The sequence below is a fragment of the Microbulbifer jejuensis genome, from assembly GCF_047289955.1.
In the GTDB taxonomy this organism is placed as follows: domain Bacteria; phylum Pseudomonadota; class Gammaproteobacteria; order Pseudomonadales; family Cellvibrionaceae; genus Microbulbifer.
Window position 1 is genome coordinate 1 of the sequence record NZ_JBLBUB010000033.1, and the last position, 44,737, is coordinate 44,737.

The 44,737-nt window shown below is 51.3% G+C and carries 40 protein-coding genes, 1 tRNA gene and 1 pseudogene; 26 read left to right on the forward strand and 16 right to left on the reverse strand.

Annotation, left to right across the window (positions count from 1 at the left end):
- Nucleotides 1-198: 198 nt before the first annotated feature.
- Nucleotides 199-573: a hypothetical protein gene (locus ACL7TT_RS17825; protein WP_413397435.1), complete on the forward strand. Its 375-nt coding sequence runs from the start codon at nucleotides 199-201 to the stop codon at nucleotides 571-573.
- Nucleotides 573-1,109 (forward strand): hypothetical protein, encoded by a 537-nt coding sequence (locus ACL7TT_RS17830; protein ID WP_413397437.1) that lies wholly within the window; start codon nucleotides 573-575, stop codon nucleotides 1,107-1,109. The genes ACL7TT_RS17825 and ACL7TT_RS17830 overlap by 1 nt, the downstream gene beginning before the upstream one ends.
- A gap of 66 nt (nucleotides 1,110-1,175) precedes the next feature.
- Here ACL7TT_RS17830 and ACL7TT_RS17835 read toward each other — a convergent pair whose 3' ends face one another.
- The 5 genes from ACL7TT_RS17835 to ACL7TT_RS17855 form a co-directional block, all read right to left on the reverse strand.
- The gene (locus ACL7TT_RS17835) at nucleotides 1,176-1,286 is read right to left on the reverse strand and encodes a SymE family type I addiction module toxin (RefSeq protein ID WP_413397439.1); all 111 of its coding nucleotides are present in this window, start codon (nucleotides 1,284-1,286) and stop codon (nucleotides 1,176-1,178) included.
- Between the two features lie 43 nt (nucleotides 1,287-1,329).
- Entirely contained in the window at nucleotides 1,330-1,632 is a 303-nt protein-coding gene (locus tag ACL7TT_RS17840) for a type II toxin-antitoxin system death-on-curing family toxin (protein ID WP_413397440.1), read from the reverse strand.
- A gap of 116 nt (nucleotides 1,633-1,748) precedes the next feature.
- A complete protein-coding gene (locus ACL7TT_RS17845; RefSeq protein WP_413397442.1) occupies nucleotides 1,749-1,913 on the reverse strand; it encodes a hypothetical protein in 165 nt (54 codons plus the stop codon).
- Nucleotides 1,914-1,943: 30 nt separating this feature from the next.
- On the reverse strand, nucleotides 1,944-3,158 hold the full coding sequence (locus ACL7TT_RS17850) for a tyrosine-type recombinase/integrase (protein ID WP_413397444.1): 1,215 nt from the start codon (nucleotides 3,156-3,158) through the stop codon (nucleotides 1,944-1,946).
- A 536-nt stretch (nucleotides 3,159-3,694) separates the two neighbouring features.
- Nucleotides 3,695-4,528 (reverse strand): OmpW/AlkL family protein, encoded by an 834-nt coding sequence (locus ACL7TT_RS17855; RefSeq protein ID WP_413397446.1) that lies wholly within the window; start codon nucleotides 4,526-4,528, stop codon nucleotides 3,695-3,697.
- 1,552 nt (nucleotides 4,529-6,080) lie between these two features.
- On the opposite strand from ACL7TT_RS17855, the gene hdeA reads away from it, so the two are divergent.
- Complete coding sequence (gene hdeA, locus ACL7TT_RS17860; RefSeq protein WP_413397448.1) at nucleotides 6,081-6,494, forward strand: acid-activated periplasmic chaperone HdeA; 414 nt, start codon at nucleotides 6,081-6,083, stop codon at nucleotides 6,492-6,494.
- Nucleotides 6,495-7,020: 526 nt separating this feature from the next.
- Here hdeA and ACL7TT_RS17865 read toward each other — a convergent pair.
- Nucleotides 7,021-7,096 (reverse strand) — tRNA-Arg (locus tag ACL7TT_RS17865).
- 435 nt (nucleotides 7,097-7,531) lie between these two features.
- Here ACL7TT_RS17865 and ACL7TT_RS17870 point away from each other — a divergent pair.
- Nucleotides 7,532-7,714: a PA3496 family putative envelope integrity protein gene (locus tag ACL7TT_RS17870; RefSeq protein WP_299947400.1), complete on the forward strand. Its 183-nt coding sequence runs from the start codon at nucleotides 7,532-7,534 to the stop codon at nucleotides 7,712-7,714.
- A gap of 481 nt (nucleotides 7,715-8,195) precedes the next feature.
- Here the strand turns inward: ACL7TT_RS17870 and ACL7TT_RS17875 are convergent, their stop codons facing one another.
- Nucleotides 8,196-8,903: a 2OG-Fe(II) oxygenase gene (locus ACL7TT_RS17875; RefSeq protein WP_413397450.1), complete on the reverse strand. Its 708-nt coding sequence runs from the start codon at nucleotides 8,901-8,903 to the stop codon at nucleotides 8,196-8,198.
- 311 nt (nucleotides 8,904-9,214) lie between these two features.
- Between ACL7TT_RS17875 and ccmA the strand changes: the two genes are divergently transcribed.
- The 7 genes from ccmA (at nucleotide 9,215) to ACL7TT_RS17910 (ending at nucleotide 14,711) form a co-directional block, all read left to right on the forward strand.
- Nucleotides 9,215-9,889: a cytochrome c biogenesis heme-transporting ATPase CcmA gene (ccmA, locus tag ACL7TT_RS17880; RefSeq protein WP_413397452.1), complete on the forward strand. Its 675-nt coding sequence runs from the start codon at nucleotides 9,215-9,217 to the stop codon at nucleotides 9,887-9,889.
- A 22-nt stretch (nucleotides 9,890-9,911) separates the two neighbouring features.
- Nucleotides 9,912-10,589, forward strand: coding sequence for a heme exporter protein CcmB (ccmB, locus tag ACL7TT_RS17885; RefSeq protein ID WP_413397493.1), 678 nt, complete (start codon nucleotides 9,912-9,914; stop codon nucleotides 10,587-10,589).
- Between the two features lie 13 nt (nucleotides 10,590-10,602).
- Complete coding sequence (locus tag ACL7TT_RS17890; protein ID WP_413397454.1) at nucleotides 10,603-11,346, forward strand: heme ABC transporter permease; 744 nt, start codon at nucleotides 10,603-10,605, stop codon at nucleotides 11,344-11,346.
- Between the two features lies 1 nt (nucleotide 11,347).
- The gene (gene ccmD, locus ACL7TT_RS17895; protein WP_413397456.1) at nucleotides 11,348-11,572 is read left to right on the forward strand and encodes a heme exporter protein CcmD; all 225 of its coding nucleotides are present in this window, start codon (nucleotides 11,348-11,350) and stop codon (nucleotides 11,570-11,572) included.
- Between the two features lie 96 nt (nucleotides 11,573-11,668).
- On the forward strand, nucleotides 11,669-12,118 hold the full coding sequence (locus ACL7TT_RS17900; protein WP_413397495.1) for a cytochrome c maturation protein CcmE: 450 nt from the start codon (nucleotides 11,669-11,671) through the stop codon (nucleotides 12,116-12,118).
- The gene (locus ACL7TT_RS17905; protein ID WP_413397458.1) at nucleotides 12,115-14,109 is read left to right on the forward strand and encodes a heme lyase CcmF/NrfE family subunit; all 1,995 of its coding nucleotides are present in this window, start codon (nucleotides 12,115-12,117) and stop codon (nucleotides 14,107-14,109) included. Before ACL7TT_RS17900 ends, ACL7TT_RS17905 begins: the two co-directional genes overlap by 4 nt.
- A gap of 17 nt (nucleotides 14,110-14,126) precedes the next feature.
- The gene (locus ACL7TT_RS17910) at nucleotides 14,127-14,711 is read left to right on the forward strand and encodes a DsbE family thiol:disulfide interchange protein (protein ID WP_413397460.1); all 585 of its coding nucleotides are present in this window, start codon (nucleotides 14,127-14,129) and stop codon (nucleotides 14,709-14,711) included.
- A gap of 652 nt (nucleotides 14,712-15,363) precedes the next feature.
- Here the strand turns inward: ACL7TT_RS17910 and maiA are convergent.
- Nucleotides 15,364-15,993: a maleylacetoacetate isomerase gene (gene maiA / locus ACL7TT_RS17915; RefSeq protein ID WP_413397462.1), complete on the reverse strand. Its 630-nt coding sequence runs from the start codon at nucleotides 15,991-15,993 to the stop codon at nucleotides 15,364-15,366.
- Nucleotides 15,994-16,593: 600 nt separating this feature from the next.
- On the opposite strand from maiA, the gene ACL7TT_RS17920 reads away from it, so the two are divergent.
- The 3 genes from ACL7TT_RS17920 (at nucleotide 16,594) to ACL7TT_RS17930 (ending at nucleotide 19,763) form a co-directional block, all read left to right on the forward strand.
- On the forward strand, nucleotides 16,594-17,085 hold the full coding sequence (locus ACL7TT_RS17920; RefSeq protein ID WP_413397464.1) for a MarR family winged helix-turn-helix transcriptional regulator: 492 nt from the start codon (nucleotides 16,594-16,596) through the stop codon (nucleotides 17,083-17,085).
- 25 nt (nucleotides 17,086-17,110) lie between these two features.
- Nucleotides 17,111-18,301: an amino acid aminotransferase gene (locus ACL7TT_RS17925; RefSeq protein ID WP_413397466.1), complete on the forward strand. Its 1,191-nt coding sequence runs from the start codon at nucleotides 17,111-17,113 to the stop codon at nucleotides 18,299-18,301.
- Between the two features lie 94 nt (nucleotides 18,302-18,395).
- Complete coding sequence (locus ACL7TT_RS17930; protein ID WP_459564501.1) at nucleotides 18,396-19,763, forward strand: class II 3-deoxy-7-phosphoheptulonate synthase; 1,368 nt, start codon at nucleotides 18,396-18,398, stop codon at nucleotides 19,761-19,763.
- A gap of 290 nt (nucleotides 19,764-20,053) precedes the next feature.
- Here ACL7TT_RS17930 and ACL7TT_RS17935 read toward each other — a convergent pair whose 3' ends face one another.
- Complete coding sequence (locus ACL7TT_RS17935; RefSeq protein WP_413397469.1) at nucleotides 20,054-20,506, reverse strand: GFA family protein; 453 nt, start codon at nucleotides 20,504-20,506, stop codon at nucleotides 20,054-20,056.
- Nucleotides 20,507-21,890: 1,384 nt separating this feature from the next.
- Between ACL7TT_RS17935 and ACL7TT_RS17940 the strand changes: the two genes are divergently transcribed.
- From ACL7TT_RS17940 to ACL7TT_RS17965, 6 genes and pseudogenes are all read left to right on the forward strand, one after another.
- A complete protein-coding gene (locus tag ACL7TT_RS17940) occupies nucleotides 21,891-22,175 on the forward strand; it encodes a BufA1 family periplasmic bufferin-type metallophore (RefSeq protein ID WP_413397471.1) in 285 nt (94 codons plus the stop codon).
- Nucleotides 22,176-22,184: 9 nt separating this feature from the next.
- Nucleotides 22,185-23,030, forward strand: coding sequence for an MNIO family bufferin maturase (gene bufB / locus ACL7TT_RS17945; RefSeq protein ID WP_413397473.1), 846 nt, complete (start codon nucleotides 22,185-22,187; stop codon nucleotides 23,028-23,030).
- Nucleotides 23,027-23,794, forward strand: coding sequence for an HvfC/BufC family peptide modification chaperone (locus tag ACL7TT_RS17950; protein WP_413397475.1), 768 nt, complete (start codon nucleotides 23,027-23,029; stop codon nucleotides 23,792-23,794). Before bufB ends, ACL7TT_RS17950 begins: the two co-directional genes overlap by 4 nt.
- Before the next feature lie 2 nt (nucleotides 23,795-23,796).
- Complete coding sequence (locus ACL7TT_RS17955; protein WP_413397477.1) at nucleotides 23,797-24,282, forward strand: RNA polymerase sigma factor; 486 nt, start codon at nucleotides 23,797-23,799, stop codon at nucleotides 24,280-24,282.
- Entirely contained in the window at nucleotides 24,275-24,898 is a 624-nt protein-coding gene (locus ACL7TT_RS17960; RefSeq protein ID WP_413397478.1) for a hypothetical protein, read from the forward strand. The genes ACL7TT_RS17955 and ACL7TT_RS17960 overlap by 8 nt, the downstream gene beginning before the upstream one ends.
- Nucleotides 24,899-25,101: 203 nt before the next feature.
- Nucleotides 25,102-25,314, forward strand: a pseudogene (locus ACL7TT_RS17965) (IS256 family transposase); the annotation flags it as partial.
- Nucleotides 25,315-25,562: 248 nt separating this feature from the next.
- On the opposite strand, the gene ACL7TT_RS17970 reads toward ACL7TT_RS17965, so the two are convergent.
- The 4 genes from ACL7TT_RS17970 to ACL7TT_RS17985 all read right to left on the reverse strand — a co-directional run bounded on the left by ACL7TT_RS17970 (nucleotide 25,563) and on the right by ACL7TT_RS17985 (nucleotide 33,140).
- Nucleotides 25,563-26,828, reverse strand: coding sequence for a ribonucleotide-diphosphate reductase subunit beta (locus tag ACL7TT_RS17970; RefSeq protein WP_299945841.1), 1,266 nt, complete (start codon nucleotides 26,826-26,828; stop codon nucleotides 25,563-25,565).
- Nucleotides 26,829-27,282: 454 nt separating this feature from the next.
- The gene (locus ACL7TT_RS17975) at nucleotides 27,283-30,219 is read right to left on the reverse strand and encodes a ribonucleoside-diphosphate reductase subunit alpha (protein WP_413397480.1); all 2,937 of its coding nucleotides are present in this window, start codon (nucleotides 30,217-30,219) and stop codon (nucleotides 27,283-27,285) included.
- Nucleotides 30,220-31,016: 797 nt separating this feature from the next.
- Nucleotides 31,017-31,931: an ornithine carbamoyltransferase gene (argF, locus tag ACL7TT_RS17980; protein WP_413397482.1), complete on the reverse strand. Its 915-nt coding sequence runs from the start codon at nucleotides 31,929-31,931 to the stop codon at nucleotides 31,017-31,019.
- 33 nt (nucleotides 31,932-31,964) lie between these two features.
- A complete protein-coding gene (locus tag ACL7TT_RS17985; RefSeq protein WP_299945835.1) occupies nucleotides 31,965-33,140 on the reverse strand; it encodes an aspartate aminotransferase family protein in 1,176 nt (391 codons plus the stop codon).
- Nucleotides 33,141-33,460: 320 nt separating this feature from the next.
- Here ACL7TT_RS17985 and grxD point away from each other — a divergent pair, with 320 nt between their 5' ends.
- Complete coding sequence (grxD, locus tag ACL7TT_RS17990) at nucleotides 33,461-33,793, forward strand: Grx4 family monothiol glutaredoxin (protein WP_299945832.1); 333 nt, start codon at nucleotides 33,461-33,463, stop codon at nucleotides 33,791-33,793.
- A 117-nt stretch (nucleotides 33,794-33,910) separates the two neighbouring features.
- On the opposite strand, the gene bfr is transcribed toward grxD, so the two are convergent.
- Nucleotides 33,911-34,390: a bacterioferritin gene (gene bfr / locus ACL7TT_RS17995; RefSeq protein ID WP_301417787.1), complete on the reverse strand. Its 480-nt coding sequence runs from the start codon at nucleotides 34,388-34,390 to the stop codon at nucleotides 33,911-33,913.
- 952 nt (nucleotides 34,391-35,342) lie between these two features.
- Nucleotides 35,343-35,576, reverse strand: coding sequence for a bacterioferritin-associated ferredoxin (locus ACL7TT_RS18000; RefSeq protein ID WP_413397485.1), 234 nt, complete (start codon nucleotides 35,574-35,576; stop codon nucleotides 35,343-35,345).
- 305 nt (nucleotides 35,577-35,881) lie between these two features.
- Here ACL7TT_RS18000 and ACL7TT_RS18005 point away from each other — a divergent pair, with 305 nt between their 5' ends.
- The 3 genes from ACL7TT_RS18005 to htpG all read left to right on the forward strand — a co-directional run bounded on the left by ACL7TT_RS18005 (nucleotide 35,882) and on the right by htpG (nucleotide 39,939).
- Entirely contained in the window at nucleotides 35,882-36,484 is a 603-nt protein-coding gene (locus ACL7TT_RS18005) for a peroxiredoxin (protein ID WP_299945826.1), read from the forward strand.
- A gap of 239 nt (nucleotides 36,485-36,723) precedes the next feature.
- Complete coding sequence (locus ACL7TT_RS18010; RefSeq protein WP_413397487.1) at nucleotides 36,724-37,926, forward strand: serine hydrolase domain-containing protein; 1,203 nt, start codon at nucleotides 36,724-36,726, stop codon at nucleotides 37,924-37,926.
- 99 nt (nucleotides 37,927-38,025) lie between these two features.
- Entirely contained in the window at nucleotides 38,026-39,939 is a 1,914-nt protein-coding gene (gene htpG, locus ACL7TT_RS18015) for a molecular chaperone HtpG (protein WP_413397489.1), read from the forward strand.
- 328 nt (nucleotides 39,940-40,267) lie between these two features.
- Here htpG and ACL7TT_RS18020 read toward each other — a convergent pair whose 3' ends face one another.
- Complete coding sequence (locus ACL7TT_RS18020; RefSeq protein WP_413397490.1) at nucleotides 40,268-41,182, reverse strand: permease; 915 nt, start codon at nucleotides 41,180-41,182, stop codon at nucleotides 40,268-40,270.
- A gap of 181 nt (nucleotides 41,183-41,363) precedes the next feature.
- On the opposite strand from ACL7TT_RS18020, the gene ACL7TT_RS18025 reads away from it, so the two are divergent.
- Together ACL7TT_RS18025 and ACL7TT_RS18030 are read left to right on the forward strand one after the other, a co-directional pair.
- Nucleotides 41,364-41,579 (forward strand): ArsR/SmtB family transcription factor, encoded by a 216-nt coding sequence (locus ACL7TT_RS18025; RefSeq protein WP_413397497.1) that lies wholly within the window; start codon nucleotides 41,364-41,366, stop codon nucleotides 41,577-41,579.
- Between the two features lie 1,500 nt (nucleotides 41,580-43,079).
- Entirely contained in the window at nucleotides 43,080-44,495 is a 1,416-nt protein-coding gene (locus tag ACL7TT_RS18030; RefSeq protein WP_413397491.1) for a ricin-type beta-trefoil lectin domain protein, read from the forward strand.
- Nucleotides 44,496-44,737 lie beyond the last annotated feature (242 nt).

Sequence of the window (44,737 nt, forward strand, 5' to 3'; positions counted from 1 at the left end):
AGGGGGAGGTTGATGCAGTGGTATGCGATTTAAATAACCGCCCAAGGAAAACATTAGGCTTTGAAACACCAGAAGATTTAATGGATAATTACTTGGCGGCACAAGCCGCATAAATGGTATGCACTTCAAGGTTGAATCCGCGTTATAAAAAGCGGTTAACTTGCACAAAAGGGCGGTGGCAAAAGTTTTTGGGGGAAGTTGACTTCCTGGCATTTTGAAGGCCGAGCTGGACGAAATGGGGATCTTCCCACATATGGTCAAGCTGTAAATCCAGCTTCTGGATGGACGAAACTATCGGCAGCCCAATCTGTATTTCACGATGATGGGATTGGAAATCCTGAGGCGAAGTTTATTCACTCGGATGGAAGAGAGGCTGTATTTAATGGCGATACATCCCTGCTTGTGACTGATCCAAGGTATATGGGAACGTATAATTATGTAAATCCCGCGCCAGTTCCAAACAATTGGTATGATGTCCCCGGTTGGGTGCTTTGGGCTGATCAGGGGTTGGGCCATGCCGCTCTTGATGTTGCACCGTATATCTTGGGTGGTAATGTAAGAGGGGAAAACTAATGAATCTTATTGGGCGAGAAGGCTCCATTTTATTAAAAACTTTAATGCTAACCTTTTACGGCGTTGCACTTTCAGCCTGCCAAACAGCCGAACTGGTATTCTATGAGCATAAGCCTTCAAAAAGGTTTTACCAAGATTTAAATATGGGTGATCCATTACTTTCTCCATTTTTCGACAATGGGGTTTTGTTTGTTGCTAGCATAAAAGCTGCAACACACACAGAGTATTTTTTCTGGATAGGAGTTTACTCAGAGAAAAAGGAAAAGGTAAAAATAAATAAGGCCATAGTAATGGGTTCTGGCTTGAATTTAAGTAAAGATTTGGATATTGAAGTTTTTTCTAGACAGCCAACAAGAGAGTATGATGCAGGTAATCCTGTTAAGCTATTTGAGCTGAAAAGTTCATGGCTAGGCAAAGCATCTAATGACGATGGGGCTATAGTTTTGGATGTTTTTTACGAAATAGGCGGTAAAGAGGGCAAGAAGCGGTTTGTATTAAAGCGTAGGGTTGAAAAGCAGACCGTCTTTTCTACGTAAAAGTGATTTGTAGAAACCTACAAAGCCCCGGCAGAGCAATCTGCCGGGGCTTTGTCTTTAAGACACCTATTCAGCAGTCAACACCAAACACCCTTCCATGACCCTGACCTTGATCGGCGTATCCACCACAAAGCCGGCCCGTTCAAGCCAGTGGCCCCTGATTGTGATCCATGGCACGGAGCTATTTCATTAATGGATGAGCACAAGATCGCTAAGCAAGCTATGCGGGGAGGCTACCCCGCAGGCGCGTCTTTAGCCAGGGGGCGAACTCCTTATGGGTCGCTCGCCCATCTGCCAGATCGATGATCCACTCGGCAAGGTGTTCCTGGTCTGTATCAACGCCAACATCATTCTCTTCGAAAAAGGTGAGCATGGAAATCAGAACCGTTCGCTTGTTGCCGTCGTTGAAGACGTGGCCTTTGGTTATGGCCTCGGCATATAGTGCCGCAACCTCTTCTATACCGTGAAAAGAGCCATAAAAGATATTGTGATGAATCCGCCCGGTGAGCGATTCGACGTGCATCCCGGCTTGGTACCTTTCAGCCCAGGGCTATGGCCGAGGATGTAGTCATGGTAGCTTTGCACATCATCTGCGGTGAGGTGCTTTAGGTCTTCCACATTGACCATATGCGCCCTTCCTTAGCGGTTCTTGAGTATATTCAGTGCTCGGGAATATTTAGCCGTGAGGCGTTTACTGGTTTCGCTTGCACTTTTCGGATGCACAACTTTTACTTGACGTCCGTCAATTATCTCAACCTTTGGTGGCGGCTCTTTGGCACCCTTTGGAATGGTATAGGTAGACATGAGACCTCCCTTTGTATTCCTTACGTTGTATCACTGGAAATTTGTATCCGCGAGAGCGGAACTTGCATAGGTGGCCCAGTCGGCCATCAATAACTTTCGCTTCTCGAACAAGTCGCCGCGCCGGTAAGCAGCCTCTACAGAGTCCCCCAGGCTGTGGGCTAGGGCCTGCTCGCAAACGTCACGCGGGTGTGGAGTAGCTTCTCCCGCCCAATCGCGGAAACTTGATCGGAATCCGTGCATAGTAAGGCCATCTCGCTTCATACGACGCAGTGCCATAAGCATGGCCATATTTGACAGGGGGCGTCCCTTGCGTTGACCAGGGAAGAGGTGCGGGTTGTCGTCGATCCGGGGTAGAGATTCCAGCAGAACCACCACAGGCGGCGCCAGAGGTACTCGGTGCGCCTTGCCCGCCTTCATCCGCTCACCTGGGATTGTCCAAGTCTTGGTGTTGAAGTCGATTTCATCCCAGGCAGCTCCCAGCGCCTCACTGGTGCGGGTGGCAGTAAGGATGGTCAGCTCCATGGCCCTGAATGCCAATCCTTCGCGCCTGGAGACTTCCTGAATGAACGTCGGCAGCTCTGCCCAGGGTAATGCGCTGTGGTGTTTTACTTTCCGTACCTTTGAGCGCTTTGGCAGCAATTTGTCCAGATGACCGCGCCAGCGGGCCGGATTCTCCCCCACTCGGAGCCCTCTGGCCTTAGCGGCATCCAGCACAAGCTCCACGCGGTTCCGGACCCTGCTCGCTGTTTCCGGTTTCTCGAGCCAGATTGGCTTCAATATCTTTAGCATATGGTCGGTAGTGATTTCGCAGGGGGCCTTGTCGCCTATAACCGGGTGCGCGTACTGCTTCAGGGTGTTCTCCCACTGTTGGGCGTGCTTGGCACTCTTCCAGCCTTCGCGGTGTGACTGTATGTAGAAGTCGGCCACATCGCTGAAGGTCGCCTTTTGCGCTTTCATGTTTTGCGCGACAGATTTCTGTTCCTGCTGAATACGTCGCCGTTCGTTTACAGGGTCCTTGCTCTGGAGGATCAACTTTCTCTGTACTCCGGCTTCAGCCCTTGCTTTCTTTAGACCCACATCATCCAGGCTACCCAGGCCCATCTCGCGGCGCTTTCCGTGAAGTTGGTAGCGTAAAACCCAACTTTTGGCTCCCGAGGGCCTAACAACCAGGCGCAGGCCGTCCCCGTCGTCATACTTCCCCGGCGCCTTAATCCTTTCAATTTCTTTTGCGGTTAGCTTTCCCATACTCTCCCCATAGCCTTCCAGTCCCCCACTTGGTCCCCCACTTTGCCGTGGATTCCCTGAGTAGACTTTGGATAAATTTGGAAGGAATATAGCTCGCAGGCCCTGTAATTACTAGGGTTTGGTGGAATCTATAGGGCTGTATTGGAAGGCATATAAGCGGACTCTCTCACCGCCATACCCAATATCTTAGAGCGATTAGGCCAATTATCATAAGTTTTGGCTCTTTTTATTCTCATTGCATGAATATGCTACGGAAAGTTAAGAGACAGAGCTTTTTTATTGCCAAAAGCGGGCCATAAACCAAGTCGGGTCCACCATTTTAAGATCTGTATCCTTCCACCTTATCAGGGTAAATAACATTACTGTAAAGCCAACCATCCGGTGTTAACTTTGGATTTAATAACCCTATTATTCTGGCACTTAAAATACTTGTGGAATCCCTTTTTGAATTTTCGGTAACTAGTGAGAGAAAAGTGATTGGGTTGTTGGAAAAATAAAAAAGGGCGCTGGCGCGCCCTCTTTTAAAGCGAATTTGATTACCAGTGGAAATCAAACTTGTAGCCGACACCTATATTGAATGACCAAGGATCATAGAGATAATCGCCACCGAATCGGTGGAAATAGAGATCCCCGGTACTGGCATCGGTAAAGAAGGTACTTACTTCAATATCAGTATCTACGTCGTAAAAGACAGCAGCAACATTAATTAACCAGCTGCTATCATGACCAAAGTTGAAGTCAACACCAATCTGCCAGGTGTATCCCCAGCTGTATCCCAGGCTCAGGTCGCCAGAAAAGGGGAGGAAAATATCGGTTGCCGGATCGACCCACCCCCAGTCCCTGAGGTCCTCGTCACTAAAGTCGGTATAGTTTATACCGACCCCCATATAAGGCTGCACTAAGCAACTGGGGTCCAAAGGATACCAGTTTAGATATAGCGCCGTAAATTCTGGCTCCCAGCGGGCAAAGTCGCCGCGATGGCGGTCAAAAAAGTCTCCATTGTTAAAGCGGCGAAGCCAGGGTCTGCGATTGCCTCCATCGTGGCGATCTCCATCGGTGTAACTTAATGATACACTGAAGTGATCCATTGGTTTCCATTCGCCGCTAATAAACCAGCCCCACTCCTCATCCGGGTCCACATTGGCTCGAAAAGCACCCCAGTCAAATAAATCTTCCGGCCATATGAGCACTGCATCAGAAAAGGTGACATAGTCGGAATTTGGTGAGACATAGGCTCCGCCAATACGAAACTTAATTTCCTGGGTGGGCGGCGGAGGTGGGGCATAGCCAGAGGGTCCTGCCGAAGCGACACTAGAGATTGCTAAGGCGAGGGGCGTCATTACAGGGATCAAAATACGCGTCATCTTCATTTGTGGTAACTCCATTCATATTCAGCAGATCAAACAGCAATCAGCCCAATCAATGGTCAGTCTAGTCGCACGAAATCACGGGTGTAGAAAAAAGGTCAAATGTTGGCGTCTAAAAATATATTTAGTGTTATCTGGCATGAAGGTGGTCTTTTGGCGTATATATTTCCTACTGCAGGCTTGATTGAGAGAAAAACCATACGCCCCTGGTGCATATTTTCCGCTTCTGTAAGCGGGCGTTTATAAATAAAAAATAATCCATGTGGCTGTGAAGTAGGGAGTAAAAACGATTTGAAGTGGAGTCGGTACGATTTCTGGTGAGAATCAATTCCACGATTGTAGCCACCTAATTTCTCTGTCATTCGAATAGCTTTATAGGCCGATATCACTCGCTAGGCGACCTGAGGTAGTGAATCTTGACTGCAGTTTGCCAGTTGCCAGTTGCCAGTTGCCAGTTGCCATTTGACAGAAATAGGTGATGCCTGGCACAAACGACTTTGCTGATGTCTCTTTTGGCATGCGTGCTTGAAGTGCATTGACAGGATTAGCTCTTTCATAAGCCGGATATAGGATACTTTCGGTAGTTTATCGCGTCACTTTCCTCAGTTCATACAGAATAAACCTAGGAGTAATCGTCATTCTGAGGGTTTGCCGGGAGATAGTTATGGTGGGGCTCAGGCTTTACGGTTTGAGCGTATATTGTATCCATGCTGGAGAGGCTCGGTGCCCGTTTAGAGGGATTTCTGTTTTCTGGCAAGCTTTTACTCAGAAGAAAGGAGTGGGGTTTTTATACAGTCATATTCCAGCATCCTCAGGTGCGCTCGGTTTAGCAGGGGAAATAGTCTTGTGGCTTTAATTGCCCTCTCCTAGTAAGGGGTAGTTCAGCGGGTGATATCATTGATTTTTATATAGGATATACACTATAGAAAAATTGATCCGGATAATGGGGAAAATGTATACCCTGCCAACTTATAATTTCACGCAAAGCTCCCCGTTGGTGACTGCCCAGAAACTTACAGACCTCCAGTCAGCGGTGTCTCATAGGGTATCCAATGGGTTCATTGACCTCGCAGTCAGATAGATTGCCTCGCTCATAGTGGGCAAGAGTGGATCTATTCAAGAGTGCTTATAAATAAAGGTCGCTGTCGCTGTGTTGTACTCTTGAATTAAAAAGGGTGTTCTGATTCGTGAGATGACCCGACCTCCAGTTACTTTTCCAATCCCTCCATGCCTTGATTCTTCACGCAGGGGGGGTTGGAGCACTGTTCCAGATTCGTTGTGGCTTCCTGAAGGTCTTAAAAAGGAAAGCTTCACGAAATAGTCTCAAAAATGAAAAATACGTCTATTCTTTCTATGAGTCAGGCGCCTTTTCATTTGCTGCTTTGGTTTGCGTTTCCGCTGTTGCAGGCCTGGGCCGGCAGGCACTTACTAGCCCGCCGGGGCGTTCGCGGTGATGGGTGTGCCGAGATCCAACAGTTTTCAGGGAGCGCGCAAATTGTATGTGACCTGTCGTCAATTCACGGGGTAACCTCCCGGAAATTTTGGAGAAATGATTGTGAAAAGCAAGCAGTACATCCTTCCCTTGTTAATCGCCAGTCTTACTGCTTCTGCAGCTGTCTTCGCGGAAACCCATTCCAAGAAGCCGGCAAAGGAGTGGACCTGTGCGGACTTTTTGGCAATTGATGACCAGTTTAAGCCCAAGGCCGTCTACTGGGCTGCGGCTTTCTCAAAGCGCGGCCAGGAAGAGGGTGATATTTTAGACATTGATGGTACAGAAAAGGTGACCCCGATGATTATCACCGCCTGTGCCAAGGCGCCAAACGAGTCTTTCTGGACCAAGTTCAAAGAAGAATGGCATAAGATGGGAAAGCATCACGATAAGGAAAAATCCGACAAGATGATGAACATGCAAAATGGCAACGGAAACGACAATAATAGTGGACCTAACGGCAACAACACGATGCAGTAGCGATTTCTATGCCCTCTGCTGAGTCCGGCAAAAGCCGGGCTTTGCTCTGCCAATTCAAAGGGCTGAAATGTTGCTAACCCAAAGTATAAAGGTCCTTCAGGGTTTTTCATCCACTGGGTTGGTATTGTTCTTTACATCGTGAGTCTGTCCCCGGCTTTTCAGTTGGCTGAAGTCGTTGGGTCAGATGGGTAGCACCACCGCGACTGCTTTGTTCACTTGAACAGAGCTAATATTTGATGTTTCGCTTTCGGTTTAAGGGTGCGGGCAGTTAGTGCTTGTGTTGGCATTAGTTACAGAACTTTCAACCTTACAGGTGAAGTGTTGACTGAATTTTAAATAGTCAAATGAGGTTGGATTATGAATGATATTGTTAGAAATTGCACCAAATGCAGAGCAGTGCTAGTAGATGGCTGGCATGTTTTGGAGTGATGGGGTGTTTAGGGGGGTATCCACGCGCGGTTTATACGTCTGGCCAAGATATCGCTCTTTTGGGCGTGTCGCCGGTATCCGGGAGGTTGGTTATAGGTGGCGCCCCCGGGTGGACTCGAACCACCAGTCCGGACTTAGGAGGTCCGTGGTTTATCCTGTTAACCGACGGGGGCAGATGCCTTCACGAGACAGCCAAGTACTGACGAGGAGGCCATCCTATTCTATCCTGTATGAGGGCAAATGTCATGCCATCAATGATTGATAAATGGTCGCTTTTCATTGCCTCGTCGATGCCGGGGTAGTGGCTTGTCACTCTCAGTAACAGACCGGTTCTCAAGTTACTACAATTCCCGCGATTTCAGAATCGGTGATTTTTCGAAATCTTTTCACAATTCCTGTGGGTACTTTCGTTAGATTCATATCACCAATGGGCTGTTATGCGGACATTTTTGCACTTCCATAGAAGTGCAAAGTTTGACGCAAGCTTGTCATTGTTTTCCTGTAATTTTTTTCTTGACCCTATTTGTTTTAGGTGGCTAACCTGCGAGTAGGTTCTGGTTGTAAAAAGATATTTTTTGCTTTCTCGAGTCAAGATTGTGGGGTTTCGTATGAGTGGTCATGTTAACGAAAAGTACATGGATTTTGATGCTGTGGATATTCCAGAAATTGCCACTGAGATATTAAAGCGGGCCACTTGCCATCCGCCGCGCGATGCACGCCGGATGGTGGAGGATAAACTTGAGGAGATGCGTCTGAGGCGCGAACTAATGGAGTATGACTTCGAAAATTAAAGATCTACGTATAAACCTGGAAAGTAAAAAATTTGCTGGGGTTGCGCACTGCACAAACTTGCTGTCGCGGCTGCCGCGAGTTTTTGAGATACAGGTGGAGTCAAAGGACATGCTGCCTCTTCATGGGAAAGCATAGATAGTTCTCAAGTGTCGTGTTTGTCTGTAGGGTTGATAGTCACTCTAAAAATGTTAGTGGATATGCAGATTGCTAATGGTTTTTCCTCTCAGATTTTAATGAGATTTCTGGCATTGTTTAAGCCCGCTTTAACTATCCACTTTATTTTTCTTTTGATACTTTGATCTGCCAATAAATTTCTGTGCATAGAAGGTCTGTATTCTGGTGGTTCGGGACGCAGGCAGGCTACTTTCGGCTTTCTGTTAGGGTATTTTGTGTGTAAAAAAGCAAGATAGAATTCTCGTGTTTGCCTCTATTTTAGTATTGAAGCGGTCGAGAATTTGAGACCGCTTCGCCAGGGTGTATTTACGTTGGTGTGGCGGCGTCTTTCCCATTCGGACCCTGCTTGCCACTAAACCACCCCAGTATTCGCTTCAATATATGAGACAGTCTTCCTCGCTTGGCTTTGCGCTCCTTGTCGGCGGCACTAACCAGCCACGCGACCTGGATTACCAGGCGCTGGCCCTCAAACGGAAGGTGGCCGTGGAAAGAGTTGTCTGCACGTTTAAAAGCAGCCAGGGTACCGTATGAAGGTCTTACTTCCGGAGCGACGGTATCCTCAAAGTCATCAATACACCTGAGGAAGCGCAGGCAGCCATTGCCATCGAGTGTCCACTCGGGGTTGAGGTAGAGCAGGGCGGTGGCAATTTTCGACTTGCCATCGGTATGTATTCTGCCGTGGCGCTTTTTCAGTGTGCGACTGATGGAGACATAGGTCGGGTATTGGGAGAGTTCTTCAATACCCAGGTTTCTTCCAATAGCGTTGGCAAACTCCGGATCGGTGAATTGCTCGATCAGGGTATTAATGGCGGCTCCACACTGTTCTTTCTCGTGGGGGAGGTAGCCGGCACCTTTGAGATGGGGGAAGGCCTCCAGAAATGCGGGCATCTTCTCCTTGTTCAGGGTATTCCTGGCAATAAAAAACGGGAAAGGCTGAAGGTTGATTTGGGTATCTTCGCCGGTTAAGGCATCGGCATTGAGCCAGCGGCTGGCGTTCGCAGCGAGACTAGTCATTATTGTGCATCCTTACAGGCTGGTCCGGTATTCGCACCGGGTTACATCGAAGAACATTGTTGAGGTCGACCAAAGGGTTTTGCCTCTATACAGAGTATGTGGCGCGGGGTTTGTACCGCCTCATGATCCTGGCAAAATATCAGAGGCTGGGGCCAGAGCCAATACCGGCGAACAAAAATCCTTGTCTTCTACCCAGTATTTCTGGAATGGTCCGATTCCATGTGGGTGCGACTGTGTTGAATACCATGCAATTGGCGCAAGTGCCGGTATAATGCCGTTCATATTTTCGAAAGAGCAGTTTTATTCCAGCAATGCCTGTGACTCCCAAGTTCCCAGTGGTCTTACAAGTACGCGATCTGGCCTGTGATAGGGATGGCCGGCGCTTGTTTGAGGGTCTGGATTTCTCGCTGTGTACGGGCACTGCGATTCAGATCAAAGGTAGCAATGGCGCGGGCAAAACGACGCTGCTGCGTACCTTGATAGGCACTGCCAGTGATTTCCGTGGTGAGATCCTGTGGTGCGGCAGTCCCTTTCCAGGCGCGCTTTCTGTTTTGCGTGAATCCCTGCTGTATATCGGGCACCAGGGAGGGGTGCGTGGTAGTCTGACACCTTTGGAAAACCTGATCTGGTATGGGGCAACCCGAGAGTCAGCACTTTGGGCCCTGGATTGTGTGGGTCTGAGCGGGTTTGAAGGCAGTTTGTGCCACGGCCTGTCCGCGGGAGAGAATCGCCGGGTAGCCCTGGCGCGTCTTTTCTTGCCTCAGGCTCCGCACTTTTGGATTTTGGACGAGCCTTTCACTGCACTTGATGCAGTCGGGGTGGTGACACTGGAACAGCAGATGGCCGCCCATTTGCATTCCGGTGGCTCTATCCTGCTCACTTCCCACCAGCCTCTATCCCTCGGAAGGCTCGCTTCTGTCGATTTATCTGACTTTATGGTCGATGAATCTTTGGTGGCTGTGGAGGCAGAGCATGTCTTCAGTTGATATCCAGCCACTGGTGAGTGGCATGCGCGCTGAACCCGACCTTGCCACATTCTTAAGGATTGAAATGTTGCTGGCACTGCGCCGGCGGGCAGATATCGCCAACCCCCTGCTGTTTTTTGTCTCGGTGCTTGCCCTTCTGCCCCTCGGGCTCGGACCCGAGCCCGAGTTGCTGGCGAAGGTGGCCCCCGGCATGATCTGGGTGATGGCCCTGCTCGCTACCCTGCTGTCCCAAGAGAGTCTGTTGCGCAGTGACTTCGAGGATGGAACCCTCGAGCAACTAACTTTGCTGCCGCAACCCCTGTACTTTGCCGTACTGGCGAAATCCCTGGTGCACTGGATGGTTACGGGCCTGCCGCTGGCATTGTTGTCGCCGTTGTTGGCAGTGATGTTGAACCTGCCTGGGGAGGGGTATCTATGCCTGTTTATCTCACTATTGATGGGCACCGCCAGTCTGAGTCTAATCGGCGCTATAGGCGCGGCGTTGACGGTGGCTGTGCGACGCCCTGGCTTGCTACTGGCGCTTATTGTTATGCCGCTCTACGTGCCCGTGCTAATCTTCGGCACCGGCGCGGTGCAGGCGGCTATCGATGGCTATGCCTACAGTGCACAGCTGGCGATACTGGCCGCTCTGCTGGCTGCGGCAGCAGCACTGGCTCCTTTGGCCGCTGCGGTCGCAGTACGTATCAGCCTGGATAATTGATTCGGAGGTCTTTTTGGCTTGGCAATGGTTTCACCGCTTGGGTTCACCACGCTGGTTTTATCATAAGACGAGTGCCTGGCTGCCCTGGCTGGCGTTCGCCAGTGCAATGTTACTGGCTGTTGGCAGTATCTGGGGTCTAGGTTTTGCGCCGGAAGATGCCAAACAGGGTAATAGTTATCGTATTATCTTTGTCCATGTGCCGGCGGCCTTTCTCGCTCTGGCCGGTTACTATCTTATGGCGGTCAGTGGTGCCATTGGGTTGATCTGGAAGATGAAGCTCGCTTTTGTCGTGATGCGGGCGGCAGCACCCATTGGCGCTGTGCTGACGTTTATCGCACTCTTTACCGGTGCCGTTTGGGGTAAGCCCACCTGGGGCGCTTATTGGGTGTGGGATGCCCGAATTACCTCCATGCTTATTTTGTTGTTTCTGTATATCGGGGTGATGGCCTTGTCCCAGGCCGTGAACCGGGAACAGGTTGCCGACAGGGCCTGTGCGCTGTTGGCCTTGGTAGGTACGGTCAATATTCCGATTATCTACAAGTCGGTTGACTGGTGGTTTACCCTGCATCAACCTGCCACTCTCCGCTTGATGGAAGCCAGCAGTATCGACCCGAGCATGTTCTATCCGCTGCTGACTGTAATTATCGGCTTCTATTGCATGTACGCCTGGACCTTGCTTACGCACACCCGCATCTTGCTGTTGCGTCGGGAGATTCGTACCAAGTGGGTACAACAGGTACTGACTGAGGGGAAGTAGTATGCAGTTTCAATTTACCAGCTTTGCCGATTTCCTGATGATGGATGGCCACGGCATTTATGTGTGGATTTCCTATGCGGTGACTTTTGCAGCGCTCACCTTCCTGGCCCTGTATCCCTGGATTACACGCCGCCGGATCCAGCGCGAACTGCAGCGCCAGCAGCGTATAGTGCAGCGCCGACGCAAGGTCACTAAAGAGCGGATGGCTGTAGTAGAGTCGGCATAGGTCGGCATAGGTCGGCAGAGATTGGTCTGGTTATTGAGTCGGCGCCGGCTGTTGCCGGGCGGATAAGATGAACACTAATGGAGTATTCCCATGACAATGCACCCTGTACGCCGGCAGCGCCTGATTCTGGTACTTGTTCTGGTTACCCTGTCCAGCGCCGCAGTGGGCTTTGTGACTTTTGCGATGCGCGAGAATATGGATTACTTCTATGCGCCCAGTGCCTTTGCTGCAGGGGAGGTGCCCGTCGAGAAGCGCATCCGCGCAGGGGGCTGTGTGGTGCCGGGCAGTCTCCAACGCGCGGACAAGAACCTGGAGGTACAATTTGTGATTACCGATGGCGAAGCGGAATTAACCGTGGCTTTTGACAAGATCCTGCCGGATCTGTTTGCCGAGGGCGAGGCCGCGGTCATCACCGGACGGCTGATGCCAAACGGTATCCTGCGCGCCGATCAGGTACTGGCCAAGCACGATGAAACCTATACGCCGCCGGAAGTGGCGGAGAGCATGGTTTCCCATGAAAGTTGTGCCGGTGGAGCAAAAATATGATCCCCGAGTTGGGCCATGTTGCACTGATTGCCGGTTTGCTGCTGTCCTTTGCCCTGGCAACCCTACCGATTGCCGGCAGTTACACGGCGCGCCCCTTGTGGATGGCGGCGGGGCGGCCCCTGGCTTTTGGGGTGTTTGCATTTGTTCTGATCGCCTTTGCCTGCCTGACAATTGCCTTTGTGCAGAGTGATTTCACGGTTGACTATGTTGCGCAGAACTCCAACCGTATTCTTCCCGTTTACTACAAGATCACTGCTGTCTGGGGTGGCCACGAGGGCTCCATACTCTTGTGGCTGCTGATGCAGGCCGGCTGGGCTGCCGCGGTGGCCATGTTCGGCCGCCAACTGCCGCCGGAGCTGTCGGCGCGGGTGCTGTCAGTATTGGGCATGGTGTTGATTGGCTTCTTCCTGTTTATCCTGCTGACCTCGAACCCCTTTGATCGTACTTTGCCTTTCCCGCCGGTAGAGGGCTCCGACCTGAACCCCCTGTTGCAGGACCCGGGTATGATTTTCCACCCGCCCCTGCTGTATATGGGCTATGTGGGCTTCTCGGTTGTATTTGCTTTTGCCATTGCAGCGCTGCTGGGTGGGCATTTGGATGCGGTGTGGGCGCGCTGGGCCAGGCCCTGGACGGGTGTGGCCTGGGCTTTTCTCACCCTTGGCATCGCGCTGGGCAGTTGGTGGGCCTATTACGAACTGGGTTGGGGCGGCTGGTGGTTCTGGGACCCGGTGGAAAATGCTTCGCTGATGCCTTGGCTGGTGGGTACTGCACTGATGCATTCACTGGCGGTGACGGAAAAGCGCGGCCTGTTCAAAAGCTGGACCATTTTACTGGCGATATTCACCTTCAGCCTGAGCCTGTTGGGTACCTTCCTGGTGCGTTCCGGAGTGATTACCTCGGTACACGCGTTTGCTACAGATCCGCAGCGTGGCAGCTTTATCCTGGCCTTCCTGGCGGTGGTTATCGGCTCGTCCCTGTTGTTATTTGCTCTGCGTGCACCCACTGTCAGTGCCCGCAGTGTTTTCTCTTTCCGTTCCCTGGAGACTTTCCTGCTCGGCAACAATATTTTACTGATATTGATTATGGCCATGGTATTGACCGGTACTCTGTACCCACTGCTGGCGGATGCTTTGAATTGGGGCAAAATCAGCGTGGGCGCACCGTTCTTCAACCTGTTCTTTGTTCCTCTGATGGTGGTGCTGTGCCTGTTGCTGGGCATGGGTATCCACGCCAACTGGAAAAACAGTCGTTGGGATAAACTCCTCGGCGCCTGGCGTTTGCCCTTCCTGGCGGCGCTGGTGGTAGCCCTGCTCTGGCCGCTGGCTTTTGATCACTATCACTGGGGTGCGGTGCTGGGTATTTTTATCGGTGCCTGGGTATTGGCCTCGAGCCTCGCGGATATTGTGCTCAAGTCCCGCAATGCCAAGCCTTTTATCGCGGGCCTCAAGCGCCAGCGCGCCAGTTATTACGGTATGCACCTCGCCCATATCGGCCTGGCAGTAGCGGTGCTTGGGGTGGTATTAAGCACAGTGTACAGCGTGGAGAAAGATCTGCGTATGGGGACTGGGGACAGTTATCAGGTAGCCGGCTATGATTTCAAATTCGACGGTGTGCGCTTGGTGCAAGGCCCCAACTACCATGCCTTTGAGGGGGTCCTGCAACTGAGCCGAGATGGTGAGTTCTTAGGCGAGTTGCTCCCGCAAAAGCGCAATTACTTCTCCGGTGGCAATCCCATGACGGAAGCGGCCATTGATACTGGCTTGTTGCGCGATATTCATGTGGCTCTGGGAGAGCCCTTGGAGGGCAATAACCCCAGTGGGGATTGGGCAGTGCGCCTGCAGTACAAGGCGTATGTGGTGTGGATTTGGCTCGGGGCCCTGTTGATGGCGATCGGTGGGGGCATTGCGGTGGCAGACAAACGGTATCGCAAAGCCACAGCCGCACGCTCTGTGGAATCTGCGCAAGTTCCGGGTACCCTGGCCGCCGTATAAGTTTCTGGATGGATGGAATGTCGAGAGTAAAACTCTTTTTGCCCCTGTTTATTTTTATTGCGCTGGCGCTATTGTTCTGGCGCGGCTTGTTCCTGGAGCCGCAGGAAATGCCCTCGGCGCTATTAAACAAGCCGGTGCCCGCATTCTCCCTGCCCAAGGTGGCAGATAACCATCAGATTGTGCGTAAAGAGGATCTGCCCAGGGAGCCACATCTGCTCAATGTATGGGCCACCTGGTGCATAGCCTGCCGGGTCGAGCACCCCTATCTCAACGCTTTGGCGGAGCGGGGCGTCCCTATTGTGGGTGTTAACCTGAAAGATGACGAAAAGGCTGCTCTGGCATGGCTGGAAAAGTTCCACAATCCCTACCGCTTCAGCCTGGCCGATCAAGAGGGGCGTCTATCCCTTGATCTCGGTGTGTTCGGCGCACCGGAAACCTTTCTGGTTGATGCGGGAGGCACGATACGCTGCAAACATGTGGGAATTGTCGACGACAAGGTGTGGCAAACTAAGCTGCAGCCCCTCTATGAAAAGCTGACCACCCAGCGTTGGGAGGAATTTGCCGGTGATCTTTCAGATTCCCTCTTATCCCGTTGTCAGTGAAACCGAAGAGAAGAGAAGTCGCTTTGTTTGTTGGGTCCTGTCAAAGATAAAGTGCGTTTTCAACAGTAGCCCGATCAGGTTCGCACTCAATATCCCCATGCGAATCACCACTGTACAGCCCTGGTAATTGGCAATCCCGCCTGCGTTTTTTGGTCACTCGTCACCAGGGCCGCTGTGGCGCGGTGGAATATACCAATAAAGTCACGATCCCTATCACGGTGCCACAAGAGCAGTGGCACTCTTTGAAGGCGCAACTATTGGCCGAGGGTTGTGTATTGCTGGAATAAACAGGGATCTTTTGGATCTTGGGCTCCTTTCAAGGTTGCGGCTTTCCTGTTGGCATTTGCCGAACCTCTCCAGAGCGCTGCTCTCTCTTTTTCTTATTGTCGTGGTAATGCAATAGGCCTTTCTACCTCTTGTGCCACTGTTTTGATTGTTCTCCGTCTAGTAGTTTCTGTCGGGCATAGACCTATAGCAGGGGTAGATAATGGGCGTTTCTGTGATCAGAACTTGATAGCTAAAGGATCGTTGATTTGCAGAGGCTTGAAAGCGGGCCATCGGTCGCAACGCCATTTGAGGGGGAGGTGGCGCTAGCCCGGATTATTCCAGCATTGCCAGCGCAATGTTGCCCAGGCAATGGGCTGGGGCTGGCTTACACAGTGCTGTCCGGTTGATGCTCTGGACGGGCTTTGGTAAAGGCGGGTAGTTTGGCGCAGGCATTGGCGATTTGCTGAATCTTGGGGTAGTTGCCAATTTCCATACCAAAGCGCTCTGCGTTGTAGATTTGCGGCAGCAAGCAACACTCAAATAACCCCGGTTTGTTCCCTGCAGCGAACGGTGTCGGCTGCAGTTGCTGTTCCAGCGCTGAGAAGCCAAGATCAACCCAGTGTAGAAGCCATTGGATCTTCTGCTTGTTGTTGATGTCGTATTCTGCTTGCAGGAATTGAAGTACGCGCAGGTTTTGAATAGGTTGAATATCACAGGCGATATTGTAAGACAGGGCCCGGATATGGGCGCGGGCATTGGGGTTCTCAGGCAGTAGCGGTGATTCAGGGTAGGCTTCATCCAGCCATTCCAGTATAGCGATTGACTGAGTCAGGTGAATGTCGCCATCTTCAAATGTGGGAACCAGCCCCTGAGGATTGAGTTCGCGATAGTTTTTGCCTAGCTGCTCCCCTTTGAGGAGGTTCACCGGGTGGTATTTGTAGGCGAGGCCTTTCAGGTTGAGGCCGATGCGTACCCGGTAGCTCGCGGAGGAGCGAAAGTATCCGTAAAGATCCATTGTCTTTCCTGTTTCTGGTTATGGCTGGTCCGGCATGAATATTACCGGTAACTTCATTTATTTTCTTGGGTGTGATGTCGTCACAGTCTGCGGGCTGTGCGATTACCGTGCCTTCCAGGAATTGACATATCCCGGTTGCTCCACGGCGTGGGCATCTGGCAGTATGTCCCAGGGCGTTTTGCTGTCGATCATTACGGCTACCTCTCTGATCCGTTTGCTACCAGCTCTGGGGCCAAAAACCCCCCTTTTCCCATTGCCTGTTCGAAAGTATTTGGCGGGAAGTTTGCATAGGCCTGGCGGCTGGTGCTCCCCTCAATGCGGGGAAAGTTCATCCACTTGCGTATTAGTGGTCTCGCTTTTACTGGCTGGGTGGGAAACTGTTCAATTCACACAGGAGCCACGCATCTTTCTCGCGCCTTTCCAGCAGATGGTTAGCAAAAATGGCGCATAAAGCCCTATAATGGGCTGTCAATTTTTCCTGCAACCCTGGGGTTTCCCAACAGGGCATTTGCGTGTACAGCGGTTACAATTGAAACCAATGTTAGTTAAATTGAACATCTGGCACAAACCGGATTTACAGACAGGTGGGTAAGAACAGCCATGAGCAATGACCAGGATACGCCAGTGGAACAGGATGGGTTACGCTTGGAACGGTTTTTGCCATACCGGCTGTCGGTGCTCTCAAACCGGGTCAGCAACGCCATTTCGCAAGCTTATGGTGCGCGCTTCCATCTCACCATTCCTGCCTGGCGTGTAATGGCAATCCTTGGGCGTTTTCCCGATCTGTCAGCCGCGGAGCTTGTGGAACAGACCGCCATGGACAAGGTGGCGATCAGTCGCGCTGTCTCCTCCCTGTTGAAGTACGACTACATCACGCGCAGTGAAGACCCCTCAGACCGTCGACGCCAGGTGCTGAACCTGTCAATGCTGGGTCGCAGCGTTTATGAACGCATAGTGCCTCTGGCCCAGCGGTATGAAAATGATCTGATGGCTTCGCTCTCCGCTGGGGAGCGTGCACAATTGGATAGCCTTATTGAAAAACTGATGGTCCGTGCCAAGGCGTGGTCTGAGCACGGGCTGACCGACGAATAAATGAAATAGTTGAAGGAGTTTTCAGGTGTTTGAACATTTAGGTAGTCTTCCGCCAGATCCGATCCTGGGCTTACTGGCCAGTTACCGCGCGGATGAAAACCCCTGCAAAATTGACCTTGGGGTAGGGGTTTACAAAGATGAAGCTGGGCATACTGCGGTTTTGCAGGCCGTCAAGGAAGCGGAAACCCGCCTGCTGCAAAGTGAAGAAACCAAAGCTTATATTGGTCCCGCCGGCACCCCGGGATTTAACAGCACCATGCAGGAGCTGGTTTTGGGTGCTGGACACCCGGCCCTGGAGGACGGCAGGGTGCGTTCTGCACAAACCCCCGGTGGTTGTGGTGCCCTGCGTATACTGGCGGAGTTAATCAATCGCGCTAAAGCGGGCACTACCGTCTGGGTGAGCGATCCGACCTGGGCAAACCATGTACCGCTGCTTGGTAATGCCGGCTTAAAGATCAAGAGCTATCCTTACTACGACCGCGCCAGCAACCGTCTGCTCTTCGATCAAATGGTGGAGGCCCTCAAGACTGTGGGTGAGGGTGAGGTAGTGTTGCTTCATGCCTGTTGCCACAATCCCTGTGGCGCGGACCTGTCCCGTGAACAGTGGAAAGTTCTGGCGGAAATGGCCTCAAAGCAGGGCTTTACTCCATTTGTTGATATAGCCTACCAGGGCTTCGGCGACAGCCTGGAAGACGATGCGTACGGTCTGCGCCTAATGGCGGAGTCCGTTCCTGAGATGCTGGTGGCCGCATCCTGCTCCAAAAACTTTGGTCTCTACCGGGAGCGTGTCGGATTGGCCATGGTGATCTATGCCAATGGTGGGAGTGCGGACAGAGGCCACAGCCAGATGTTGAGCGCTATCCGTGGTAACTACTCCATGCCACCGTCCCATGGCGCTGCGATTGTAGAATCGATTCTCACGGATGCGGGCCTAAAGGCCAACTGGGAGGCAGAGCTGACTGAAATGCGTGCACGTATCAACAGTTTGCGCGCCGGTCTCGTGGAAGGCCTCACCGCTGCCGGTGCTGGGGGTGATTTCAATTTTATCTGCCAACAGAAAGGGATGTTTTCGTTCCTCGGTATCAGCCCCGAGCAGGTTCAGCAGCTGCAAAAGGACTTTTCTATCTATATGGTGGACTCCAGTCGTATCAGTATTGCCGGCTTGAGTTCCCGCAATATGGAATACTTCTGCAAGGCAGTTGCCAGTGTGTTGTAAATTCGGCGCATCGGGGGGGTGGGTACTCTGCTTATCTCCTTTCGATTTACCCTTGAAGTTAGAGTGAAAGATGGAAGTTGAGCTAGGAGTTCCAGTGTCTGAATCCCCAACCCAAGTCTGGACCCCGCAGAGCTGGCGAAATTTTACCGCACACCAACAGCCAAAGTACGCTTCTGCAGAGGCAGTGGCCCGAGTGGCCAAGCAATTGTCCGGCCATCCGCCGTTGGTATTTGCCGCCGAGGCTCGTGAGTTGCGTCGGCAGCTTGCCCATGTGGCGGAGGGCAGAGCCTTTCTGTTGCAGGGAGGGGACTGTGCCGAGTCTTTTGCCGATTTTAATGCCAACCGGATTCGAGACACTTTTAAGGTGCTACTGCAAATGGCAGTGGTACTGACTTTTGCCGGTAACCTGCCGGTGGTCAAGGTCGCCAGAATGGCCGGGCAATATGCCAAGCCCCGCTCCGCGGATACCGAGACCATTAATGATATCGAGCTGCCCAGTTACCGCGGTGATATTATCAACGGTATCAATTTTACTGCGGAAGCACGCCAGCCGAACCCACAGCGCATGATCACCGCCTACAACCAGTCGGCAGCTACGTTAAACTTGTTACGTGCCTTTGCCCAGGGAGGGCTCGCTGACTTGCACCAGGTACACGGCTGGAATCTGAGCTATCTCAAAAACAATCCCCAAAGGGACAAATATGCGCAGTTGGCGGAACGCCTGCAGGAAGCACTGGAATTTATGGCGGTGTGCGGAGTCACTTCAGAAAATACCCCCGCTATTCGCGAGACAGTACTTTACACCTCCCACGAAGCGCTGCTGCTCGAATACGAGCAAGCCCTGACCCGCATCGATAGCCTTACCGGCAAATGGTACGACTGCTCTGCACATATGCTGTGGATAGGAGAGCGTACCCGCCAGCTAGATGGTGCCCATGTGGAATTTCTTTCCGGTGTCTGCAACCCCATCGGGGTGAAGGTGGGCCCCGCTATGCAGCCTGATGAGCTGTTGCGCCTGATTGACAAGCTCAGCCCGGAAAATGAAGCCGGTCGTCTCACCCTGATTACGCGCATGGGCGCTGACACCCTGAGTGACAAGCTGCCCGCACTGCTACGGGCTGTACAAAAAGAGGGGCGTAGCGTGGTGTGGAGCACTGACCCCATGCATGGCAATACCGTCAAGGCCGGTAATGGATACAAGACACGGGATTTTGAGAAAATTCTGCGTGAAATCCGTGATTTTTTCTCGATCCACTGGGCCGAAGGTAGCCATCCAGGCGGTATCCACCTGGAAATGACCGGTGAACACGTCACTGAATGCACCGGAGGCGCTTGGAAAATATCCGAAGCTGACCTCGCCAGCTGCTACCGTACCCAATGCGATCCACGACTGAACGCCGACCAGGTTTTAGAGTTGGCTTTTTGTGTGGCAGAATGGCTGCGTGGTGGACATGCTGCTTAATGGCTGTGGAATAATACTTACCCCCTAAACCAACGCCGGCATTCCTTGTCGGCGTATTAATTTCAGCCATTTCCTGGCGATTATTAAATGGTTTAGGAAGGCTTGCTTTATTGCGTGGCTATTCAATACCGTTTTGTTTGCCAAATAAAAGACCACCGCAAAGCTCCTGAGTTCCTGTTATCAGTCCACTGTGGGAATAGGGCAGCCCGAATCCGGCTTCCAGCCAATTGCGGGGCACTTCACCCTGTAGAGGGGTTGCAAGGATTTAGCGCCCTTTCACAGCTTCTATACTAAACCAAGTCGCTTTCAATTTTCTCACTGCTTTCATGCAGAAGCCGGGTCAACGCCTCCATTTCTGGCATTTCTGCAAAGCGTGCACCCGTTTCGTCAATGGTATCCCAGAGGGCTTTGGAGTCTACATACAGGTGTGCAACTACCTGACTGTGCAGCTCGCCATCAATAAGACCGGCTGGAACCCAAAAGTAGAGGGTTTTACTCATCAGGTGGGGTACCGTGCAGCCACAGCTGCTACAAAAGTCTGAGCGATAGCCTGTGTTGGTCCTGTAAGAGGAAATTTTGTCCAGCCCGCGTACCCAGCGAAACTGATCGCGGGATATAAGCATGGCGGTATCTGAAGCGGAGCCAGTCAACTTGCGACAAAGCGAGCAGTGGCACTGATAGAGACTGGGTATTGGCTCATCCAACTGAAACTCGACAGCACTGCAGAGGCACTTTCCATTCATACCTTCCTCCTTCTCCTAGGCTTTTACTCAGGATCTTGTTTTAATCGCAATAGATTAGCAACAATATTCCAGACCGGCATAAAGCTCCTACAATGTGATGCGAAAATAAATGCCAATTGTCGCGAAGTATCACGAAAAATTGTACATTCAGGCATTCTCTATAGAATTCTTCGCACATGTAAGTGGATAAATAGTATCCTTTCTCTTTCCAATGAACCTATCGCTAATGGTATTCATAGACAAAAGTGGGCATCACCCACTAGCGCTGGGCATCAACCCCCTGTGGGAAATCAGCACGCTGGGCCGATAGCCATTGTGATATAAGTGAGATATCGCTATTGGACGTCCGCAAAGGTGGTGGGAGGAACTGGCGTGTGGCAGTAGGTGTTTTCACATCCATTTTCAGAGCATCTGCTTCTGGAGCGAACGCTTCTTCCCTTGCACTGTCTTGAATTCAGTCATGGTAGAGAAAAAACGGGCTTTCGCCCGTTTCAATACGCCTCTTCCTGTGAGTGACGGCTTCTTATAGTGATTTCTTTCTGCCTCTTTGACTTATTGTCGAATTTCTTCAGTTGAATCTAAGACAGCCTGGGTAATCCCCCCATTTTTACCTGCAACATTATCTGGTGACTCTCAAATTCACAGTATCTAATGACTCTACTCATGGGTAATCACATTATCTGGTGACTTTAGCTGTTTTGTTGGCCTGGAGTTACTTGTTTCTATTCCTGGCACAGCATCTGCTGGCTCGACAGCTGCTACTGCACACCTTAACCTGGTTCCGTAGTGGGTTCGGCAATCTCCTCCGAAGCCTTTGTGGATTTAATTTCGAGCTGCATGCGGTCGAGCAATGCAATACCGCCAGTGGTCAGCACTAGTCGGTCTCTGTGGTTTCAGTAAACAAGTTTGCGCAGGATCAATATCTTCTCCACTTCCTTTTCGAAGCTGTCCTTCAATCCCACTGCGCGCATGATTTGTTAGTATTCGTCATTGGTGCCAATTTTCTCAACCTGATCTCGGATAAGGCCTGTTTGATGGGTGGTGACCACACTTGTTAGCAGCAGCTGGGTGGTACCGCGTACCAGAATGACCTGTATTCGCCTGGTCGCGTCGGAAAGGGCGCAAACCCTCAAACACCAGATTCGGTTATAACTCGTTGAATCCAGGATGCAATCATTTGGCGGCCGGGTTCGTTTATAGGTATGTCTATTGACAATTAACTAACCTACTACCGGGTCGGAAGGAAAAAGTACCTTTCCCCCAGGACGTGCTGTGAATACACCCCTGTACACTCGTAATCGGCCTCCATACCTCATACGGTCCTGGGAGAGGGGGGTATTTTTCCCTCTTGCTCTACTAGTAAGACACTCCATAGGAGCCTCCAATGAAAAAGGCAACGGCCTCTACTACTATCGCTGGAATTCTCGCCCTTAGCGGTGCAACTCAAACACTAGCAGGTGTGCCCGATCAACCCAGTAAATGGGAAAAATGTGCAGGTATTGCTAAAGCAGGTCAAAACGACTGTGGCGCATTAGACGGCAGTCACGGCTGCGCCAGTCAGGCTAAAAGAGACAACATGGATACCGAGTGGGTATACGTACCACAAGGCACCTGTAAAAAGATTACCGGTGGCGTTGTCAAAGCCACAAAACCTGCCAAGAAAGGTTAAGGCAGTTCAATGAGTACCTTAATTCAAGGTGCAGGTGTGGGGCTAAGAACGCCCCACCTTTCCCACCTTTTAAACGAAAGACCTGATGTACCCTGGTTAGAATTACTGGCCGACAATTGGTTTGCAGAAGGTGGTACGGATCTGGAACTATTGGAAGTCATTACCGAGCTCTATCCGGTAACCCTACATGGAGTCAACCTATCTTTGGGAACCTTAGATCCTCTGGATTTCGATTACCTGGAGAAAATTAAACAACTTATGCAAAGAACTCATACCGCCTGGTATTCGGAACATTGCAGTTTTTCCTCTTTTGAAGGTAAAAGAACGCCCGATTTGTTACCACTCCCATACACCCATGAAGCCCTTCGTCATATTTGTGATCGCATTGATCAGGTTCAGACTTTTCTGGGGGAAAAGCTCCTGATCGAGAATATTTCCTGTTATGTGGAGTGTGCCGACAATCAAATGTCGGAGGCAACATTCATAGGTGAGGTTGCTCGCCAAGCGGGCTGTGAAATTCTCCTGGATATCAATAATCTATACGTCAATAGTGTGAATCACCGCTTTGATCCTATTGATTACTTAAATGAGTTACCTCTCTTCAGTGTTAAACAATTGCACCTTTCAGGACACGATGACAAAGGCCTATTCTTACTGGATAGTCATGGCTCAGAAATCATCCCAGCTGTGTGGGAGCTGTATGAATATCTCATATCCAAAACCGGTGATATTCCAACCCTGATCGAATGGGACCATGATATCCCATCATGGGAAACACTGATGATGGAGTGTCGCACAGCACAACACATCCTGAATCGGGCAAACACCACTGCCGGAATTAAGGACATCGCATGAAAGGGAGCACACCCCATCTTGCCAGCTGGCAAAATAATATGATTGCCAGTGCACAAGCTAAAGGACATAAACCCATTCTCGAAGATCTATGTCAGGCATCTTCTAGATTAGATGAACGGATTTCAGCTTACAAAAATAACTACCAACAAACGCTGATAAACTGGTTGTCATACGCACATCCAATGGTATACAAGCTGGTTGGTGAGAAATATTTCATACAACTGGCAAACGATTACCTGAACAGCCATGTACTTAACGATCAGAATTTTAAGCACTACGGCGCATTATTTTCTAACCATCTGTCACGCATATTGGTAAACCGTAATGAATTGAAAGAGATTTCATTTGTCAGTGACTTAGCAAAAGCCGATTGGTTATTGCATCAAAGCTATTACGCAAAAAACCGTGTTCCCTTCAACATTCAGGCATTTTCAAAGCTGTCGCCCGAACAACAGTCCAGCGCAACGCTATCGTTAGCGAAAGATTTTTTTCTGATTGATTCTCACTGGCCACTCCAGGATTTGTGGGAATTTCATCGAGAAGTAAAACCCATTGAACAGGTTACCAAGTCCGAGGAAAAATTACATTTCGTGATTGTGAGACAGGTATCCCGACCGATACTCATGAAGATTGACTCTCTTGAACGAAGCTTTCTGCAAGCGGTTATAGACAGGATCCGCTTACGTTCCCTAAGCGAGGACATCGCCCATCTACCAGCCAAATGGATTGAAATAGGTTGGATATCGGACTATATGGTACATTAAACATGACTTTCTCTCGGAAACAGCTGAATAGTCTCTACCGTTATGCCCTGTCGCTATCAGGAAATCCAGACGACGCTTATGACTTATTGCAATCCGGTCTGGAAAAAATAATTTCTGTAAAGCGAACACAATCCGTTAACCTGGCTTATGTACGCAAGAGTATTCGCCATCTGTTTATTGACCAATGCAGACGGCAACAAATCATTGTCTTCGAGCCACTCGAAGAAGAAAAATTAGCTATGCTTTCTACTGAACCACTCGAACAGATAATAATTAATGAAGTCACCGTTAATCTACTGATGGAGGACTTGGAGCCGAGAGAGAGAGAATGCCTGTTCCTATGGGCGGTACTAGGATACACCGCTGCCGAGATTGCAAATGAAACGGGAGAATCACGGGGCACAATTCTGTCCCGGCTTTATCGCGTGAAGAAAAAAGCACAAAACTTGTTAGAGCAAAATACGCTATCGGAGGTGCATAGTGAATAAACCTTTGAAGGAAGCGTCTAAGAGTTATTTCGACAATCAGTCCATATCCGACGCACAGTTTGAGAACATTGAAGAACTTGTACGGGGTCTTGATGTATCTGAACCTAAGCATGAAAGCACTCCGGAAGAGCCATCCCGTCGACGATTAGGCATGTTCTCACTATCCACCGCTGGCTTAGTCATGCTAGTAGCATTGGCAACACTTGTTTTTCCTCCGTCAGAAAAAGAACTTTCTTATGTTATCGCCAAAGAGGTTGCGAAAAACCACATAAAGTTAAAACCCTTGGAAATATCCAGTTCACGTTTTGATGTGGTCAGTGATTATTTTACTGAGCTGGATTTCTCTCCTGTGCCCTCTGGGCATTTTAACCACTTCAACGTCGATATGTTGGGTGGAAGGTATTGCTCAATTCAAAGCGTTACCGCAGCTCAACTTCGGTATAAAGGCGCTGACGGTAAACCCGTCACGCTTTATGAAGTGGGTTACAATAAAGATATCTTCGGCCCACTACCAAATATCGAAAAAGAAGAAGAACCCGCTATTTACTATGTTAATGGATTAGAAGTTCAAATATGGATTGAAAAAGGCTTGTTAATGGCCAGCGTTAGGAGTTAGCAGGCTGATGAAAAGCCCACCCTTCCCAGAATCTCTGAATTTATTTCCTGAGAAATTTCTCGTGCAGGGAATTTATTGATTTGAAGTTTCCGTACCGATAGATCCTGAATCTAGATTGATCAAAATACAATCATATATCGACGTGTTATGTAAGCGTCCACCCATCACACCTTGTCATTCTTCACTCAGTTATGCGGCAGCAGGTCAAGGTGCCGAAGGTCCGTACTAAGGGCGGAAAGCCAGTAACCTTCCGCTCAGCCTTGGTGCCGCCGTATGTACGCAAGGCCCGCTCACTATACGTGGCTCTGCCGTGGATATACCCGAAGGGTGTTTCAACCGGCGAGACGGAAGAGGCCCTGTCGATACTTGTTGGCTCGGAAGCGAGAGGCCTGTCAGCCAGCACGGTGGCTTGCTTAGTGGATTAAAAAAACGGGCGTATAGAACTATACGCCCACTCTCAATACCTCTCTTCCTGTGAGCGACTCTTTCTTGTAGTAAATTCGTTTCTACAATCTGGTGTCAGTGATTCTGTAAAGCAAAACCTCATCTCTAGTATCCATAAACTTCACTCTATGTGGCGTTCAGCCAATATAAAAATAGGAAATATTCTCAAAGTCACCAGATGGTGTTATTTGAGTCACTTAATGCTGTGACTCACAGGTATTTACCACTGCAGTGCGCCGCCGGTCTGGTATTCGATAACCCGTGTCTCGAAGAAGTTTTTCTCCTTGCGCAGGTCCATAATTTCAGACATCCAGGGGAAAGGGTTCTGGGCGCCGGAGAATTGCTCTTTCAGGCCCAACTGGCTGAGGCGGCGATTGGCGATAAAGTGCAGGTACTCCTCCATCATGTTTGCGTTCATACCGAGTACGCCGCAGGGCATGGTGTCACGGGCGTAGGCCACTTCCAGCTCCATGCCCTCGAGGATCATCTGGGCCACTTCTTGTTGGAATGCCGCGGTCCATAAGTGCGGGTTTTCCAGTTTGATCTGGTTAATCACGTCGATACCGAAGTTCAGGTGCATGGATTCATCGCGCAGGATGTACTGAAATTGCTCAGCAACGCCGGTCATTTTGTTACGGCGGCCCATGGACAGAATCTGGCTGAAGCCACAGTAAAAGAAAATACCTTCTGTAACGGCGTAGAAAGCGATCAGGTTGCGCAGCAGTTCCTGGTCGGTCTCCACAGTGCCGGTTTTGAAGTTTGGGTCGCCGATGGCCTGGGTGTGAGACAGGCTCCAGGCAGCCTTCTTGGCGACGCTGGGCACCTCGCGATACATATTGAACACTTCGCCTTCATCCATCCCCAAAGATTCCACACAGTACTGGTAGGCATGGGTGTGGATGGCTTCTTCAAAAGATTGGCGCAGCAGGTACTGGCGGCACTCGGGATTGGTGATATGGCGATAGATGGCCAGTACCAAATTATTCGCTACCAGGGAGTCTGCAGTTGAAAAGTAGCCCAGGGAATACATTACGATGCGACGTTCGTCCCCGGTCAGACCGTTGGGGTCTTTCCACATGGACACGTCTTTATTCATATTGATTTCCTGTGGCATCCAGTGGTTGGCGCAACCGTCCAGGTATTTTTGCCAGGCCCAGTCGTATTTGAAGGGCACCAACTGGTTGAGGTCAGCGCGGCAGTTGATAATGCGCTTTTCGTCCACCTGGATACGGGCCGCACCCATTTCCAGTTCTTCCAGGCCGGGCGCCGGGTCGATGGAGGCAACCGCCGCACGTGCGGCTTCAACGGCAGTGGAGCCACTTTGGGCCGCTGGCGACACCGGAGTAGCTATCGGAGCTGTGGCTTCCGCCGCGTAAGAAGCGCTGGGCTCTTGCACGGATTTCGCCCGGGCCTCCGGCGCCGGCCGCGGTTTGCTTGCCTTGTCGGATTGTTGGGGCTTTGTGTCGAAGTCGTCCCAGCTCAGCATAGTTGGCCCTTTTGATCTGTTTTGTTATCGAACATTCGATAAATTGCCTTTGGTTTTCCTGACTTGATACTCACAGGGTAAGGGGGGTCAGGGGTAATGCACCAGTTTTCACCGGCAGTTGTCTATTGCTGCCGGTATTTTTAACCTGCCCGAGTATAAAAACTCTGTGCCAGATCAAGTATCGCCTGGCTTTTTAACCTGCACCTTCCCGTCGGCATGAGCCGTTGTTGGTGAAGGCTTTTGGGTTGTGTGTGATCCGGGTACGGCAGTTTATATCCTGGCTGCTTCCGGGGAATGTGCGTGGTGAGCAGGTCGCAAACGATCCCCGGCCCGTGCATGTATACCGGCATGTTTTATTGCCGGATGGGCCGGGGTCGCTGCGCATGGTCATGCCCGCACCTGCGGTTACGACGCTCTCCCCCGAGAGTGGGTACAGGCCCCCAAGGGGCCGAATTTACTGGCAGGCCTCACAGTCTGGATCATCCAGGGAGCAGGCCTGGGGCACTGTGGCTGCTACCGGCGCCTGCTCTGCAAGAGAGGCCGCTGCGGCCATACCGTTGTCTCCGTTCGCGCTGACGGCATTCAGGGTGCCATGGCTCACGGTGGATTTTTCGGTGGTGGTGGCGGCCAGAGCGCGCAGGTAATAGGTGGTTTTCAGGCCGCGGAACCAGGCCATTCGATAGGTCAGGTCCAGTTTCTTGCCATCGGCGCCGGCGATATACAGGTTCAGGGACTGGGCCTGGTCGATCCATTTCTGGCGACGGCTGGCGGCGTCCACGATCCAGCGTGGCTCCACTTCAAATGCGGTGCGGTATATCGCTTTCAGGTCTTCCGGTACACGATCAATTTTTTGTACGGAGCCCTCATAGTATTTCAGGTCATTGACCATCACCTGATCCCAAAGGCCGCGATCTTTCAGGTCGTGGACCAAATAGGGGTTTACCACGGTGAACTCGCCGGACAGGTTCGACTTCACATACAGGTTCTGGTAAGTCGGTTCGATTGACTGGGAAACCCCGGTGATATTGGCAATCGTCGCCGTAGGGGCGATGGCCATCACGTTGGAGTTGCGTATACCCTGGGTTTTCACTTTTTCGCGCAAGCCATCCCAATCCAGAGTGGAGCTGGCGTCCTGCTCGATAAACTGCGGTCCTCGCTGCTCGCTCAGGATCTGGATAGAATCCAGTGGCAGGATTCCCTTGCTCCACAGGGAGCCTGCATAGGTCTGGTACTTGCCGCGCTCGACCGCCAGATCGCTGGAGGTGGAGATTGCCTCAAAGCTGATGGCTTCCATGGTGAGATCGGCAAAGGCAACTGCTTCGTCGCTGGCATAGGCGATCCCGGCTTTGTACAGGGCGTCCTGAAAGCCCATTATTCCCAGACCCACGGGGCGGTGGCGCACGTTGGACTGGCGCGCGCTTTCAACGGCGTAGTAATTGATATCGATCACATTGTCCAGCATGCGCACAGCGATCTTTACAGTGCTTGCCAGCTTGGCGCGATCGAGTTCACCGTTGTCAGCGATGTGCTGGGCCAGGTTGACCGAGCCCAGGTTACAGACGGCAATCTCGTCACCGGCTTTGGTGTTGAGGGTAATCTCGGTACACAGATTGGAGCTGTGTACCACCCCGGCGTGTTGCTGCGGACTGCGCAGGTTACAGCTGTCTTTGAAGGTGATCCAGGGGTGGCCGGTTTCGAATAGCATCCCCAGCATCTTGCGCCACAGGTCTTGTGCACGGATCTTCTTGTACAGCGTGAGGGCGCCTTTTGCGACCATGCTCTCATAGTGTGTGTACCGCTGTTCAAATGCGCTACCGAACAAGTCGTGCAGGTCCGGGCAGTCGGCCGGGGAGAAAAGAGTCCACTCACTGTCTTCGAACACACGTTTCATAAATAGGTCGGGCACCCAGTTGGCGGTGTTCATATCGTGGGTGCGGCGACGGTCATCACCGGTGTTCTTGCGCAGCTCGAGAAATTCCTCGATATCCAGGTGCCAGGTTTCCAGGTAGGCACATACAGCGCCTTTGCGTTTTCCACCCTGATTCACCGCTACCGCGGTGTCGTTGGCGACTTTCAGGAAGGGAACCACACCCTGGGATTTGCCGTTGGTGCCTTTGATGTAGGAGCCCAGCGAGCGCACCGGGGTCCAGTCATTGCCGAGGCCGCCGGCCCACTTGGACAACATGGCATTATCGCGGATAGCGCCGTAGATTCCGTGCAGATCATCCGGTACCGTGGTCAGGTAGCAGGAGGATAATTGCGGGCGTAGGGTACCGGCGTTAAACAGGGTTGGGGTGGAACTCATATAGTCGAAGGAGCTCAACAGGTTGTAGAACTCCACCGCGCGCTCATTCCGGTTTGCCTCGTGAATGCTCAGGCCCATGGCGACACGCATAAAAAAGATCTGCGGCAGCTCGAAGCGAATATCGTCGCTGTGCAAAAAGTAGCGGTCATAGAGGGTTTGCAGGCCAAGGTAGGTGAACTGGTGATCGCGCTCGCTTTTCAGGGCCTGGCCGAGTGTTTCCAGGTCAAAGGTGGCCAGGGCCGGGTCGAGCAGCTCCAGTTCAATGCCTCTTTGCACGTAGGCGGGCAGTGTGGAGGAGTACAGCCTTTCCATCTCGTGTTGCGTGGCGCGCTCTGCAATGCCCAGAAAGCGTAGGGTTTCGGCACGCAGCTTATCCAGCAGCAGGCTGGCGGTGGCATAGGTGTAGTTGGGTTCCTGCTCAACCAGGGTGCGGGCGGTAATGACCAGTGCGGTGTTGATGTCGTTTTCGGAAACACCATCGTACAGGTTCTTCAGGGCTTCATTCAGAATTGTCTCGCTGTTGACGTGCTTGAGACCTTCACAGGCTTCGCGGACAACGGTGCGCAGGCGCTCCATATCCAGCGGTACCAGGCTGTTATCGCTGAGCTTTACGCGAATACTTGGGTGGGCGTCGGCTATTTGCCCGGCCTTTCGGCCTGGTTTGTCCCTCTCTGCACGCAGACGGGCGCGCTCTTCACGGTAGAGCACATAGTCGCGGGCAACTTTGTGTTCCCCGGCGCGCATCAGGGCGAGTTCCACCTGGTCCTGAATCTCCTCAATGTGGATGGTTCCACCAGAGGGCATGCGGCGATTGAAGGTGGCGCTGATCTGCCGTACCAGTTCCTCGACCAACTCGTGGACACGGCTGGAAGCAGCGGCAGTGCCACCTTCAACAGCGAGAAAAGCCTTGGTTACTGCGACAGAAATTTTGCCGTCGTCATAAGGTACAACGGTGCTGTTGCGCTTAATGACGCGGATCTGGCCCGGTGCGGTGGCAATCAGGGTGGTGCCGCCACTAGTCTGGCCGCTGGTGGTGCCCGATTTTTCCCCGGGCACGGTTTGAGAGCGCCCTGTCTCTGTGTGCATGAAAATCTCCGAAAATCTGTACTGTTGCCTGTTCGCCTGTATGCGGAGTAGCTTGTGTGCAGCGGGTTCATTACCTTGCCAGTGAATCCCGTCCGCTCTAAAACAAGCGACTCAGCGCCCCGCTCTCAGCAGGGTATACCGGCTGGTACTTTTGGCTGAAAATGTATCTGGCCCGATTGCCCACGATCCTACTTTGAAGCAAGAAACGATCTGACGCCCATTGCCAAAAGTTTGCCACACCGCCGGAATCGGCCCCGTCAATTGGGGGTGCTCCTGACTCATTACCCCAATATATAGGGGTTTGTCCTTGATTAGGCTACAAGATAATGCGGTAGGGGCACTAATTCAAGGCGAATAACCTTGTGGTTGTTTGTGGATAAATTGTGGGTAGACGCAATAAGTCAGTAGTCACTTCTATTCCAGGCCCCGCCATCATTGAGCTGCAATGAAATTGGTACCTGGGAAAAAAAGCCGTTACAGATCCTTACAATTTTTTTAAATAGAGGAGGCTATCTAAATTAACAAAAGCAATAATCAGTTGAAAGTGGCCGTAATCTGAGCAATATGGTACTCAAATAGTCCATCATTTGGCGTGAAATTAATGCTTTAATCTCGTTGTATGAAATCTCTAGTTGTCCAAAAAGCGAATAGGTAGTTGTTTTTTGCATCAGACCTCTTCCACTGCCGAAGAAACTTTGCTAGGCGGAAGAGTCGGCCGAGAAAAATCACTGAGAATCGATGTAAGCACCAGTGCCGGGTACTGGCGAGGAGTATTGCACGCCCGCCGGAGCCGCTTGTTAAGCGCTGTGTTCCTGTAAAAACTCCATTAGCGCTTTTTGTGCATGTAGGCGGTTTTCCGCTTCATCCCAGACTACCGAAACCTTCCCGTCTTCCAGGAGGTCGGCACTGACTTCTTCACCGCGATGGGCCGGTAAACAGTGCATAAACAGGGCATCGCTGTTGGCGTGGCGCATCAGCTGGTGATCGACCATGAAGGGTTCAAACGCCCTGGTGCGCACCTGCTGCTCTCTCTCCTGTCCCATGGAGGCCCAGACATCCGTGGCAACCCAGTCGGCACCGCGCACAGCGTCCACAGGATTATGCACAACTTTCACCTGCTCCCCCCCCGCCGCGACCAGATTGCCATCCGGCTCGTAACCCTGTGGGCAGGCAATGCGCAGTTCGAAACCGCACAGACGTGCAGCATTAATATAGGAGTGGCACATGTTGTTGCCATCGCCGACCCAGGCCACCACTTTGCCGTCAGGGCTGCCGCGGTGTTCCACGTAAGTCTGGATGTCGGCGAGCAGCTGGCAGGGATGGTAGCTGTCGGACAGGGCATTGATCACCGGAACCCGCGAGTAAGTGGCGAAGCGTTTCAGTATTTGATGGTCGAAGGTGCGGATCATGACCATATCCACCATTCGCGAGATCACCCGCGCGCTATCCTCAACGGGTTCACCACGTCCCAGCTGTGTGTCGCGCGGTGACAGAAAGAGGGCGCTACCACCCATTTGCGCCATGCCGGCTTCGAAGGAAACACGGGTGCGGGTGGAGGATTTTTCGAAAATCATTCCCAGCACCTTGCCGCGGAAAAGTTCGGTCATGATGCCCTGGTTGCGCAGCTTTTTCAGTTCGATTGCGCGCTCAATAATCTGTTTGAGTTCCTCTGCGGATAAATCCATCAAGGTGAGAAAGTGTCTGATCGGCATTCGTTGCTCTCCTTCAGTGGTTCCCTGGACGGTTTACTGTGCAAATTGTTGAATCAGGGTGCTGACTGTGTCGACCAATTGATGGCACTCGCTATCTGTCAGTGTGAGTGGCGGCAAAAGGCGGAGCACATTGCCGGCTGTTACATTAATCAGCAACCCTTGCGCACGGGCTCTTCCCACCAGTTCGCCACAGGGGCGGTTTATTTCTATGCCGATCATCAGGCCCAGGCCGCGGATTTCCATAACGGCTGGGCACTCAGTGAGCCGCAGCCGCAGTGCTTGTATTAAGTGTTCGCCCAGTTTTTCTGCGCGCTCAATCAGCCATTCACTCTCCAGTGTCTCCAGAACAGCGAGGCCGGCGCGGCAGGCCAGGGGGTTGCCGCCAAAGGTTGAGCCGTGGCTACCGGCGGTAAACAGCTGGGCCGCCTTGCCCCGAGCCAGACAGGCGCCGATAGGGACACCGTTACCCAGTCCCTTGGCGGTAGTGAGTACGTCCGGCACTATCCCTGTATGCTGGTAGGCAAACATTCTACCGCTGCGACCATTGCCGGTTTGTATTTCATCCAGTATCAGCAGCCAGTTTTGCCTGTTGCAAAGGGTGCGCAGTTTCGGCAGGTAGTCCGCATCGGGTACGCGGATACCGCCTTCGCCCTGTACGGGTTCGACAAATATGGCGACGATGCTGTTGCACTCTGCTGCAAGCTGCTCAATGGCCGCGACATTGTTAAATGGCACCCGCAAAAAGCCCTCGGGCAGGGGGGCAAAGCCCCGCTGCACTTTTTCATTGCCTGTCGCCGTAAGGGTGGCGAGGGTGCGGCCATGGAAGGCACCTTCCATCACCACAATCTGTGGTGATGCCAGGCCCCTCTCACTGCCGAGCTTGCGGGCCAGCTTGATTGCGGCCTCATTGGCTTCGGCTCCGGAGTTGGAAAAAAACACATTGTCCATACCAGACACGAACGCCAGTCGGTCGGCTAGCTGTTGCTGTGCCGGAATGTTGTACAGGTTGGAAACGTGTAGGAGGATTTTGGATTGATCCTGCAGGGCCTCGGTGATCTTGGGATGGCAGTGACCGAGACCGCACACACCGATGCCGGAAATGGCATCCAGGTATCTTCGGCCCTGCTGGTCCCACACATAGTTACCCTCTCCCCGGGTCAGAGTCAGGGTTCTCTCGCCATAGGTGTCCATCAGCGTGGGGGTAGCCACTGTGGTGCCTCCTTTTGGTTGTGAACTAAGTCTATTCAGGTTTCCGCAGAAAGTTCGGAATTATGGCTTTAATTCCGAGAAATGTTCTGTGCAGGTCATGCTAGCACAAGCTAGGTTGCGCGTATGCTATTCATTCGACTTTTTATACCTTAACAGCCTGATAAGGTATTCGGTGGGCTGGGACTTGATATGCATAGGGGCAGGTACTTCTTTTACCCCGCACTAGGGTACAATGCTCAGCCAGTGCGCTATGGCTGGGTGCCGGTGCGGTAAGCACTGAATGATTGTTTTGCTTCCACCACATGAGGTTTTTCATACTTATGGATACATTGGAGAACATCCAACAGCAGATTGCTGACAACGCCATTCTGCTTTACATGAAAGGCAACCCCAATGCCCCACAGTGCGGTTTTTCCATGCGGGCCTCCCAGGCAATGATGGCCTGCGGTAAGCGCTTTGCTTATGTGGACATTTTGTCCAATCCGGAGATTCGCGCTGAATTGCCGAAGTACGCCAACTGGCCAACTTTTCCACAGTTGTGGATAAAAGGGGAGTTAATTGGTGGCTGCGATATCATTATGGAAATGTACGAGAATGGTGAATTGAAAAACCTGATTGATGAGGCGGCTGCCGAGAGTGAAGGTGATCAGTAAAGTCGCTTCTGCTGGAAATTAATCCGCAGGCAGATTTTGTCCGGTAAAGCGATAAAGTAACCGCGGCTTTGGCCGCGGTATTGGTGATGACGGGTAGCATAGTGGCATTGCAAAAAATCAGTCGGATGCTTTTTCCATTTGGGATTGCAAGTAATTCTGGATGCCCACCTTGTCAATCAGTTCCAGTTGGGTTTCCAGCCAATCCACGTGCTCCTCTTCGGACTCCAGAATTTTTTCCAGAAGCTCGCGGCTGACGTAGTCGCGTACAGACTCGCAGTAGGCGATAGCTTCGCGCAGATCGGGAATCGCTTTAGATTCTATCTTCAGATCGCATTTGAGCATTTCCTCGGTGTTTTCACCAATCAACAATTTGCCCAGATGCTGTAGATTCGGAATGCCTTCCAGGAAAAGAATCCGTTCGATTAGCCAATCGGCATGTTTCATTTCATCGATGGATTCGTGGTATTCCTGCTTGCCCAGTGCCTTTAATCCCCAGTTGTCGTACATGCGGGCGTGCAGGAAATACTGGTTGATTGCGACCAGTTCATTGCCCAGCACAGTGTTTAAATATTCGATCACCTTGGGATCGCCTTTCATCGCTATTGCTCCTGTAGCCTTGTTAGCCCGATTGGGGTGGCAGAGAATGCCTGTGTGATAGTCGCTCTCGAAATATCGGCATTACCGTGTAATGCTGCCGCTACCCCCAGAACTCGCGCCAGTCAGTGATCGCGATTTTCTGCTCTGGGATAACCCGCCAAGTCAATTGGATACCGGGTTAATCATAGTCAGTGAGGATTGTTGGTCGTTAAAGTTTGTGGCTGGCCGATTTTCATAAATTATTGTAGAGCGATAACGGTAATTCTGGGCGAGTGTGCGTTGCGAAATACAGCAAGTCAAGAAAAAGTTATTTACCGCAGAAAACAGAAAAATTCAGGGTTTTAACACAAATCCGGCCAAAAACCCCAACGAAAATGATTGCGTTTCCGTCTACCTGAGTAGGGGTGAAGCAATGAATATTTTCGAAAATTATCGGATTAAATCGAAAGTATGATTGAGAACGATTTTTATTTTCCAGGTTGTCAGGAATGGAAAAACCGCCTTCTCTGAAACATGGTGAGAATATCTCCTTGTGAGGCCTTAGTTGGCATACGGCGCCCTCTCATAAGTTCTTGAAAGAGGATATGCTCTCCCTCCACTGTGATCTGCAATGGGGATTACGTGATTCTTCAGCCGCTTTTTACATTTAAAGCGCATAATGGTTATTGGAGCTTGGCGCAAAAAGGTCGAGGGAATATGGCACTGGGCATCATCGGTTATCCAGAGCGGTAGGTGTATCCTTGCTTTTACAGGGCGCTTGGGGTGGTAAATGATCCAGGCTTGCCGTGCCAAGGCTGAGCAGAGAGCGTTCTGGAATTAGGGGGGGTGCCTGGAAAGCGCCAGGCGAAGAACTGCTTAAGTCGGTAAAATTGTACTTTGAGTGGCAGTCTTCACTTAGTGTGTAAAGCCACGGTGGGCTGTGGTTGTAGAGCAGGTGACGGGAAAGCCGGGATTAGCCGGCGGAATAAAACAGACCGGTGTTGGCAGAGGTGATGATGCCTGCGCTCATGGTTTCTTCAATGATTTCCTTGGTCAGCTCAGCACACCGGCCACATTGTGAGGATACGCCGAGGTGATGCCTCAGTGCCTTGACTGAGGTGGAGCCGCCATAGACAGCTTCTTTGATTTGGCGGTCAGTTATGCCTTTGCAGATACACACGTACATCGTTGCGTTATCTTCGGTCAATTTCAATTGTGCAAATTGTATTGCAGTTGAGAATGAGTGTCAATAATATTTCGAAATAGCCCAGTATTATCCCTTTGGGTTTCCCTTTTCAGTCAGTCAACCGCCGGGCTAGGTGCCCGTTGTTGGATCGGATCAGGTGACGCAGTTTCGCTATCAACCTCATTTAAAAAATTTATGGGCCTGAAATCAGAGGGTGTGTATCATAGCCCCCCACTATCACATCTTAATTGATTTATAGCCGTTGCGTATAAATTGAGCATCATATACATCATCAACAAACCATCATTGGATTGAGGAGGTTTTTTATGGCAGTTTTGGTAGGCAAGCCAGCCCCGGACTTCACGGCGGCGGCGGTATTGGGTAACGGCGAGATCGTCGATGCCTTCAACCTGAAAGAAACTATTGAGGGGAAGAAGGCAGTAGTTTTTTTCTATCCACTGGATTTTACCTTTGTATGTCCCTCTGAACTGATTGCTTTTGATCACCGCTTTGCCGAGTTCGAAAAGCGCGGTGTAGAGGTCATCGGCGTTTCCATCGATTCCCAGTTTTCACACAATACATGGCGTAACACCCCCGTGAGCGAAGGTGGCATTGGCGCGGTGAGATACACGTTGGTTGCTGATGTTAAACACGAAATCTGCCAAGCTTACGATGTGGAGGCTGACGCTGGTGTTGCTTTCCGCGGTTCCTTCCTGATCGATGAGGAAGGTGTGGTTCGCCATCAGGTTGTCAATGACCTGCCGCTGGGACGCAATGTTGACGAAATGTTGCGTATGGTTGATGCCCTGGCATTCCACCAGGAACACGGAGAAGTTTGCCCGGCAGGCTGGCAGGAGGGCGATAAGGGGATGAATGCTTCACCGCAGGGTGTAGCGGCTTACCTGAGTGAGCACGCCGAGGAATTATAAATTCGGCTGTTTGCTGGAGGGGAATCTCCAAGTCTAAAAAACCGCCGAAAGGCGGTTTTTTGTTTCAATATGCGCCAATATACCGTCTGGCAGTTGCGGGGCAGGAGTTCCTGTGGGAGATGGCTATTCGCGACTAGAATCCTGCAGTCAGTCTTGTGTGGCGCCTAAATAGAGTTTTTGCCCACAGACTGCTAATCTTATCTGCAAGTATTGGATTGCTTTGGCGGCTCGATTTACGTATGAGACCTGCAATTCTGTCAGATATCGTCTACCAACTGCGCATCGGGAAAGCGTGGATCCTTCTTTTCATGTTGCTTGTGAGCGGACTTGTGCTGCCTGCAGGTGCGGTTGATATTGATGCCAGGGCCAAGGCGTTTGACCGCTACTTTCACCAGTTGATGGTGGGCAAGTCCATCCCCGGTGGCGCCTACGTGATTGTTGATGGCAATCGGGTGGTTGCTATGGGCACCTACGGCGTACGGGTCAGGGGTAAGGCTGGCAAGGTGAACCGGGATACGGTATTTCGCCTGGCTTCAGTATCGAAAACATTCGCCGCGAGCATGGCCACCATGCTGGAGCATGAAAAGCGCTTCAAATGGAGCGACAAGGTGGTCAATTATATTCCTGACCTGAGTTTCAAAACCCCGGCTTTATCGCGCAAGCTGCAGGTAGAGCATCTGTTGAGCCACTCCTCGGGTCTGACCCCGAATGCCTACGACGATTACCTTGAGAGCAACAAGCCGCTCAGCAAGATACTGCCAAAGTTTGCCAATATCGACCCCCGCTGCACACCCGGAAAATGTTATGGCTACCAGAATGTGCTGTTCAGTCTGATAGAGGATGTTATCTACGAGGCTACGGGAGTCTCTTTTGCCAGGCAGCTCAAGCAGCGTATTTTTATTCCCCTGAATATGCAAAATGCCTCGGTGGGCTGGGAGAGCTTTATGGCCTCTGGCAACCGCGCCGCGCCCCATGTGCAGACTGGCAAGGGCTGGCGACCGGTGAAAGTGGAAAAAGAGTATTATTTTGCTGCGCCCGCCGCCGGGGTAAATGCGAGTATCTCCGATATGGCCCAGTGGTTGAAGGCGCAGATGGGCTACTACCCCAAAGTGCTGTCTCCCGAAGTGATTGAAGATATGACTACCGAGCGCGTGGCCACTCAGCGCCATATGCGTCACCGTATCTGGCGGGATTACCTATCCCATGCCGGCTATGGCCTGGGTTGGCGCCTCTACACGATTGGTGATGACCGCATCATCTACCATGGTGGCTGGGTGGCGGGCTTTCGCGCAGCGGTGGCTTACTCCGAAAAGGAGAAGATTGGCATCGCAATTTTAATGAACGCGGAATCCCGCGTGATTTCTGACTTAACCGCAAATTTCGTGATCGACATTACCGGCAAGGGCAGCCTGGTCACCGCCAAGAGCGGTGGAGACCGGTAGTTACCCGAGTACTGCTTTGGTTTCCTCCCCTTGAAACCCGCCTGTGGGTCCCAATATCTGTTACCTGTTCCAATAGCCGTGACTGGGGAGACCTGATAAATGACCGTTGAGGCCCAAAAAGAGAGCCATGGATTCCAAACGGAAGCCAAGCAACTACTGCACCTGATGATCCACTCGCTGTACTCCAACAAGGAGATTTTCCTGCGCGAGTTGGTTTCCAATGCTTCCGATGCCGCAGACAAGCTGCGCTTTGAAGCGCTGTCCAAGTCCGGGCTGCTAGGTGATGATACTGACCTGCGTATCCGCGTTGAGTTTGACAAGGAAGAAGGGACTCTGACGATTACCGATAATGGTATTGGTATGAGTCGCGATGAAGTTATCGAAAACCTCGGTACCATCGCCCGCTCCGGTACGTCCGCATTTATGCAGCAGCTGACCGGCGACCAGAAAAAGGACGCGCACCTGATCGGAAAATTTGGTGTGGGTTTCTACTCTGCGTTTATTGTTGCCGACAAGCTGGACGTCTTTACCCGTCGCGCAGGCCACAGCGTGGATCAGGGAGTGCATTGGGAATGCCATGGTGAGGCGGAATACTCGGTGGAAACTGTCGAGTTGCCCCAGCGGGGTACCCGCGTGGTGTTGCACCTGAAAGAGGATGCTAAGGAGTTTGCCGACGGTTGGCGCCTGCGTTCTATTATCAAGAAGTACTCTGATCATATCGCGATTCCTGTGGAAATGCTGAAAGAGCAGGCACCGGTGGCGGAAGGTGAAGAGCAGGAAGAAAAAGCGCCTGAGTTTGAAGCAGTCAATGCCGCCCAGGCACTCTGGACCCGTCCCAGATCCGAGTTGAAATCCGAGGAGTATAAGGAGTTCTACAAACATATCTCCAGCGATTTCGACGATCCCATGACCTGGAGTCACAATCGGGTAGAGGGCAAGCTGGATTACACCAGCCTGATGTATATCCCAGCGCGCACACCCTTTGACCTCTACCAGCGCGATGCCGCTCGCGGCCTGAAGCTTTACGTTCAGCGTACCTTTATCATGGATGACGCCGAGCAGTTTTTGCCATTGTACCTGCGCTTTGTGAAGGGCGTGCTGGACTCCAATGATCTGCCCCTGAATGTATCCCGCGAAATTCTGCAGAAAGACCGCAATACCGATGCGATCAAGAGTGCCCTGACCAAGCGTGTCCTGGATATGCTGGACAAGCTGGCGAAAAAGGATGCGGATCAGTATCAGAAATTCTGGGACCTGTTCGGCAATGTGTTGAAGGAAGGCCCGGCCGAGGACTTCTCCAACAAAGAAAAAATTGCCAAACTGCTGCGTTTCGCCACCACCCACACCGATACGGAGAAGCAGGACCAGTCCCTGGAAGAGTACGTTGGCCGCATGAAGGATGGCCAAAAGGCTATTTACTATGTGTGCGCAGATAACTTCGCCACTGCCAAATCCAGCCCCTATCTGGAGGTGTTCCGCAAGAAAGGCATTGAGGTGCTGCTGCTTACCGATCAGGTGGATGAGTGGTTTGTGGGTCACATGAATGAGTTCGACGGCAAGCAGTTTCAGGATGTGGCCAAGGGCGCCCTGGATCTGGGGGAAGCTGAAAGCGAGGAGGATAAGGCCGAGCGCGAGAAAGTCGAGCAGGAGTCCGGTGCCCTGGTTGAGCGGGTTCAGGCGGTTCTGGACGGCCGCGTTGAATCTGTGCGCGCCACCACCCGTTTGGTGGATTCCCCGGCGTGTCTGGTGGTTACTGAACAGGATATGGGGCCGCAAATGCGCCGCATTCTGGAGCAGGCCGGACAGGCGCTGCCAGAGGCGAAGCCTGTTTTTGAGCTGAATCCGTCTCACCCACTGGTGCAGCGCCTGGATCAGGAGCAGGACGAAGACCGCTTTGCGGATCTCACCAGTATACTGATGGACCAGGCCAACCTGGCGGCGGGTAATCAGCTGGCGGACCCAGCAGATTATGTGCGGCGCCTGAATACGCTGTTGCTGGAAATGCACGCTTAGAGCCTTCTTCCGATATCGATTCAATGTATCGGATGGAAGAAGGGCGCGGCGAAACCCGTTGAGGTTCTGCCGCGTTTTTTGCCCCCGGCTTCTACTTCACCAGCCTATTTACCCGATTGCCCCAGCTAGGTATGGCCTCCATGTACAGTAGAGGAGCCAATCCCTTGCCGGCATGTCCGAGGTTTGTATAACCTGTATTGGTATCGGGTGCAGTGTAAACCTTTGAGCTCTGTGGTTCGTAAGCGCTGGAGACTGTTTGCCCGACTGAGGTGATCGCACCGCTCAGTCTGTGGCTGTGTGAAAACCGCAGGTGGTAGTGTCGGTAATTTTAAAAAAGGAAATGGTAAAGAAACCCTGCACCAGTAGCCATGCCCAGGATGACCACCAAGAAAGCTACAATCATCTGATTCCTGAAAATTGATTTCAATAATATCACCTCGGTCAAACTTGCCCCTGCGCTGCCGATGATTAACGCCATCACTGCACCCAGGCCCATGCCTTTTGCCGTCAGTGCCGCACTTAATGGGATAACGGCCTCTGCCCGAATGTAAAGAGGTATCCCGATAATCGCGGCTACCGGAACGGCAAAAGGGTTGTTCTCACTGGCTACATGTGCCACGAATTCTGTCGGCATAAAACCGTAGATCAAAGAGCCAATGGCAATGCCGCCAAGGAGGAAGGGCAAAACCCTTCTAAAGTCAGACCAGGTGGATATCCATACTTTTTTCCAGGTAGCAACCGGTTCCGTTTTTTCTCCACAGTCGGTACTGCATTCGCTTGGTTTCGGCTCCTGATAGGATTGCGGTTTCACATATTTTTCGAATCCCAATTTTTCAAGGATAATGCCGCCAAGTACCGAGACACTCATGGCGACAACAAAATAAAATAGGGTAACTTGTGGCCCGAAGGTCACTATAAAGAGTCCGATGATAATGGGGTTCAGCAAAGGGCTTGCGAACAAGAAAACCATCATGGTTCCGAATCCAGCCTTTGCCCTCAGCAAGCCCTTTAGAAAGGGTATGGTTGAACAGGAACAGAAGGGTGTGATTGCCCCGAGGAAACCGGCAGCAACATAGCCATGACCATGCTTGTCGCTCAGTATCCTCTGGATTCTTTCCGGTGGTAACTTGGTTTGCAGGTAGCCAACGGCGTAACTGATTACCAGAAATAGACCGGTAAGTTCAGCCGTTAGAAGCACAAACAGGCTGGCTGACTCAATGAACATTTCAGCGCTGATAGTCATTTTGTTTTCCCGTAAAACTATATTTCTAGAAAAATAGAAATATTATTGTCTTATGTCAAGCTATTTCTGGTAATATGGAAATATCTGAATTGCAGAGGGTATCACCGTGGACTTAGAGGTTGCTGCAAAGGCGCTGAAAGAGTTGGGGCATCCAACCCGCCTGGCGATTTTTAAACGCTTGGTGAAGTCGGGGCATCAGGGTCTGGCGGTTGGTGCCCTTCAGGAAGAATTGGGCATTCCTAATTCAACCTTGTCACACCATTTATCAAGCCTTGTTTCAGCGAACTTACTGTCACAAAATCGAGAGGGGCGAACGCTATATTGCCAGCCTGACTACGGGCACCTTCAGGCAGTGGTAGACTTCTTGCAGGAAGAATGCTGTTCGGATCAAAAGTGAAGTTATATTTTCCAAGGTGGTCACCATGTTCGATCGCTGGCTTGAAGTCATGCAGCTTACGTTTCAATAATTCCTCCCAGCCATGAGTCGTTCACGACTTTTTAAAATGCCACTTCGCGCTATCTGGTATCCCTGTGGTTGCGCCCGGTAAAACATACCGCACAATCCTGGCCTTGAGTGTCAAAGCGTATCTTCCGGACACATACTATCGGATCGGTAGGAAAAAAATGCCCTCTCCCAGGATGTGCTGTGAATACATCCCTGTACGCTCGTAATCGGCATCCATGCCTCATAGGGTTCTGGGAGAAGGGTATTCTTTCCTCCTACTTTACTAGTATGTCTCCTGGGTTTGCTTAATAGGTATTCTATGCTTGAATAGGTAGAAAGGCTGCTTTCAAGATGTCGCAGTATTAAGAGCGATTTCGATATCAATCTGTGCTCGTCTCTTTATCTGTGTCCTTAAGTATCCTCTCTTTAATTCACAAATTGTTTTTCGCCGGGATCTGGGCAGTTGAAGGTTACCCGGTGCATTACTCTTGCGCTTGAAAGATAGAATCTGTGGAGATGGTGGGTAAGCGCATATGACTTGAAGCAGTCTGTTTACAGAAAAGATCGATAGTCAAAATGTTTGCGATATTATTTGAAATTTGAATCGGTATTTCAAGGTCGATACCAAATAAGCGCATGGAAGTTGGCTGAACTGTAAGGTTGATAAATGCTGATTTAATCTGCCCGAGAAATAACCATTGGTGGTTGTAACTGCTGTTAGAGGAATGTTATAACGATCACTCGGATCAAGGGAGAAATAAAGGGCAGTTCGCTTAATTTCGTTCGAATTATTTTAAAAAAGATACAGGGATTTGTCATATGACTGCAATAAATAGACGACTACCTTTGATTATAAAAAGCGCATTCGCAGTTCTACTATTTTTTTTATTTTCAAGCAGTACCCAGGCACATATCGGCGACTTCAGTTTTGCCACCTTTAATATGCAAGGTGCAAACAGTGATGCCGACAGCACCTGGGAGGTGGACGTTAAAGGTATTTTAACCGGTGAGAGAGAATATCTGGGGGCTTCGCGGGATTTGGTGGCGCTACAAGAGGTCGGGGCGGTGCCAGCCTCGGCCGGTGCGCCCCTCAATAGTTGGGAAGATCCCGAAGCGCCCGGAGCGATAGTCTCAGAGTACAGCTGGACCGTAAACAGACAGACCTACTATATTTATCACCTGCCTGTCTTCGGGGATCATGACACCCCTTCCGATGGCCGGCGTACCAATATTGCCATTGTTTCACGGTATCGGGCCAGTGATGTTTATATTCATGCGGCAACCGAGGGAACAAGTCGTGAAAGTTTCGGAATTACCATCAATTCAGGCGCTCAAGGCAGCACCCCTACCACTGTCTACACCATCCACGCCGGTTCATATGGGCGTACCAGGCTTAATAATGCAGATACCATACTGGAGGAGATCGCGCTGACCCATGCCGGTACTTCCTGGTTGGCGTTGGGGGACTTTAACCGGGATCTGGAAAATCATGAATACCCGGATGCTAACGGCAACACACTGCCGAACCTGACACCGACCTTACCAAACGGGAGTCATCTCTACAGGAGCTTTCAGCCAACACATGTCTTTCCAACCAACGATGAAAGACCCGGGGAGCTTGATTTTGCCGTTTCCAGTGATTTCATTGCGGGTTTTGGCGGGAGGAACCTGCCGATTTACTCAGATCATGCAGCCGTAGGATTCCAGTTGGGCGGCGCTGCTGGAGAAGGCCATTTGGCGCTCCGTTTAAGGGATAAAACCAAATGTGTAGAGGTTACTGGGGGGCAGTCAACCAACGGGGCCAATCTTCAGTTGTGGGACTGTGAGAACCGGCCGGGACAGCGCTGGTCATTCTCACCGGATGGAACCATCCGCGCTATGGGGTTGTGCATGGGCATTGATGCAAATGATCAGTTTAACGTGCAATTGCAGGTATGTGTTCCGGGAAGCACAAGCCAGCGGTGGGCTGTGGATCATCGGAATGGTTTTATTGAAAATTCACATGGAGGACTGTGCCTGGACGTCAACAGGCACACCGGCGGTGCCAATGCAAATGGAGAAAATATTGATCTGTTTGATTGCGATAGGCTGGCCTTCAAGGCAGATTATTCCTGGGTAATCCCCGCCAGAGAAGGCAATCTGGTGCCTGTAAAGGACTATAACAAGTGTGTTGAAGTCAGCGGCGCTCAAACCGATAACGGCACCCAGATCACTATTTGGGAATGCATGGATCTTCCTGCGCAGGTGCCGGAACAGCGTTGGACCTTTTCAACTGATGGCACTGTCCGTTCGCTGGGCAAGTGCCTGGATAATTCCGGCGGTGGCAGTGAAAACGGCAACAGGATTCAGCTTTGGGATTGCAGTGATAATAGCAATAATAGTCACCAGCAGTGGCTGATTGCCAAAAATCAGCTAAAAAATCCCTATACCAACAAGTGTTTCGACCTCAGCCAAGGCAACACGTCAAATGGAAATGATGTCTGGCTTTGGGGCTGTAATGCATCGAACCGCAATCAGCAATGGCTTTATCCAGAGGTGCAAGGTCGCTTAATGCTTGCTGACAGCAGTGTTCTTGACTGCCTTGATGATGAGGGTGGCCAGCTGCTGGATGGTGATTGTAAACCTTATAACGACCAGGAGGCTGGAAACCAGTTTTTGCAAATCAATATTGATGGAAGCATCTACAATGACGGTAAATGCTTGGATGTAAACAGTAGCCAGGCGCATCAGGTTGAATGGCGTGTATGTAATGGTTCGGATGCACAAAGGTGGTATATCGATAACGATCTGCGCTTGAACAATTCGGTGTACTGGCCGCTGGTAATCGATGCTTATTCCCTCTCTGAGACAGAATTTATTATGTGGTAATTTGTAGTCCGGAAATCCGACCCGGTCTGACAGCTTTCACGGTAATACAGTGCTCTGTCAGGCCGGTACTTTCAACACCTTTCTGATTTGAAAAAAGACGCGGATTCAACCTTGAAGTGCATACCATTTATGCGGCTTGTGCCGCCAAGTAATTATCCATTAAATCTTCTGGTGTTTCAAAGCCTAATGTTTTCCTTGGGCGGTTATTTAAATCGCATACCACTGCATCAACCTCCCCCTGA

Excerpts from the sequence above, each read along its gene's own strand:
- ACL7TT_RS17830 (WP_413397437.1), top strand. The coding sequence starts at position 573 with ATGAATCTTATTGGGCGAGAAGGCTCCATTTTATTAAAAACTTTAATG.
- ACL7TT_RS18005 (WP_299945826.1), top strand. The coding sequence starts at position 35,882 with ATGGCAGTTTTGGTAGGCAAGCCAGCCCCGGACTTCACGGCGGCGGCG.
- ACL7TT_RS17940 (WP_413397471.1), top strand. The coding sequence starts at position 21,891 with ATGAAAAAGGCAACGGCCTCTACTACTATCGCTGGAATTCTCGCCCTT.
- ACL7TT_RS17900 (WP_413397495.1), top strand. The coding sequence starts at position 11,669 with ATGCACCCTGTACGCCGGCAGCGCCTGATTCTGGTACTTGTTCTGGTT.
- ccmD (WP_413397456.1), top strand. The coding sequence starts at position 11,348 with ATGCAGTTTCAATTTACCAGCTTTGCCGATTTCCTGATGATGGATGGC.
- ACL7TT_RS17850 (WP_413397444.1), bottom strand. The coding sequence starts at position 3,158 with ATGGGAAAGCTAACCGCAAAAGAAATTGAAAGGATTAAGGCGCCGGGG.
- argF (WP_413397482.1), bottom strand. The coding sequence starts at position 31,931 with ATGCCGATCAGACACTTTCTCACCTTGATGGATTTATCCGCAGAGGAA.
- bufB (WP_413397473.1), top strand. The coding sequence starts at position 22,185 with ATGAGTACCTTAATTCAAGGTGCAGGTGTGGGGCTAAGAACGCCCCAC.
- grxD (WP_299945832.1), top strand. The coding sequence starts at position 33,461 with ATGGATACATTGGAGAACATCCAACAGCAGATTGCTGACAACGCCATT.
- ACL7TT_RS18020 (WP_413397490.1), bottom strand. The coding sequence starts at position 41,182 with ATGACTATCAGCGCTGAAATGTTCATTGAGTCAGCCAGCCTGTTTGTG.
- ccmA (WP_413397452.1), top strand. The coding sequence starts at position 9,215 with ATGCCTGTGACTCCCAAGTTCCCAGTGGTCTTACAAGTACGCGATCTG.
- ACL7TT_RS17840 (WP_413397440.1), bottom strand. The coding sequence starts at position 1,632 with ATGCACGTCGAATCGCTCACCGGGCGGATTCATCACAATATCTTTTAT.
- ACL7TT_RS17975 (WP_413397480.1), bottom strand. The coding sequence starts at position 30,219 with ATGCACACAGAGACAGGGCGCTCTCAAACCGTGCCCGGGGAAAAATCG.
- ACL7TT_RS17875 (WP_413397450.1), bottom strand. The coding sequence starts at position 8,903 with ATGACTAGTCTCGCTGCGAACGCCAGCCGCTGGCTCAATGCCGATGCC.
- ACL7TT_RS17845 (WP_413397442.1), bottom strand. The coding sequence starts at position 1,913 with ATGTCTACCTATACCATTCCAAAGGGTGCCAAAGAGCCGCCACCAAAG.
- ACL7TT_RS18010 (WP_413397487.1), top strand. The coding sequence starts at position 36,724 with ATGAGACCTGCAATTCTGTCAGATATCGTCTACCAACTGCGCATCGGG.
- ACL7TT_RS17905 (WP_413397458.1), top strand. The coding sequence starts at position 12,115 with ATGATCCCCGAGTTGGGCCATGTTGCACTGATTGCCGGTTTGCTGCTG.
- ACL7TT_RS17855 (WP_413397446.1), bottom strand. The coding sequence starts at position 4,528 with ATGAAGATGACGCGTATTTTGATCCCTGTAATGACGCCCCTCGCCTTA.
- ACL7TT_RS17970 (WP_299945841.1), bottom strand. The coding sequence starts at position 26,828 with ATGCTGAGCTGGGACGACTTCGACACAAAGCCCCAACAATCCGACAAG.
- ACL7TT_RS17950 (WP_413397475.1), top strand. The coding sequence starts at position 23,027 with ATGAAAGGGAGCACACCCCATCTTGCCAGCTGGCAAAATAATATGATT.
- htpG (WP_413397489.1), top strand. The coding sequence starts at position 38,026 with ATGACCGTTGAGGCCCAAAAAGAGAGCCATGGATTCCAAACGGAAGCC.
- ccmB (WP_413397493.1), top strand. The coding sequence starts at position 9,912 with ATGCGCGCTGAACCCGACCTTGCCACATTCTTAAGGATTGAAATGTTG.
- bfr (WP_301417787.1), bottom strand. The coding sequence starts at position 34,390 with ATGAAAGGCGATCCCAAGGTGATCGAATATTTAAACACTGTGCTGGGC.
- ACL7TT_RS17920 (WP_413397464.1), top strand. The coding sequence starts at position 16,594 with ATGAGCAATGACCAGGATACGCCAGTGGAACAGGATGGGTTACGCTTG.
- maiA (WP_413397462.1), bottom strand. The coding sequence starts at position 15,993 with ATGGATCTTTACGGATACTTTCGCTCCTCCGCGAGCTACCGGGTACGC.
- ACL7TT_RS17910 (WP_413397460.1), top strand. The coding sequence starts at position 14,127 with ATGTCGAGAGTAAAACTCTTTTTGCCCCTGTTTATTTTTATTGCGCTG.
- ACL7TT_RS17870 (WP_299947400.1), top strand. The coding sequence starts at position 7,532 with ATGAGTGGTCATGTTAACGAAAAGTACATGGATTTTGATGCTGTGGAT.
- ACL7TT_RS17935 (WP_413397469.1), bottom strand. The coding sequence starts at position 20,506 with ATGAATGGAAAGTGCCTCTGCAGTGCTGTCGAGTTTCAGTTGGATGAG.
- ACL7TT_RS17955 (WP_413397477.1), top strand. The coding sequence starts at position 23,797 with ATGACTTTCTCTCGGAAACAGCTGAATAGTCTCTACCGTTATGCCCTG.